Source organism: Rathayibacter sp. Leaf185 (assembly GCF_001423885.1).
GTDB lineage: Bacteria > Actinomycetota > Actinomycetes > Actinomycetales > Microbacteriaceae > Rathayibacter.
Window position 1 is genome coordinate 222,604 of record NZ_LMPP01000002.1, and the last position, 56,445, is coordinate 279,048.

Consider the following 56,445-nt stretch of genomic DNA (forward strand, 5'->3'; position numbering starts at 1 on the left):
CAGCCCGCCTGTGAGCGTGAGAGCACCGAGCAGCGCGAGACCGGGAAGGCCGTCCACCCCGGTGGCCGCGAGACCGCCGCCCGTCGCCGAGCTCCCGCCCGCGCCCGTGGAGGAGCCGTCCGCGCTCCCGTCAGGGATCCCGGAGGCGGGTCCGGCGCCCGTCCCGCTCCCGAAGGGCAGGCCGTCATCGGCGAGGACCGTCAGCGTGCCGCCCACGTAGTACGGCTCGTAGTCGGGGTGCTCGAAGCCCTGGCACTTCACCGCCCCCGGGTAGACCCCCGGCGGCGTCTCGGGCGTGACGTCGACCGTGCACGTCGGTTCGAGTCCCAGCGATGCGGGGGTGTCGGAGTCGATGAGCGGCGAGTACTCGGGCAGGACGACGGGCGGCTCCGATCCCGCGATCATCTCCACGTCGGGGGCGACCACCTCGACGTACGCCGGGTCGACCTGCAGCCTCGTGCTCCGCGAGACGTAGCGCCCCTCGGAGGGAGTCTCACCCGACGCGTTGTAGACGAGGACCCGGTAGAAGACTCCGTCGTTGCTGACGCGGGTGTTCAGCCGGTAGGTCGGCGACTGCGCGAGCGGCAGGGCGGTGAAGGTCCTGTTGTCGGTCGAGGAGTACCACTGGTAGCGCACATCGGGTGTGCCGCTCGCGGTGACGTTCAGAGTCCGGTAGGAGCCCGCGGTGACGGTGGTCGTGCCTCCCCAGTTCACCTCGACCCTCGGCGAGACCTTCTCGACGCTGATGATCTGCGACTCGCGCTCGGCCGGTGGGAAGAACGCTCGTCCGGCCTGGTCGGCGTGGACGACGCACTCGCCGGCGAAGGGGAGGTCGATGGTCGCGGTGAACTCCACCCGGCCGTCCTCGCTCACGGTGCACCACGGGCTGACCGGGTCGGTGGAGAACACGACGGGCTCGCCCGACGCGCCTCCGGAGGCGTCGACGTCGTACGCCTCGCCCACTCGTCCCGGGGTCGGCGGGTCCGACTCGAAGCGGATCTCCTGGGTCACCGCGTCGACGGTGAGGGTGGCGGCGCGGTAGCCGATGTCGTAGCGCGGCGAGCTCTGACCGGAGCACTCGACGGGGTACGCGCCGGGCGGCAGCTCGCGATCGGCCGGGGGACGGGAGCCGCAGCGCAGATCGCCGCTGAGGTCGTCGGGGCCGTCCCCGAGCCGGAAGCCCTCGTCGCCCGTCCCGTAGTCGGCCTCGAACGCCGGGGCGTCGGTGCCGTAGGCCATCCGCACGTCACGGGCGGTCACGGTGAGGGGAGCCGGGAGCACGGTGAGCTCGGCGGTGTCGGAGGAGCTCTCCCCGGAGACGCTCACGGCGACGACACGGAACCGGGTGCCCGTGTCGGTGCGCGCCGACGGCTGGTAGCGGGAGCCGGTGGCCCCGGGGATGTCCTCGAAGGGCGAGCCGGCTCCCGCCGACCGCTGCCACCGGAGGGAGGTGCGGGGTCCGTCGGCGATCTCGACCGAGAGGGCGGCCGGGGTGTCCCCGTAAGTGAGGGCGGACGACTCCGGTTGGGTGGTGAAGACCGGGCCGCCCGCCGGGCGCACGACGACGGAAACCGTTCCCTCACTCGATCGGACGTCCTCGGTGCGCGACGAGACGCCGGAGTACGCGGCGGTGACGCGGACGACGCCGGTGACCGGGAAGCTCGCCGCCGCGGTGGCGCGGCCGTCGACGACCGGCACCCGGGCGATCGTCGTCGGCGCCTCCGACCCGTCGTTCGGCGCGCTCGTGAACGTCAGCTCGCCCGCGTCGACCGTGCGTCCGTCGCCCCGGGTCACCGTGGCGCTCAGGGCGACGTCGTCGCCGACGTAGGGAGTCGACGGAGAGGCCTCGATCACCGTGGTCGTCGGCACGACCGCCGCGGCCTCGACCGGCAGGGAGGTGGAGGCGCTGCTCGAGAGGAACCCGACGCGCTCGGAGTCCGCGCCCGGATAGCGCACCTGCACGGTCAGCTCGCCGGCGGGCCGGACGCCGAGGGGGATGTCGACCGCTCCGTTCGAGAGGGTCCCGGTCAGGACCTCGCCGCCCGTGCGGAGCTCGACCGCGCCGACGGGCACGGGGCCGTCGTCCACTCCGGCCACCCGCACGGAGGCGATCAGCTCGTCGGAGACGTAGGCGGGGGACGGGGCGATCGTCACCGTCGTGACCGTCGGGTAGAGCGGGAAGACCTGCACGTTCGGGCCGTCCTGATCGGTGCTGCCGTTGCGCAGAGTGCCCGAGCGCTGCTGGTCGGTCGGCGGGTTCGGCGAGATGTACGGCGGGAGGTGGTTCGCCCCGCCGCCGCCACCACCGGAGCCGCCGCTCGTGCCGCCGCCGCCTCCTCCGCCACCGAAGAGGCCGCCCCCGCCGCCACCCGCGTACTCGCCGCCGGAGTCGGAGATGCCCGCGCGTCCCCCCGTGAGGTACGTGCCCGGAGTGCCGGCGCTGCCCTCGTTGAAGAACCCGCTGTATCCGGCGGCCCCGCCCGCGCCGCCGCCGGACGTGGTGCCGGGGTTGCCGCCGGCTCCGTCACGGGCGTCGTTCGCGCCTCCGTCGCCGCCCTTCGACCCCGGTGCGCCACCGGAGCCGCCGGTCGATCCGGACGTCCAGTACCCGGCGTCGCCGCCGCCGCCCCCTCCGCCGGCGACCGCCAGGAAGGCGTCCTTCGGGAAGGCGGAGGCGGGACTGCCGCCACCGGGGCAGTAGGGAGCGGGGTCGATCGTCGAGACGAACGACCCGTTTCCTCCGCTCCCCGAGTAGGTCCGGGCGCCGCCCGGGAGGAGCGTCGACCCGCCGGCCAGCCAGAGGCGCTGACCGGGGAGGACCTGCACGACGGCCTCGGTGACGCCCGCGGCGCCTGCCGATCCGGGGGCGGGTCTGCGGTCGATGGCGACTCCCGGCTGACCCTTCTGACCGATCACGAGCATCCGCGCGTAGTGCACGCCGGACGGGATGTCGACGACTGCCGTCGCGCACAGCGCGTTGACGTCGGCCGTCGGCTCGTCCGCCTGAGCCGAGGGAGCGAGCGCGACCGCGGCCATCAGGCCGAGGATCAGCGCGCCCGACAGGAGGGAGGCGGACGGTCTCGGGAGGCGGGGACGCGTTCGGTTCACGGTGCAGGCTCCCAGCCCGAGGATCAGGGCGCACGCCCCCCGTTAAGGCGCGTCGGGTGCGGACACCGACCCGAGGAGTCAGTGACCGCGCGCGATCCACTCCTCGCGGTGCGGTGCCTCCGCCCCGATCGTCGTGGAGTCGCCGTGGCCCGTGAGGACGACGGTCTCCGCGGGCAGGGTGAGCAGTCGCTCGGTGATCGACTCGATGATCGTCGGGAAGTCGCTGAAGGAGCGGCCCGTGGCGCCCGGCCCGCCCTGGAAGAGGGTGTCGCCGGTGAAGACGGTGCCGAGGTCGGCGGCGACGAAGCAGACGGCGCCGGGGGAGTGGCCGGGGGTGTGCCGCACCTCGAGATCGATGTCGGCGACGGACACGACCTGTCCGTCGACGAGCCCGCCGGTCGGCGCGGTGTCCGGGTAGACCGCGTCCCAGAGCATCCGGTCGCCGTCGTGCAGCAGCACGGGCGCGCCGGTCGCCGCCCGCACCGCGGCGGCCGCGTCGATGTGGTCGTCGTGCGCGTGGGTCAGCAGCACGGCCCGGAGCGCGCGGTCGCCGACGGCCGCGAGGATCGCGTCGGCGTCGTGGGCGGCGTCGATGACCACGCACTCGGAGTCGTCGCCGACGATCCAGACGTTGTTGTCGACGTCCCAGGTGCCTCCGTCGAGGCTGAAGGTGCCGCTGGTGACCAGGTTCTCGACGCGGGCGGCCATCAGAGCACCACCACCGAGCGCAGCACGTCGCCCCCGGCCATCGTGGCGAAGGCCTGCTCGACGTCGGCGATGCCGATCCGCTCGGTCACGAACTCGTCGAGCGGCAGCCGGCCCTGCAGGTAGAGGTCGGTGAGCATCGGGAAGTCCCGCTCGGGCAGGCAGTCGCCGTACCAGCTCGACTTGAGCGAGCCGCCGCGGCCGAAGACGTCGAGCAGCGGGATCTCGAGCGTCATCTCGGGAGTCGGCACACCGACGAGCACCACGGTCCCGGCGAGGTCGCGGGCGTAGAACGCCTGGCGCCAGGTCTCGGGCCGGCCGACGGCGTCGATGACGACGTCCGCGCCGACGCCGTTCGTGAGCTCCTGCACCGCGGAGACGACACCCGCCTCGTCGAGGCCGCTCGAGTCGATGACGTGGGTCGCGCCGAGCCTCTTCGCCGCGACGAGCTTCTTGGGGTCGCGGTCGATGGCGATGACGGTGCTCGCTCCGGCGAGCGCCGACCCGACGACGGCGGCTGTGCCGACGCCTCCGCAGCCGATGACCGCGACGGAGTCGCCGCGACCGACGTTCCCGGTGTTCATCGCGGCGCCCAGGCCGGCCATGATGCCGCAGCCGAGCAGGCCCACCGCGGCCGGGTCCGCCTCCGGATCGACCTTGGTGCACTGCTTGGCGTGCACGAGGGTCTTCTCGGCGAAGGCGCCGATGCCCAGCGCCGGGCTGAGCTCGGTGCCGTCGACCAGGGTCATCCTCTGGGTCGCGTTGAAGGTGTTGAAGCAGTACCAGGGCTCCGCGCGCACACACGCGCGGCACTCGCCGCAGACGGCGCGCCAGTTGAGCACGACGAAGTCGCCGACCGCGACGTTCGTCACGCCCTCGCCGACGGCGCTGACCTTCCCGGCGGCCTCGTGGCCGAGGAGGAACGGGAAGTCGTCGCTGATCCCGCCCTCGCGGTAGTGGAAGTCGGTGTGGCACACGCCGCACGTCTCGATGTCGACCACGGCCTCGCCGGGCCCTGGATCGGGGACGACGATGTCGACGAGCTCGACGGGAGCCCCCTTCGACCGGGCGATGACGCCGCTCACAGTGGTGGGCATGGGGGCTCCTTCGGCGGGGCGGGTGGTGCGGGGATCCGCTCCACAGTACCGACCGGGTGCTGTGACCAGGCCAGCCTCTCCTCGCTGGCGCTGCCTCTCGTGCAGTGCTTGCATGGCGCCATGACCTCCGTGTCCGCACCACCGCCAGGGGCCCACCCCGGCGAGCCGCACGACACCTCCCTCTCGGGCCGCCTCAACTGGCTGCGCGCCGGCGTGCTCGGCGCCAACGACGGCATCGTCTCGGTCGCCTCCCTCGTCGTGGGAGTCGCGGGGGCGACCGCGGCGACGCCCGCGATCCTGACCGCCGGTGCCGCGGGCCTCATCGGCGGCGCGATCTCGATGGCGCTCGGCGAGTACGTCTCGGTCAGCAGCCAGAGCGACAGTCAGCGCGCGCTGATCGCGAAGGAGCGCCGAGAGCTCGCGAACGAGCCGGAGGAGGAGCTCGCCGAGCTCGCGGGACTGTACGAGGCGAAGGGCCTCACTCCCGAGACGGCGCGCAGGGTCGCCTCCGAGCTGACGGCGCACGATGCGCTCGCCGCCCACCTCGAGACCGAGCTCGGCCTCCGCGAGGACGATGTCGCGAGCCCGCTCGCCGCCGCCGGAGCCTCGGCCCTCGCGTTCACCGTGGGCGCGCTGCTGCCGCTGCTGGCGATCCTGCTGCCTCCCGCGTCGATCCGCGTCCCGATCACTTTCGCCGTCGTGCTGATCGCGCTCGCGATCACCGGCTACCTCAGCGCCCGCATCGGCGGCAGCCCGCCCGCGAGGCAGACGATCCGCGTCGTCGTCGGAGGCGCGCTGGCGCTCGCCGCCACCTTCGCCATCGGGTCGCTGCTGGGCACGTCGGGCGTGGTCTGACGCCCCAGGGTCGACCCCGAGCGTCCTCCCCAGGGGCGTCAGCGGTCCCGGCGCTCGGGAGTCGGCAGCACGTCCGACGGGGCTGCGCTGCCTCCGCCGAGTGCCGTCGCCCCGGCGGAGACCGCGATGACGAGGCCGCGTGCGAGAAGGGAGAGGACGCGCAGGAGGATCCTGCCGAGCCGACCCGTCACGATCGGCGCTTCTCGTCCGGTCGCCCGGCCGACTCGCCCACCCCGAAGGCGAGCAACGGGTCGGGGCCGCCGAGCTCGACGGACGTCGTCGGTGCGGTGTCGAACTCCGGGGAGTGCGCGGCCTCGGTGCCGCGTCCGGAGTAGACGTCGCGCAGGACGCTCGCCGCGGCGCCCGCCGGCTGCGCCGCGTGCCGGAGGCCGCGCCGCCGCGATCCGCGGACGAGGAAGCCGAGCGCGACCGCGATCCAGAACAGAGTCGTCAGTGCCGTGTACGCCATGCGATCCCCCGATCGTCGCTGCGGTTCGAGTCCATCAGGGTCGACCCCCGATCGCAAGGCCGCACAGCGCGTCCGCCCCGTTCATCCGCGGGCGGGCCGATGAAATCGCGAGCCGAGCGCCTGAAGGTCAGTAGGGTGCGGCCTATGCGCACTCTGTACCCCGAGATCGAGCCCTTCCACACCGGGATGCTCGACGTCGGCGACGGCCACGAGCTCTACTGGGAGGCGTCGGGCAATCCCGAGGGCAAGCCCGTCGTCTTCCTGCACGGCGGCCCCGGCGCCGGCACCTCGCCCGAGCACCGCCGCCTCTTCGATCCCGAGAAGTACCGCATCGTGCTCGTCGACCAGCGGATGTGCGGTCGCTCCACGCCTCACGCCAGCGAGCCCGGCGCCGACCTCTCCACCAACACCACCTGGTACCTGGTCGCCGACCTCGAGAAGCTGCGCGAGCACCTCGACATCGACCGCTGGCAGGTCTTCGGCGGCTCGTGGGGCTCGACCCTCGCGCTCGCCTACGCCGAGACGCACCCGGAGCGAGTCACCGAGATCATCCTGCGCGGCATCTTCACCCTGCGCCGGGCCGAGCTCGAGTGGTTCTACGAGGGCGGCGCTGCAGCGGTCTACCCCGACCTGTGGGAGGCGTACACCGCGGTCGTCCCCGCCTCGGAGCGCGGCAGCTTCATCGAGGCCTACTACCGCCTGCTGCACGACGAGGATCCGGCGGTGCACGGCCCGGCCGGTGTCGCCTGGACCACCTGGGAGGCGTCCACCATCTCGCTCCTGCAGCGCCCCGAGATGGTCGAGGCCTGGTCCGATCCCGCCTACGCGCTGGCCTTCGCGCGGATCGAGAACCACTTCTTCGTCCACCACGGCTGGCTCGAGGAGGGGCAGCTGATCCGCGACGCCGGCGTGCTCCGCCACCTGCCCGCCGTCATCGTCCAGGGCCGCTACGACATGTGCACCCCCGCCTTCACCGCCTGGGACCTGCACACCGCCTGGCCCGAGGCCGACTTCCGCCTCATCCCCGACGCCGGTCACGCCTTCGACGAGCCCGGCATCCTCGACGCCCTGATCGAGGCCACCGACCGCTTCGCCTGCTGACCCGCACGCCGCGATCCGCGCCCGGCCGGCCGCCGCCGGCCGTCGCGACTACCCTGAGCAGATGCCTGCCGATGCCGACGCCGAGATGGCCACCTGGCCCACCGGCCGCCTGCTCTCGACGGCGTCCCGCATGGTCGAGCACGCCTGGCACGGTGCGCTGGCCGAGATCGGCCTGACGCATGCCGGCCTGATCGTCCTGCACTTCCTCCAGGCCGGCCCGACCGCCCAGAAAGAGCTGGCCGCCGCCGCGCACGTCGAGGTGCAGACCATGTCGCGCACCATCGAGCGCCTCGAACGCGAGGGTCACGTCTCGCGCACCAGCGATCCGGCCGACCGCCGTCGCCAGCTCGTCTCGCTGACCGCGAAGGGCTCCGAGGCGTGGGGTCTCGCCCACCGCCTCGAGGTCGACATGTTCCCGGGCAGCCTCGAGCACGGCCCGCTGCGCGAGGCGCTGCTCGACATCATCCGCGACGCGAGCGAGTCCCGCTGGGGCTGACCCCCTCCGCAAGCCCCCTCGCCGGTCGTGCCGTCGCCGCTACCGTGACCGCATGACCTTCAACGACGACTCCCGACTCAGCGGCGGCAAGGTGCGGCGGCGCGGCCGCACGACGGGCATCGCCGTCGGAGGCGGCGCCGGCGTGGTCATCGTCCTCGCGCTCCTCTCGCAGCTGCTCGGCGTGAACCTCTCGGGTCTCGGCGATGTCCTCGGAGGCGGCGGCGCCTCACCGGAGGGCGTGACCAGCACCGCGGTCGCCTGCGACAGCGGCGCCGACGCCAACGCTCAGGTCGACTGCCGGCTCGAGGGCGCCGCGGAGTCGCTGGACCGCTACTGGGGAACCGCGACGGGCGCACTCGGCGTCGCGTACACGACTCCGGCCGGCGTCGATCTCTTCGAGGATCAGACCCAGACCGGCTGTGGAGGCGCGACCGCCGCGGTCGGCCCCTTCTACTGCCCGCCCGACCAGACGATCTACCTCGACACCGACTTCTTCGACGAGCTGCGGACCCGTTTCGACACGTCGGGGGGATCGCTCGCGCAGATGTACATCCTGGCCCACGAGTGGGGCCACCACATCCAGAACCTGACCGGGGCGATGGAGTCCGCCGACCGCTCGGGGACCGGCCCCGACTCCGACTCGGTGCGCCTCGAACTGCAGGCCGACTGCTTCGCCGGTGCATGGGTCGGCGACGCGTCGACCGTGCCCGACGAGACGGGCACGCCCTATCTCAAGCCGGTGACGCAGCAGGAGTACCAGGACGCGCTCGGCGCGGCGGCGGCGGTCGGCGACGACCGCATCCAGGAGCAGGCGACCGGCACCGTCGACCCCGAGGGCTGGACGCACGGCTCGGCCGAGCAGCGTCAGCGCTGGTTCCAGGCCGGTTTCGAGGGCGACGCGACCAGCTGCGACACCTTCGCGGCCGCTCAGCTCTGACGCCGCGCCGACCTTGCCGGCCGCCGCGCGATCTGCAGGCTGTCGTGCGATCTGCAGGAGTCGGTGCGATCTGCAGGATCAGCCTCGTGGATAGCGCTCCTCACCGCGTCAGTAGGCGGTGAGAGGTCCCGGTCTCCTGCGAATCGTACGGTCACCTGCGAACCGTACGGTCACCTGCGAATCGCGCCGACACCTGCGAACCGCACGATCACCAGCTCTGACGCCGCCTCACGAGACCGAGTCGGCCGGCTCGGCCATGTACCACTCGGTGAACGAGCGCGCCCGCCCGTCCGCCGCGAACCGGATGACCCACAGATTCAGGTAGGTCGTGTCGCCCGGGTAGATGGTCCGAGCCTCCACCACTGCGGTCTCGTCGGTCAGGGCGACGAGACCCCACGCGAAGGTCGGGTCGCTCGGCTCCTCCTCCGCCCGCCACCACTCGACGATGGCGTCGCGCGGAGTGATCGCGTCGCTGTACGGCGCCGTGAAGTACTCGGCGTCCTCGGTGAACAGCTGCGCGATGTCGTTCGGGTCGTCGCTCGCCCAGGCCTTCTCGTAGGCGGCGATCCAGCTCTCGATGTCGATCATCCGCCCATCCTCCGCCTGCTCGACCCACGGAGGAAGCGTGAGCGCGGGAAGGATCCCGACCTCCATCCGGTTCGATACCGGGGCCGCCCGATGCAAAGCTGGGCAATACGACTCGCAACCGAAGGACCTCTGTGCCCGACCGCCGCTCCCTCACCCGTTCTCCCGATCCGCGACTGATCACCGCCGTCCTCGCCTTCGCCGGCATGAGCGCCTCCTTCATGCAGACCTTGGTCGTGCCGATCCAGTCCGAGCTGCCGACCCTTCTCGGCGCCGACCGCAGCGAGACCGCCTGGGTGATCACCGCCACCCTTCTCAGCGCGTGCATCCTCACGCCCGTGTCCGGCCGGCTCGGCGACCTCTACGGCAAGCGGCGGATGGCGGTCGCGGCGCTGGTGGTGCTCGTGATCGGCTCCGTCGTCTGCGCCTTCGCGGGTGACGTCTGGACCCTCGTCGTCGGCCGCGCTCTGCAGGGCGCCGTGATGGGCGTCATCCCGCTCGGCATCTCGATCCTCCGCGACACCCTGCACCGCGATCGTCTCCCGGGGGCGATCGCCCTCGTCAGCGCCACCCTCGGCATCGGCGGCGCGCTCGGGCTGCCGCTGAGTGCCCTCGTGGCCCAGAACCTCGATTGGCACGTCCTGTTCTGGATGTCGGCGGCCCTCGGTGTGCTCGACATCGTCCTCGTCCTGCTCGTCGTGCCCGTGTCGACACTGCGCGCGCCCGGCAGCTTCGACGTCGTCGGCACCATCGGGCTCGCGATCGGTCTGAGCGGCATCCTGATCGCCGTCTCGCGCGGCAACGACGCGGGCTGGGGGAGCCCGGCGATCCTCGCCTCCGGCCTCGGCGGCATCGCCGTGCTGCTCGTCTGGGGCTGGTACGAGCTGCGGCAGTCGAGCCCGCTCGTCGATCTCCGAGTGGCCGCGCGGCCCGCCGTGCTGTTCACGAACCTCGCCTCCGTGGCCGTCGGCTTCGCGTTCTTCGGCGCGCAGATCACACTCCCGCAGATGCTGGAGCTGCCCCTCGCCTCGGGAGCCGGCTTCGGCCTCAGCCTGATCGTCGCGAGCCTCGTCCTCGCTCCCTCGGGCCTCGCGATGATGGCGACGTCGCCTGTCGCGGCGCGCCTCTCGGCCAGGTCGGGGCCACGGATCGTCCTGATCTCGGGCGCCGCGCTGATCGCTGTGTCCTACCTGCTGGTGCTCCCGTTCGGGACCGAGGTCTGGCAGATCCTCGTGATCAACGCCCTGATCGGAGTCGGTCTCGGCCTCGCCTACGCCGCGATGCCCACGCTGATCATGCACGCCGTGCCGGCCTCCGAGACCGCGGCCGCCAACGGCCTCAACTCGCTGATGCGCACCCTCGGCACGACCCTCTCCTCCGCCGTCACAGCCGCGGTGCTCGCCCAGCTGACGGTCTCGGTCGGCGCGATCGACGTCCCGAGCTCCGACGGCTTCCGCACCACGTTCGTGATCGGCGCCGTCGGCGCGGTCGTCGCCGTCGTGCTCGGCCTGCTGATCCCGAAGGTCTCGCGGCCGGAGGCGCGCCCCGCGCTGCCCTGACCGGCCGGCTCCGCGCACAACGTCAGCTGAGATCGGGTCGCAGCCACGATGGTGCGCGACACCCGTTCTCAGCTGACGTTGTGCGCCCTACTCGTCGTCCTCGGCGAGCATCCGCTCGATCTGCAGCTCGCGGAGCCGCGCCGTCGTCAGCTGGTTCTCGCGCGCGGCGATCGCGAGCCGGCAGAGCAGCACCGCCAGCACGATCACGACCACCGCGATCACGACGAGGAAGACGACGTAGAGGACGAAGACGAAGTTGAATCCGGTCACCATCGTCCGACCCTACTGACGCCTCGCCGCCGAGGTCGTCCCCCGCCCGGCGGACCGTACGGCGGCTCGGCGGCACCTCCGGCTCGTGGAATCGCCTCCGGCTCGTGGAATCCACGGATTCCGACGAGCCGAACCGGTTTCTGCGAGCCGAAGCGCCCCCCGCCGAGTCGCGCCGCCCGCTCGCGCGCTCCTACTCTGGGCACAGGGCGCGCCGTCGCCGGGGAGCGGAGGCGCGATGCAGGTCGAGCAGGTCACGACGCGCGCGCAGTACGACGACTTCCGCCTCCTGCCCGGACGCCTGCACCCGCGCTCGCTCACCGTCCCACTGCCCGACGCCGTGCTCCAGTCGTGGTGGCGCGGTTCGCGCGTGCGCACGGCCGGGGTCGAGCTGCTCCTGGTCCGCGATCGAGGCGGCCGGGTGGTGGGCCGCACGACGGTCCACTCCGATCCGCGGCTCGACGCGCGGCTGGGCGCGCGCACCCTCCTGTTCGGCGCGACCGATTTCGCCGACGCCGCAGCGGCCGCTGCGCTGTTCGACGCCGTCGCCGAGCGGGCGAGCGGGCACGAGCAGATCCTCGGTCCCGTGTCGCTCCTGCCCAACGAGGGCGGCGGAGTGATCACGAGCGACTTCTCGCAGCGCGGCTTCCTCCGCGTGCTCTGGAACCCGCCGAGCTACCCCGGCATCTACGAGGACGCGGGTTTCGAGCGGATCTGGGAGGGCGACACCTGGAGCGTGCAGACCGTGCCGCGCCGTGCCGGCGACCCGCTCGGCCCGGTCGCGCCCGAGGAGTGGGCGGCGGCGGGCCTGCGCCCCCGTCGTCTCACCGCGGCGCGCACCGACGCCATCCGCACCGAGATGCTCGGGGTGCTCAACCGCGCGGGAGCGTCGTCGCCGTTCGCGACCGAGGTGACCGCCGGCGAGCTCGACCGGGGCTCCGTCGGCGTCGCGGCGCTCGCCGCCCTCCTCGACCCCCACATCCTGCGCCTCGCCAGCGACGAGGCGACCGGTCGGCTGGTCGGCTTCGCGCTGGCCGTGCCCGACTACACCCGCTTCCTCCAGAGCACGCGCGGCCGGGTCGGCGTGCTCGACCAGCTGCAGGCGGTGGTGACCCGCACCCGGTTCCGTCAGGAGGCGGTGCTGCAGATGCAGTGCACCGATCCCGTCGATCAGGGCCGCGGAGTCGGCACCCTGCTCGGTCGCGACCTGCAGGCGCACCTCGCGGAGCGCGGCTACCGCCGGCTGAGGGTCCCCTACATCGCCCGCGACGGGGTCGCCGCGCGCGCCCAGCTGGAGCGCTTCGACGGCGTGCCGATGCACGGCGTCACCTTCTATCGGCGCGCGGTGCGCTGAGGGCCGGTCAGCGGCAGGCGGAGGCGATCGCCACCGCGTCCGCGCCCGGCTCGCCGTACGGCTCTGTGCCCGACCCGTCCTCGTAGCCGAGCGACAGCGCCCAGGCCGTCGCCCACTTCTCGTCGTCGCCCTCGAACGGAGCCGCGCGGTACAGCTCGTAGCAGCCGTCCTTCGACGTGATGGCGTGGCCGACCTCGTGGGCGACCAGACCCCGCGTCCAGTCGGCGTCCCAGTTGCGCTGGATGCTCTCGGTCAGCTGGATCATCGCCGGAGCGCCCTCCTCGAGCGTCCACGTCGCGAGTCCGGCGCCGCTGTCGAGCTCGCCGTACGCCACTCCGTCGATCTCGATGCTCTCCTCCCACGTCACGTCGAGGGGTACTCCGCCCGCGAGCGAGTCGGCGAAGTCGAGCACCTGCTGCTTCTGCGGCCAGTCGGCGGCGGCGCGGTCGGCGAGACCCTCGGCCTGCGACCGCTGAAGATCGGCCACCCGGGCGAGGTACGCGCGGAAGAGCGCGGCCTGCCCGAGGTCGACCGGCTCGTCGGAGTCGCCGTAGCCGTACAGCGCGCGCTCCAGGAGCCAGCGCGTCTCGTGCGTCGCCGCGGTGCTCGCCTCGGCGAGGGCGGTGCCGACCGCGGCCGTCGAGTCGGCGAAGTCGGCGGAGGCGGTGCGCGCCGCCCCGAGCATCGGCCGGACCCGCGCGGTCTGCTCCCGCTGCTGCGCGGCGTCCGCCTCGAGCTCGTCCGATCGGGCGTCCAGCTCGTCGGCGGCCTCGAAGCGCTCCTCGGTCTCCTGCGGATCGGCGGGAGGCCGCAGCGCCGCCCGCTCGCCGACGGGCACGTCGTCGGCCGCGTCCACGACCGCGTCGATCGCGCCCAGGTACTCGTCGCGGTCCGCCGCGTCGACGGCCACCGGGTCGGCCTCGGCGACGGCGGCCCGGATGCCGCTCGTCTCGGACACCACGGCGGCCTCGAGCGCGTCCCACTCCGCGACCGCGTCGTCGTGGTCCTCGGCGGTGTCGACGAGCCGGGTGCTCGCCTCCTCGAAGCGCTGCTCGGCGATCCCGCCGCGGACGACCACGGTCGTGACCGTTCCGCCGATCGCCAGGGCCAGCACCACACCCGCCGCGACGCCGAGGCGCGCCCCGCGCGACAGAGGGCGCCGAGGCGGTCGGCCGGGAGAGAGGGTCGCGGGATCGGGCGGCGGGAACGAGCCGGTCGCGGCTCCCGGGGCGGCTGTGCTCACGCGCCCAGTATCGCCTGCCGGCCGTGCGCGCGCCGTCCCTGCGCCGTTCGGCACTTCGCGCCCGTCCCCTGCGAGGAGGGCGGCGGATGTCGTCCCACGGCGGCGGTCTTCTGCGCGGTGCACCTGAGGAGAGCGATGGGCGGCGACGAGCCGCAGCACTCACATCCGGCGCTTAAGGCACCGCGCGTAGGGTGTCCGACTGTGGATCCCCGCTCGTCAGACGTCGCCGTGCCTCCGCTGACCGACGCGGTCGCCCAGGCGCTCGACGCGACGACCGTCGCCGAGATCCGTGCCCTCCGCGACGACTTCGCGCGCTTCATGCTCCAGTACAAGTTCGGCATGGACGAGATCGTCACGAAGGTGTCGATCCTGCAGGAGGAGTTCCGCGAGCTGCAGGAGTACAACCCGATCGAGCACGTGACGAGCCGCCTCAAGTCGGCCGACAGCCTCATCGAGAAGATCGAGCGCAAGGGCTGCGAGACCACCTTCGAGGGCATCGCGGGCGCCATCACCGACATCGCCGGTGTGCGGATCACCTGCAGCTTCGTCTCGGACGTCTACCGCGTCTTCGATCTGCTCACCTCGCAGTCCGACGTGACCGTCCTCGAGGTGAAGGACTACATCGCCGAGCCGAAGGAGAACGGCTACAAGAGCCTGCACGCGATCGTCGAGGTGCCGGTGTTCCTCTCCGGAGGGTCGGTGGACGTCTGCGTCGAGGTCCAGTTCCGCACCATCGCGATGGACTTCTGGGCGAGCCTCGAGCACAAGATCTACTACAAGTACGACCGCCAGGTCCCGCAGGAGCTGCTCGACGGTCTGGCCGACGCCGCGCGGACCGCCGCGAGCCTCGACTCCGACATGGAGCGCCTGCACCGCCAGGTCCGCGGCGAGCTCCCCCTTCAGAGCGCTCCGGCGCCCCGCGTGGTCGACGTCTGACGCCGGCCTCAGCCCAGCGCCGTCACCAGCACGAGCAGCAGCACGGCGGATCCGTTGAGGGTCGCGTGCGAGATGATCGCCGCCCCGAGACGGCCGGTCACCGTCGAGATCCAGCCGTGCGCGAGCCCCGCGATCACGGTCGTCGCGCCGAGCGTCACGACGGTCGCCGGATTCACCATCTGGTGCCCGTGCAGCAGCGCGAACACCAGCGTCGAGGCGATCACGCTGAAGACCGCCGCCCAGATCCGGCGTCCGCGGGTCGGAGCAGCCGCGGCCACGCTCCGGCGCAGCATCCGGTTGCGCACGGCGCGCATCACGACGCCGCGGCACAGGATCTCCTCGACGACCGGCGCGACGACGACGGGGATGAACACCGAGCTCAGCACGAACCAGAGCGGATCCGGCGCCAGGTCGAGATTCGACTGCGCGTCCTGCAGCGACGGCGAGAACGCGAGCAGCACGGCGACGATCGCCAGCCTGACGCCGATCCCGAGCCCGATGCCGATCGGGATATCGACCCAGCGGAACCGCAGCCCGTAGTCGGCCGCGAGCGAGCCCAGGCCGCGCAGCCGCGAGGCCGCGATCGGGACGATCAGCCCGATCAGGTAGCTGCCGAACGCCCCTGCGAAGAGCAGCCCGGGGGAGTAGGGCAGCACACCGAACCCGAACAGCAGGATGAGCGCCGCCAGCGGAAGCACGATCCCCACGATCGTCAGTACCGCGGTGGGGAGCCCCCAGCGCACCCGCGGATCGGGCAGGTAGAGGAGGGAGGAGTAGGGCGCTCCGACCGAGGGCTGCGGTTCGGCGCTCAGCCAGCCGTCGTACGAGGCGGGTGCTCCCGGCAGCATCGATCCGGTCGGGGGCGCCCAGCCGCGCGGTGCGGGATCCGGAGGATCGAGGGCGATCGTCGACGGGTCGGGCGGCGGGAAGGCGGCGGAGTCCATGGCCGGATCAGCCTACGCACGCGACCTGGGCGAAGAGGCCCGGTGCAGAGGGACCGTCCCGGAGAACGAGAGAAACCCCCGCCATGTAGAAGCTAGGCGAGGGTTTCCGTGGCTCCGACGGGCGTCGATCCCGTGACCTCACGATTTTCAGTCGTGCGCTCTACCAACTGAGCTACAGAGCCGTGCGACGTATCGCCGCTGAAGACCTTGACGTCTTCGTAAAAAGGCCCTTCCTCTCGGAAGGGCCTCTCTGCGACCCTGACGGGACTTGAACCCGCGACCTCCGCCGTGACAGGGCGGCACGCTAACCAGCTGCGCTACAGGGCCTCGTTGCGAAGACAAGCATACTGCCTTCGAGGCTGTTCGATTTTCACGCCCCGGCCCTCGCGGTCCGGTGCACTTGCAGGTAGTCCTCTCGGCCCATCCGTGACCCCAACGGGATTCGAACCCGTGCTGCCGCCGTGAAAGGGCGGTGTCCTAGGCCACTAAACGATGGGGCCGGGAGCTCGCGGGGCGACCCTGCGGCCGACCCCCCATGACTACCGACACGCAAGCATAGGGACACCGGAGCGGATATGCAAAATCGAAGGTTTCGAGCGTGTGAAGAACCCCGTCCGGGGTGGCACAGCTCTAGGCACACCGGTAGGGCCTTGGCTAGGGTTGGTAGGAATTGCCACCCTCGCGCGACGGAGCCGCACCGTCGAGCGAGAGGGCTCCACCGACACGCCTGAGGTACCATGCTCCATTCGCCGCGCCGCCTTCGTCCTGCCCGGTCCTCCGGCGCGCCGCGGCTCGGTCGATTCCGCAGCACCGCGCTGGCCTCGGCCGTCCTGGCGCTCGTCGCCGGCCTCCTCGTCGCCTCGCCCGCCCAGGCGGTCGAGTACCCGTCGTGGGAGGACGTCGAGGCCGCCAAGGGCGACACCGCAGCAGCCGCCGCCCAGGTCGAGAACATCACGTCCCTCATCGCCGGCCTGCAGGACCAGGTGCAGGCGGCGCAGGAACTCGCTCAGCAGCGCGGCCAGGAGTACTTCTCGGCGCAGGAGGCGTTCGACGAGGCCGCCGATCGCGCCACCCAGCTCGAGGCGAAGGCCACAGCCAGCGCCGACGAGGCCGATGCGGCCTCGCAGCAGGCGGGCCTGCTCGCCGCCCAGCTCTACCGCACGACCGGTACCGATCTCTCGGTCAACATCTTCCTCGACGGCCAGGGCGGCGAGGCCGACGACCTGCTGTCGAAGATCGGCAACATGTCCAAGCTCGTCGAGCGCTCGAACGCGATCTACGAGCAGGCGAGCACCTCGCGCAACACCGCCGCCTCCCTCACCGACCAGGCGAAGGTCGCGCAGACGGCCCGCGAGACCCTGCGGATCGCGGCCGAGAGCGCGCTGGCCGAGGCGACGTCGGCACAGGCGGCCTCGGAGTCGGCCCTCGCCGAGCAGCAGCAGCAGAGCATCGTGCTCGAGGAGCAGCTCGCGGCGCTGCAGGACACGGAGTCCCGCACCGTCGCCGAGTACCAGGCGGGTGTCGCCGCGCGCGAGGCCGAGCGCCAGCGCAAGCTCGCCGAGGAGGAGGCCGCACGGGTCGCGGCCGCCGAGGCCTACCGCCAGGCGCAGGCCGCCGCCGCGGCTGCTCGCCCGAGCTCCGGCAGCAACTACAGCGCCCCCGCGCCCTCCGCGGGCGGCGGTTCCACCGCAGTGAACGACTCCGGCTGGGTCCGCCCCGCCGCGGGCCGCATCACCGGGACCTTCGGTCCGCGCGGCACGATCTCGACCGGCGGCGGCTCCACCAGCAGCTCGCACCGCGGCACCGACATCGCCGGCGGCTGCGGCATCCCGATCTACGCGGCGCACAGCGGAACGGTCTCGTACGCGGGCCCCAACGGCACCTACGGCAACTGGATCCTGCTCGAGCACGGCGACGGCATCAGCACCGGTTACGCCCACATCGTCGCGGGCGGCATCTACGTCAGTGTCGGCCAGCGCGTCGAGGCCGGTCAGCAGATCGCGGCCGTCGGCTCGACGGGCGCCTCCACCGGGTGCCACCTGCACTTCGAGACCCGCGTCAACGGCGTCGCCGTCGACGCTCAGCCCTTCATGGCAGCACGAGGAGTCACACTTGGTTGACACGAAGACGACCGCCCGCAGCTTCACCCCGGCACCGCGCGAGCGGGCCTGGAAGGGCAGGCTGCCGCTGGCCGTCTCGGCCGCCTTCGCGGTGACCGCGGTGACCGCCTCCCTCGGGCTCACGCCCGCCTCCGCCGACGACCCGAGCTACCCCTCGTGGGACGACGTGCAGAACGCGAAGACCGACGAGGCGACGAAGCAGGCCGAGATCGACTCGATCACCAGCCTGATCGCCGGCCTGCAGACCTCGGTCGACGAGGCCTCGATCACCGCGATGAAGAAGGCCGAGGCGTGGCGCCAGGCCAAGGAGTCGCTCGACGCCGCCGCCCAGACCGTCGACGAGCTCGAGGCGCAGGCCACCGCCGCGTCGACCAAGGCCCAGACTTCCCGGATGCGCGCGGGCCTGCTGGCCGCGCACCTCTCGCGCGCCGCCGGTGGCGACCTCTCGATGAGCCTCGTCGCGAGCGGCGAGGACGCCGGTGATCTGCTCTACCAGCTCGGCGCGATGTCGCAGCTGACCGAGCAGTCGCAGAAGGTCTACGGTGACGCGCTCGCCGACAAGCAGAACGCCGAATCGCTCGGCGAGCAGGCCGATGTGGCCGTCGCCGAGCATCAGAAGCTCTCGGACGCCGCCGATGAGGCGCGCTCGGCCGCCGATGCGGCCAACGCCTCGGCACGGGCCTCCCTCGCCGCTCAGGAGGCGAAGTCGTCGGAGCTGATCGCCCAGCTCGCGCTCCTCAAGGACTCGACGGTCGAGATCGAGACCGCCTACCTCGAGGGCGAGCAGCAGCGTCGGGCGGCTGCCGCCGAGGCCGCCGCGCAGGCGCAGGCCGAGGCCGAGGCCGCTCGGGAGGCGGCGCAGCCGGCTCAGGCCGCACCGGCCGCCGCTGCGCCCGCCGCTCCCGCGCAGCAGCCGGCTCCCGCGGCTCAGCAGCCCGCGGCGCCGCAGCCCGCTGCTCCTCCCGCGCCCGCTGCTCCGGCCGCGCCCGCTGCTCCTGTCGCCCAGCAGCCGGCTCCCGCTCCGGCCCCCGCGGCACCGGCGCCCGCCCCCGCTCCTGCCCCCGTCTCGAACACGAACAGCGTCGAGACCGCGATCAGCTACGCGATGGCCCAGCTCGGCGAGGAGTACGTGCTCGGCGGCATGGGTCCCGACCAGTGGGACTGCTCGGGACTGACCAAGGCGTCGTACGCCTCCGCCGGCGAGTACATCGGCACCCACTCGGCGACCAACCAGTACAACCAGATGGCCGCCGAGGGCAAGCTCGTCCCCTACAGCCAGCGCCAGCGCGGCGACCTGATCTTCTGGGGCGGGAGCGGCGACTACTACCACGTCGCGATCTACCTCGGGAACGGCCAGATCATCGAGGCCGCCGACTACGGCAAGCCCGTTCGCGTCTGGCCCACCTGGGGCACCCCGACCGGCATGGTCGGCCGCCCGGCGTCCTAGACCCGGTCGCAGAACGAGGGAAGCCGCTCCCGCCGAGACGTCCAGCTCGTGCTGGATCCCTCGACGGGAGCGGCTTCCCTCGTTGCAGGAGGCCCGGGGTCAGTGACCCTCTTCGGCCAGCTTCTTGATGCCGTCCTGGATGATCTGCTCGGCCTCGGCGGCGTCGCCCCAGCCCTCGACCTTGACCCACTTGTTGGGCTCGAGGTCCTTGTAGCGCTCGAAGAAGTGCTTGATCTCGTTCTTGGTCTGCTCCGGCACGTCCCCGATGTCCTGGATGTGCTGCCAGCGCGGGTCCTTCGCGGGGACAACGACGACCTTGGCGTCGGAGCCCGCCTCGTCGCTCATGTTGAGGACGCCGACCGGGCGCACCGAGACGCCGACGCCGGGGAACACGGGGTACTCGAGCAGCACCAGCGCGTCGACGGGGTCGCCGTCGAGGCCGAGGGTGTTCTCGAAGTAGCCGTAGTCCGTCGGGTAGACGAAGGAGGTGAACAGCACGCGGTCGAGGTAGACGCGACCGGTCTCGTGGTCGACCTCGTACTTGTTGCGGCTGCCCTTGGGGATCTCTACGACGACGTCGTATGCGGCCATGTTCGCTCCTTGAGTCGGTGGCGCCGTGAGCGGCGCATCGGCGGATCGGACCCGCCTCCCGAGCACTCACTCGGGGGCCGGATCGCTGGCATTACGTTACTTGATGTGCCCGATCGCCCCCGCCTGACTCCTGCCGTCGCCGACATCCGCCGCGCCGTGCGCGCGAGCCTCGACGAGCTCGACCCCGGGGTGCTCGTGCTGGTCGCTCTGAGCGGGGGAGCGGACTCGCTCGCGCTCGCCTCCGCCGTCGCCTTCGAGGCGCCCCGCGGCGGTCGCCGGGCCGGCGCCGTCATCGTCGATCACGGGCTGCAGGAGGCGTCGGCCGCGATCGCGGGGCGGGCGGCCGAGCAGGCGCACTCGCTCGGGCTCTCGCCGGTGCTCCGCGAGGTGGTGTCGGTGGCGGCCGCTTCGGGCGAGGGGGGTCCGGAGGCGGCGGCGCGCACCGCGCGGTACCGCGCCTTCGACGACGCGCTGGTCGCCACCGGCGCCGCGGCGATCCTCCTGGGCCACACCCTCGACGACCAGGCCGAGACGGTGCTGCTCGGTCTCGCGCGGGGAGCAGGTGCGGCGAGCCTGCACGGGATGGCGGTGGTCAGCGGTCCTCTGCGGAGGCCGCTCCTCGGCCTCCGCCGCGAGGCCACTCGCGCGGCGTGCGCCGATGCCGGGCTCGAGTTCTGGGACGACCCGCACAACGACGACCCCCGCTACTCGCGCGTCCGTGTGCGCCGCAGCGTGCTGCCCGTGCTCGAGGACGAGCTCGGGCCCGGCATCGCGGAGGCCCTCGCCCGCACAGCCGAGCAGCTGCGCGAGGACGGCGACGCACTCGACGCGATGGCCCTCGACTGGGCGCTCGAGCTCGTCGGCCAGAACGACGAGGGCCACGTCACCGTCGACGCCCGCGGCCTGGCCGCCGACCCGCCGGCGCTGCGGCAGCGCATCATCCGGCTGGTCGTCTCCAACGAGTTCGGAGTCTCGCTCTCGCGTGCGCAGACCCTCGCGGTCGCTGCCCTGGTCACCGACTGGCACGGCCAGAAGGGCGTCGACCTCCCGGGCGTCCTCGCCACCCGCGTGGGTCCGAGCCTCGTCTTCGCCCCCGCCGGCCCTCGCTGATCGAGCAGCGCGCGGAGCGGGATCCGCTCCCCCCGAGCCGCCCCGTAGAGTGGCCGGGTGGAAGCAGCCGACATCGCCGATGACATCACCGAGGTCCTCTTCACCGAGGCCGAGATCCATGAGCGGATCCGCGGCCTCGCCCGCGCGATCGAGCGCGACTACGCCGGCGAGAACCTCCTCATCGTCGGGGTACTGCGCGGCGCCGTGATGGTCATGGCCGACCTCGCGCGCGAGCTCAAGCTCGACATCGTGATGGACTGGATGGCCGTCTCCTCCTACGGCAGCAGCACGAAGTCCTCCGGTGTGGTGCGGATCCTGAAGGACCTCGACACCGACATCACCGACCGCAAGGTGCTGATCGTCGAGGACATCATCGACTCCGGTCTCACGCTCTCGTGGCTGCAGGGCAACCTGCGCAGCCGCGGCGCCGAGTCCGTCGAGATCTGCGCTCTGTTCCGCAAGCCGCGCGCGGCGAAGGTCGAGGTCGACGTGGCGTACGTCGGCTTCGACATTCCCAATGACTTCGTGATCGGCTACGGCCTGGACTACGCCGAGCGCTACCGCAACCTCCGCGATGTCGCGATCCTCGCTCCCCACGTCTACGAGTAGCCGCCGCGCCGACACCGCTCAGCGGAGCCTCGAGCGGCTCTTCGGCGTGCCGGTGCTCGGGTACCACATGAGCTACCCGACCTCCCTGCGGGCCGACGCCGAGTTCAACTACTGGTGGCTCGCGCACGCCATCGACGCTCAGGTCGACGCGTTCGAGCGCACGGGAGACGCCGCGCATCTCGAGCGAGCCGAGCGCGTGCACCGCGCGATCCGCCTCCGCAACGGGGGCAGGCTCGTCAACGGCTACTTCGACGACATGATGTGGCTCGGAGGAGCACTCGCACGGCTCGGCGAGGCGACGGGGGAGCCGAGATGGCTCGACCGCGCCGACCGGCTCTGGCGCTTCGCGGTCGACCGCGGCTGGAACCTCCGCCACGGAGCGAGCCTGGCCTGGCGCCGACGGCAGCTCGACTACAAGAACGCGCCGGCGAACGGGCCGTTCGCGATCCTCGGTGCCCGGCTGGAGCGCCTCCGCCCCGCGGGCCGCGAGGAGCTCGCGCGTGCGGCCTTCGACTGGATCCACGTGCGCCTGCGAGACGCCGGCACCGGATTCGTCGCCGACGGCATCGGCCGCGAGGGCGGCTCGGCGCGCGACGACTGGGCCTTCAGCTACAACCACGGCGTCTACATCGGAGCGGCGCTCGCCCTGCACCGGCTGCGACCCGACGCACGGCTCGTCGCGCACGCCTCCCTGACAGCCGATGACCTGCTCACCCGGCTCGCTCCGGGCGGGGTGTTCGTCGACCAGGGGACGGGGGACGGTGCTCTGTTCGGAGGCGTCGCCTACCGCCACCTGGTCGACCTGGCCACGACCGACGGAGTCGCTCCCGCGACCGCCGACCGCATCCGCCGCTTCGTCAGCGGCAGCGTCGACACCCTCTGGAGCGTGAGCGAGCGCGGAGGCCTGCTGCTCGCGGGCCCGTGCTGGGACGTGCCTGCGCGCCTCCCCGCGACGCTGTCGGCCCAGCTCGGCGCGGTGCTGGCCACGGAGGCCGCCGCCGCCCTCGCCGCGCGGTCCCTGCCGATCGAGTAGCCCGCGCCGCAGGATCCGCGTGTGTCAGGAGTCGGGGCCGGACGGCCGCGCTGCCGACGGGGTGGGTCTCGATTCGCCCCTGCAGGGCTGCTCGACGAGCAGGCGCGCAGCCAGATGCTCCTCCCGCTCGACGCGGAGCGCTCGCGCGGCGCACGCCAGACTGGGGGCGTGAGAGCCGAGAGAGCACGACCCGGGCGCACGGTCGCCGTCGTCATCAATCCGAGCAAGTTCGACGACGTCGGGGCCGCCGAGGACCTGGTCGCCACCGTCGCCCGCCGTCTCGGCTGGGACGAGCCGCTCTGGTTCGAGACGAGTGTCGACGACTCCGGAGCCTCGGCCGCCCGCGCGGCACTCGACGCAGGCGCGGACGTGGTCTGCGCGATGGGAGGCGACGGCACGGTCCGCGCGGTCGCCTCCGTCCTGCGCGGAACGGGGGTGCCCTACGGCCTCCTGCCCAGCGGCACCGGCAACCTGCTCGCCCGCAACCTCGGCCTCCCGCTCGGCTCGCTGGCCGAGGCGGTCGAGATCGCCCTCCTCGGGCAGGACCGCCCCATCGACGTCGGCACCGCGGTGTTCGACGACGGCGAGGAGCGCGTCTTCATGGTGATGGGCGGGGTCGGGCTCGACGCCGAGATCATGGACAAGACGGACGACGAGCTGAAGAAGAAGGTCGGCTGGGGCGCGTACGTCGCGGCGGGGGCGCCGGCGATGTTCAAGGCGGGCTTCGAGGCGACGATCACGATCGACGGGGCACCGGAGCCGTCGACCCGCTGCCTGATGGTGCTCGCGTGCAACTGCAGCTCGGTCGTGGCCAACATCGAGCTCGCGGCCGGTGCGGTGCTCGACGACGGCGATCTCGAGCTCGTCCTGCTGCGGCGCCGGTTCGGTCTGGCGCTCGATGTCGCGACCGGCAATCGCAACGGGCTCGCCTCGCTCCTGCAGTGGCCGGGCCGCGAGTTCGGGTTCGAGCTCGATCAGCCGGTGCTGGCCGAGCTCGACGGTGACCCGGTCGGGCGCACCACGGCGGGCCGCTTCGGCGTCGACCCTGGCGCGCTGGTCGTACGGCTGCCGGTGCCGACTCCGAAGAGCCCGGGTCTCACTCCACACGACTCGGTGATCGTCGACACCACCTCGATCGCGACGATCGTTCCGGACGAGGAGCGCGCCTGACGCTTGCGATGATGTCTTTTACGGTTGTAAGTTATTTACGAACGTAAGAGATGGGGCGCTGCCTCGACTCCCGAGGAGAAGAGGACGCCCGTGACCGATCCCCGGCTCACCCGTTCGCGCGAGCTGCTGACCGCGGCGATCACCACGGCTCTCGACCGCCCGGGCGACGCGCAGCCCTCGATCACCGAGCTGTGCGCCGCAGCCGGAGTCAGCCGGCCCACCTTCTACCAGCACTTCGGAGACGTCCCGTCGCTCATCGAGGCGGCCGCGGACGAGCGGATGCACGCGCTCTTCGGAGCGGTCGCCCCCGTCTCGTCGGCCGACGAGTGGGAGCCGACCGTGCCGCGCGTCGTCCACGGCCTGCTCGACGGGCTGCTCGTGCACGACGACTTCTACCGCCGCGTACTGACCGGGGGCACCGCCCGCGCGGTCCAGGAGTCGGTCGTCGCGTTCCTCGCGCGCCGGCTGCTCACGTTCTCGCCGCTCGCCGCGCGCGAGCCCGACGCCGGCGATCACGGCCGCGTCGAGCGCTTCGCCACCTTCCTCGCCGCGGGCACCACCTGGCTCGTCGTCGGCTGGCTGCTCGAGGGCGACGGGCGCCGCCCGGTCGCCGATGCCGCGTCCGACATCGCCGAGCTCCTCGTCACCGGAGTCGCGTCGCAGCGGCTCGCCGCTCTCCACTCCACCTCCGCGAAGTAGAAGGACCATGCCCACCTCCGCTCTCCGCCGCGCCCTCGGGCGCGTCCAGCCCCGCCTCGTCGTCGTCTTCGCCGCGATCGCCCTCATCCCGCTGATCTACGCGGGACTGCTGACCTCGGCGAACCTCGATCCCACGCACCACCTCGACACCGTCCCCGCCGCCGTCGTCGACGAGGACACGGGCGCCACCGCCTCCGACGGCTCGTCGCTCGCGCTCGGCGACTCGGTGACGGACGCGCTCCTGTCGAGCTCCTCCCCCTCGAACTTCGCGTGGACGCGGCTCGACGCCGACGAGGCGGCGAGCGAGCTCGCCTCGGGTGACGTCTACGCAGTGCTGACCATCCCTGCGGGGTTCTCGGCCGACGTGGCCTCGGTCGGAGGCGACGACCCGGCAGCGGCGACCGTCGCGAAGCTCTCGATCGAGACGGACGACGGCGCCAACCTCATCGTGGGCACCATCGCCTCCACGATCGGCTCGACCGTCACCGCCACCGTCGAGGAGGAGGTCGGCGAGACCTACCTGAAGAACATCTACCTCGGCTTCACCGACGTCCACGACAGCCTCGCGCAGGCGGCCGACGGAGCGTCGCAGCTGGCCGACGGCTCCGCCCGGGCCGCCGACGGCTCCTCGGAGCTGGTCGTCGGTCTCACGCAGCTCGAGGACGGGACCGCGCAGCTCGCGTCCGGCGCGGGGACCCTCGCGTCGGGCGCCGACTCGGCGTCGTCGGGGGCAGCGACCCTCGCCTCCGGGCTGCAGCAGCTCGCCGGCGGCACGGCGCAGCTGCCCACTCGGGCCGCGGCTCTGAACGACGGAGCGACCTCGGTCGCCGCCGGTGCGCAGAAGCTCGACACGGGAGCGGCGGATCTGGCGACCGGCGCGACGACGCTCGCGGGGTCGACTCCGTCGCTCGCGGCGGGTGCGACCGACGCCGCGGCCGGCGCGCAGGCGCTGCAGGCCGGGGCCGCCACGGTCTCCGACGGGACGGCGAAGGCTCTGACCGGAGCCGGAGTGCTCGCCGCAGGTGCATCGACGCTCGCGTCGGGAACGCCCGCGCTCGCCTCCGGTGCGGCGACCCTCGACTCCGGCCTGCAGTCGCTGATCGCGCAGTACGGAGCCCTCTCCGACGCGGAGCGCCTCGCTCTGCTCACCCGGCTCGAGGCCGGCGCGGCGTCGGTCTCGACCGGCGCGGCCGACGCCGATCAGGGGGCGCAGGAGCTGTCCTCCGGAGCGACCGCACTCGTCGGCGACTCCGAGACAGGGCTGACCGCGCTCTCCACGGGTGCCGCCACCGTCTCGACCGGTGCGACCGACCTCGCCGCCGGCACGCAGAAGCTCTCGGACGGAGCCGCGCAGATCGACTCCGGCGCCCAGGCGCTCTCGACCGGCGCGCGGACCGTCGCGTCGGGAGCCGCCTCCCTCGATACCGGCGCCGCTCAGCTCGCCGGCGGAGTCGGGACCCTCGCCGGGAGCGTCGGCCCGCTCACGACGGGCATCGCCGACGCCTCGACGGGCGCGAACGCCCTCGCCTCGGGAGCCGCCTCCCTCGCGACAGGCGCCGACTCGCTCGCCGCCGGAGCCGCCTCCGCGGCCGACGGCACCGCCACCGCCGCCGCCGGCTCGGAGTCGCTCGACTCAGGCATCGACTCCCTCGCCGACGGCTCGCAGACCCTCACCGACAAGCTCACCGACGGCGCCGACCAGGTGCCGACCTACACCGACAGCCAGGCGGAGTCGCTCAGCGCTGTCGCCGCCGCTCCCGTGGCGCTCGACAAGGAGCGCCTGAACGAGGTGCCGCAGTACGGGTACGGGCTCGCGCCGTACTTCCTGGCGCTCGCGCTCTGGGTCGGTGCGCTGGCCTTCTATCTCATGAGCGCACCGTTGAGCGAGCGCCTGCTCGCCGCCCGCCGCCCCGCCTGGGTGATCGCGCTGCGCAGCTACCTGCCCGGTGCGCTGATGGCGGTCGCGCAGGGTGTGCTCGCAGCGCTGGTCCTGCGCTTCGGAGTCGGCATCGAGGCCTCGAACCTGCCCGGTCTGATCGGGATCGCGGTGCTCACGAGCCTGACGTTCGTCGCCATCAACCAGGCGCTGATCTCGCTCCTGGACGCTCCCGGTCGCTTCGTCGCCCTGCTCCTGATGGTCCTGCAGCTCTCCTCCGCGGGCGGCACCTACCCGGTCGAGACCGCGCCCGCCTTCTTCCAGGCGATCCACGGAGTGCTGCCGCTGACCTACACGGTCGAGGCGTTCCGCTCCCTGATCGCCGGCGGCACCATCGGAGTCGCGAACGCGGTCCTCGTCCTCTCCCTCTGGCTCCTCGCCGCCCTGTCCGTGACCGTGCTGGCCGCGGCTCGCCGCCGCCGCGGCCTCACCCCCGTGCTCGCCGACCCGGAGCCGCTCCGCGAGACTGCGTAGGTCGCCCCGTCGCGGCTCCGCCGGATCGACCCTCCAAGAGTTGTCGTACTCGACGGCCCAGTACGACAACTCTTGGACTCTCGCGCTCCACGCTCTGCGGATCGCGACCCTCTCGGGAAGCCGACTGCGAGCTCTGATGCAGCGCAGCCGCGTCAGAGCTGATGAACACGATGGGCACAGCGTTCGGCCCATGGCGAACGCGTGGCCGGCGTCCAGAGTCCGGGAGGTAGCCTGGCACTCACATTTCTCGTCAGAAAGGTGCCGGGTGTCGCACCCGCAACATTCATGAACGTCAAGCGCATCTTCCGGGGTCCCATTCTCTACGTCGTCCTCGCGATCGTGGCGGTCTGGATCGGCTCCTCGCTGATCACGATGTCCGGCTTCCGGCAGGTCAGCACGCAGGAGGGCCTCGGGCTCCTCCAGGACGGCAAGGTCGCCTCGGCGAAGATCGTCGACGGAGAGCAGCGCGTCGACCTGACTCTGAGCCAGGCCGACGGGGACAACGGCACTCAGGTGCAGTTCTACTACGTGGCCCCGCGCGGCGCCGAGGTCGTCGACGCCGTCACGTCCGCGACTCTCGCCGACGGCTACGACGACGAGGTGCCGCAGACCAACTGGTTCCTGTCGGCGCTCGGCTTCCTCCTCCCGGTCCTTCTGATCGGCGCGTTCTTCTGGCTGATGCTCTCGGGCATGCAGGGCGGCGGCAACCGCGTCATGCAGTTCGGCAAGTCGAAGGCGAAGCTGGTCTCGAAGGAGTCGCCCAAGGTCACGTTCGGCGATGTCGCCGGCGCCGACGAGGCGATCGAGGAGCTGCACGAGATCAAGGAGTTCCTCAAGGAGCCCGCGAAGTTCCAGGCCGTGGGCGCGCGCATCCCTAAGGGCGTCCTCCTCTACGGCCCTCCCGGCACCGGCAAGACGCTGCTGGCCCGCGCCGTCGCGGGTGAGGCGGGCGTCCCCTTCTACTCGATCTCCGGATCCGACTTCGTCGAGATGTTCGTGGGTGTCGGTGCGAGCCGTGTCCGCGACCTGTTCCAGCAGGCCAAGGAGAACTCGCCGGCCATCATCTTCGTCGACGAGATCGACGCCGTCGGCCGCCACCGCGGTGCCGGCATGGGCGGCGGACACGACGAGCGCGAGCAGACGCTCAACCAGCTCCTGGTCGAGATGGACGGCTTCGACGTCAAGACGAACGTCATCTTGATCGCCGCGACGAACCGCCCCGACATCCTCGATCCCGCGCTGCTGCGCCCGGGTCGCTTCGACCGCCAGATCGGCGTCGACGCCCCTGACCTGCTCGGCCGCAAGCGCATCCTCGAGGTGCACGGCCGGGGCAAGCCGCTCGCGGGAGGCGTCGACCTCGAGGTCGTCGCCCGCAAGACGCCCGGCTTCACCGGCGCCGATCTCGCCAACGTCCTCAACGAGGCCGCGCTGCTGACCGCTCGCTCCAACGCGCAGCTGATCGACAACCGCGCGCTCGACGAGGCCATCGACCGCGTCATCGCCGGTCCGCAGCGCCGTACCCGCGTCATGCGCGACAAGGAGAAGCTGATCACCGCCTACCACGAGGGCGGCCACGCCCTCGCTGCGGCGGCGATGCGGCACACCGACCCCGTGACCAAGGTCACGATCCTCCCGCGCGGCCGCGCCCTCGGCTACACGATGGTGCTCCCGCTCGAGGACAAGTACTCGACGACGCGCAACGAGCTGCTCGACCAGCTCGCCTACGCCATGGGCGGCCGTGTCGCAGAGGAGATCGTCTTCCACGACCCGACCACCGGAGCGTCGAACGACATCGAGAAGGCGACCGCCATCGCCCGCAAGATGGTCACCGAGTACGGCATGTCCTCCGACATCGGCTCGGTCAAGCTCGGGTCGTCCTCGGGCGAGATGTTCCTCGGCCGCGACATGGGCCACCAGCGCGACTACTCCGAGCAGATCGCCGAGAAGGTCGACGCCGAGACCCGCCAGCTGATCGAGCAGGCGCACGACGAGGCGTGGCAGGTCATCAACGCCAACCGCGACATCCTGGACCGCCTCGCGACCGAGCTCCTCGAGAAGGAGACCCTCGACCACGACCAGCTGGCCGAGATCTTCAAGGACGTGCGCAAGATCGACGAGCGCCCGCAGTGGCTCTCGAGCGACAAGCGTCCGCTCTCCGACCTGCCGCCCATCGCGGTGCCGGTAGCGAAAGCCCCGATCGACGCGGGCGTCACCGACGGAGGCGTCACCTCCGACGCCGGCGAGATCGCCCCCCAGCGTCCGCCGCTGATCACGCCGCGCCCCGCGACGGCCTGATTCCGGTGCCCGTCGACAAGGCGCGCATCGAGGCGGCCGTCGTCGAGCTCCTCGCGGCCATCGGGGAGGACCCGGGGCGCGAGGGGCTCACGTCGACGCCGAAGCGGTTCGCCGAGGCGTACGCCGAGTTCTTCGGCGAGTTCGAGCTCGACCCGGCCTCGCACCTCGACGAGACCTTCGCGGTCGTCGAGGGCGGGCGGGCCGAGCAGCAGACCGTGATCGTGCGCGACCTGTCGTTCCGCTCGGTCTGCGAGCACCACCTCCTGCCGTTCGTCGGCGTCGCCCACATCGCCTACCGGGCGGGGGACCGCGTGATCGGGCTGGGCAAGCTCCCGCGGATCGTCGAGACGGTCGCATCGCGCCCTCAGTTGCAGGAGCGGCTCACCGAGCAGGTGGCCGAGGTGATCGACTCGGGTCTGAATCCGGAGGGCGTGCTGGTGGTCGTCGATGCGGAGCACGGCTGCGTGCGGATGCGCGGCGCGCGCCAGACCGCGAGCTCGACCGTCACCGTCGCCGCCCGCGGCACCCTCGCCGAGCCCGCCGCCCGTGCCGAGATCATCGCGCTGATCGGCGTCGCCCGGGGGGAGTGACGTGCTCCCCTCCGCAGCGGATCTCGCTCCCGGCGGCCGTGCGGCGCTCCTCGGGATCCTCAACGTCACCCCCGACTCGTTCAGCGACGGGGGCCGCTGGCTCTCGGTCGACGACGCCGTCCGGCACGGCCTGGCGATGACCGCCTCCGCCGGAGCGGGCCCCGGATCGTTCGGCGCCGACCTCGTCGACGTCGGAGGCGAGTCCACCCGCCCGGGAGCCCCGCGGGTGGATGCCGACTCCGAGCAGGCGCGGGTCCTGCCGGTGATCCGCGCGCTCGCCTCCGCGGGTGTGCGGGTCAGCATCGACACGATGAGCGCCGCGACGGCCGCCGCGGCGCTCGACGCGGGTGCCGTGGTCGTCAACGACGTCTCGGGCGGGCTCGCCGATCCGGCGATGCTGCCCCTCGTCGCCGAGCGCGGCGCGGTCTACATCGCGATGCACTGGCGCGGTCACAGTGCCGGCATGACCTCGCTCGCGACCTACGACGATGTGGTCGCGGAGGTGCGCAGCGAGCTCGCGCGCCGGGTCGACGCCGCGCACGGGGCCGGGATCGCCGGTGATCGACTGATCCTCGATCCGGGTCTCGGCTTCGCCAAGAACGCCGAACACGACTGGGCGCTGCTGGCGCACCTCGATGCGATGACCTCGCTCGGGTACCCGGTGCTCGTCGGGCACTCCCGCAAGCGCTTCCTCGCTCCGTTCGCCGCCCCCGGGGCGCCCGCCGCCGACCGCGACGAGGCGACGGCGATGCTCAGCCTCGTGGCGGCCGAGCGCGGCGCATGGGGAGTGCGCGTGCACGACGTCCGCTCGAGTGCTCACGCCCTCGCCCTCGCCGCTCGCCTCGACCGGGAGACACCGTGATCGACCCCGCCGCCCTCGCCGTCCGCGACTCGATCACGCTGACGGGCCTCCGCGTGCGCGCGCACCACGGCGTCTTCGACTTCGAGCGCGAGAACGGGCAGGACTTCGTGATCGACGCGACCGTCTGGCTCGACACCGCCCCTGCGGCCGACGGCGACGCGCTCGCCGAGACGGTGCACTACGGCGAGCTCGCGATCGCCCTCGCCGACGCCGTGACGCGCGATCCAGTCGACCTGATAGAGACGGTCGCCGAGCGCCTCGCGCGGGTCGCCCTCGGTTTCGCGGCGGCCGAAGTGGTGCGCATCACGGTGCACAAGCCGGATGCGCCGATCCCGCTGCCGTTCGACGACGTCGCGGTGCAGATCACGAGGAGCCGAGCATGAGGGCCCAGCGGATCCGCCCGGAGCGCCATGTCGTCCTCGCGCTGGGGAGCAACCTCGGCGATCGGCTGGCACACCTCTCCGACGCCGTGCGCGCGCTCGCGACGACCCCGGGACTGCGCGTGCTGGCGGTGTCGAAGGTGGTCGAGTCGCCCGCCTGGAAGCTCGACGGAGTCGACCACGACGCCCCCGCCTACTTCAACGCGGTCGTCACGGCGTCGACGACCCTCGAGCCCGACGACCTGCTCGCGGCGACCTCCGCGATCGAGCTCGCGGGCGGGCGCCTCCGCGGCGCGGGCGAGCAGCGCTGGGGCGACCGCACCCTCGACATCGACATCATCGCGATGGGAGGCGTCGCTCGCGACGACCAGCACCTCACGCTGCCCCATCCCCGCGCCCACGAGCGGGCCTTCGTCCTCGAGCCCTGGCTCGATCTGGAGCCCTCGGCGGTGCTCCCCGGCGCGGGCCCGATCGCCGAGCTGCGGCTCCGCGCGACCGACCGGGTCGCCGACCGGCCCGAGACGCTAGCGTGGACGAGCGGCGGTTCCCCCGCGAGCGCCCCGACGAGCACCGCCCCCGGAAGACCCGATCCCGAGAGCAGCACTCCGTGACCCGCACCCGCATCAGCACCCTCCTCGGCCTCGGCCTGGCCGGTGCCGTGGCCGGCTTCCTCCTCGACCTGGCGATCGCCTCCGCCGGGCGGCCGGTCCTGATCCCGCCGCTGACGGTGCCGCTCACCCTCGTGGCGGTCGCCGCGCTCGTGGTCGGCTTCGCGATCCCGATCCACCGGGCGACCAGGGGGACGCTGCGCCGCCCGATCGACCCGTTCCGGGCGATGCGGGTCGTGGTCCTCGCGAAGGCCTCGAGCCACGTGGGCGCGCTGCTGCTCGGGGCCTCCGGCGGCATCCTGGTCTACCTGCTCAGCCGGGCGGTCATCCCTTCGCTAGGCTCCGTGTGGCAGGACGTCGCCACCATCGTGGGCTCCGTCGTCCTGCTGGTGGCCGGCCTGATCGCCGAGCACCTGTGCACCATTCCGCCGAGTGACGACGACGATTCCGCCGTCGGCGAGGTGAACCACGCCTGACGCCGACCCCTGTCGGGCGCGGGCAGGGAGGACGTCATGACCGACGAGCCGGAGGCGCGCCCCGTGGCCGAGGGGCGCCGGAGCCGTCGCGAGGCGGTCGCGCTCGACGGCCGACGCCTCGAGGTCGCCGGTCAGTGGCGGCGGGTGTCGCCCAAGTACGTCGCGGTCGAGGTCGTGTCGGCGGTGATCTCGAGTGTGGTCCTGCTCGCGGTGCCGACCGTGCTCTGGCTGGTGGGTGTCGAGTGGGCCTGGCTCCTCCTGGTGGCCGCCGCCGCGCTCGCGGTCACGCTGCTGATCGTCGCGCCCCGGCGCGCCCGGGCCTACGGCTACCTCCTGCGCGACGACGACCTGCTCTTCCGCCGCGGCATCATGTTCCAGCGCTTCGTGTCGGTGCCCTACGGCCGGATGCAGCTCATCGACGTCAACCGCGGTCCGCTCGCCCGGGCGCTCGGGCTCGCCGACCTGCGCTTCGTCACGGCGGCCGCCGCGACGGGAGTCAGCATCCCGGGTCTCGTCGCCGGCGAGGCGGAGGAGCTGCGCGACCGACTCGTCGCTCTAGCCGAGTCGCGCCGGGCCGGGCTGTGAGCGGGGCCTCCGCAGCTCCCGTCCGCGGGATCGAGACCGACCTCGCCGACGGGGAGTGGCACCGCCTGCACCCCGCGACGCCGGTGCTCAAGGGCGGGATCGGCCTGCTGGTCGTCATCGGCATCGTCGTCACGAACCTCCGCGAGCGTCTCGTCGAGCTCTTCCTGCCAGGCCCCGGCGGATTCGAGAGCGGCGACCCCGTCGACGAGCTGCTGCGCCGCGGACTCGTCGGCTGGGCGCTGCTCGCGGTCGCCGTCGGGCTCGCCGTCGCCGTGTTCGCGTTCTGGCTCTCGTGGCGGATGCACACCTTCCGGATCACGGACGAGGTGGTCGAGGTGCGCTCCGGCGTCCTCTTCCGCACCAACCGGCGGGCGCGACTCGACCGCATCCAGGGGATCGCGGTGCAGCGTCCGCTCTTCGCCCGCCTCTTCGGAGCGGCCAAGCTCGAGGTGAGCGTCGCCGGTCAGGACGCCAACGTGCAGCTCTCGTACCTCGGCTCGCGGCTGGTCGACGCGCTCCGCCGCGACATCCTCCGCCTCGCCTCCGGGGTGCGCGAGCGCGAGGCGGTGGCGGCGGGCGACGCCCCCGCCGGCGGCTTCCTCTCGCGCCGGATCGAGGAGTTCGTCGATCTCGAGGACGACGGGACGCCTCCGGAGTCGGTCGTGTCGATCCCGCCCGGCCGGCTGTTCGGCTCGCTCGTCTTCAGCGGCTTCACGGTGTTCCTGGCGGTCTCGGTGGTCGTCGTGGTCCTCGTCGCCGTCTACGGGTCGCCGTACGTGCTGATCGCGATCCTGCCCGGCCTGATCGGCTCCGGCAGCTACTACGTCCGCCAGTTCGTGCGCTCGCTGCGCTACTCGATCGCGGGCACACCCGACGGCGTCCGCGTCGGCTACGGCGTCCTCTCGACGAGCAGCGACACCATTCCCCCCGGACGCATCCACGCCGTCGAGATCACGCAGCCGCTGCTCTGGCGCCCGTTCGGCTGGTGGCAGGTCAAGATCGACCGCGCCGGGCACGGGGCCTCGCGGGGAGCGAACGGCGAGCCGAACACGACGATCCTGCCCGTCGGCGATCTGGTCGCCGTCGAGCGCGTGCTCGGGCTGCTGCTCCCGGGTGCTGCCGAGGGAGCGGAGGCGACCCCGGTCGGCGACGCCCTGCGCCTGCGCGACGCCCCCGGCTACACCCGCGCGCCGCTCGCCGCGGCCTGGCTCCGGCCGTTCTCGTGGCGCCGTACCGGCTACCGGCTCACCGACGACGTCGTCGTGATCAGGAGCGGGGCGGTCTGGCGACGGGTCGCGGTCGTGCCGCTCGCGCGGATGCAGAGCGTCGGCGTGCAGCAGGGGCCGCTGCAGCGGCTGCTCGGGCTCGCCTCGGCGCGGGTGCACACGGTCGCGGGCCCGGTGACGCCGATGGTGCCGGTGATGAGCGTCGCCGACGGGCGCGTGTTCTTCGACGAGCTCGCGCGTGCCGGGGTCGCCGCGGCCGGGCGCGACGAGAGCCACCAGTGGGGGAGGCGCGCCGCCTCCGCGCCGGCCGTGGCGCCCGCCGCCCGGCCCGCCCCGCTCGAGCGCGCCGCCTGGCCGGCGCCGGAGGGACCACCGCATGCCTGACACCCGCCGGGACGGACGCCTCGGCGTCGGCGTCATCGGAGCCGGCCGGGTCGGCCCCGTGCTCGGTGCCGCCCTCGCGGGCGCCGGCCACGCCGTGATCGGCATCGCGACGACCAGCGAGAGCGGCCGCGAACGGGCGGATGCGCTCCTCCCCGGTGTGCCGGTGCTGGCCGTGCCCGACCTGGTCGAGCGCAGCGAGCTCGTCATCATCGCCGTCCCCGGAGGCGAGATCGCGGCTCTGGTCGCGGGCCTCGCCGCGACCGGAGCATGGCAGCCCGGGCAGCTCGTGCTGCACACGGCGCCCGAGCACGGCTTCGGCGTGCTGGCGCCGGCACTCGCCTCCGGAGTGATCCCGCTCGCGGTCCACCCCGCGATGGCCTTCAGCGGGACGAGCCTCGATCTCGCCCGCCTCTCCGAGACGTACTTCGCGGTGACCGCGCCCGGCCCGGTGCTGCCCATCGCGCAGGCGCTGGTCGTCGAGATGGGCGGCGAGCCGGTCACGGTCGCGGAGGCGGATCGTGCGGCATACGCGGAGGCCGTCTCGACCGCGACCACCTTCTCGACCGCGATCGTCGATCAGGCCGCGGGACTGCTCGCCGGCATCGGCGTCGAGAAGCCGGGTTTCTTCCTCTCGAGCCTCGTCCGCTCCTCCGTCGACGATGCCCTGCGCCGCGCGGCGGGCTGACCACCGCCCGCCTGCCTCACTCGCTCGCGAGCCGACCACTCGAGCCGCAGGCTTCTCCCGGGAGGAGCGCGCTCGCCCCCGCCGGTAGGGTTCTCGGGTGATCAGCACCATCGAACGCATCGACGCCCTCCGCGAGCGGCTGCAGGAGGAGCGTCGCGCCGGTCGGAGCATCGCCCTCGTCCCGACCATGGGCGCCCTGCACGACGGTCACCTCGCGCTCGTGGAGCGGGCCCGCGAGATCGCGGACGTCGTGGTCGTGTCGATCTTCGTCAATCCGCTGCAGTTCGGCCCCTCCGAGGACCTCGACCGGTATCCGCGCGATCTCGAGTCCGACCTGACCCTTCTCGAGCGGGAGGGGGTCGAGTACGTCTTCGCACCGACCGTCGCCGAGATGTACCCCGACGGCCCGACCTCGACGCGCGTCGTGGCGGGCAGGGTGGGCACCCTCTACGAGGGTCGCTCGCGCCCGGGGCACTTCGACGGGATGCTCACCGTCGTGTCGAAGCTCCTGAACATCGTCCGGCCCGACGCCGCTCTCTTCGGCCAGAAGGACGCGCAGCAGCTGTTCCTCGTGCGCCGGATGGTGCGCGACCTCGACCTCCCCGTCGTGATCGAGGCCGTGGAGACGGTCCGCGAGGAGGACGGACTCGCGCTCTCGAGCCGCAACCGCTATCTCGACCCGCGCGAGCGCCGCGCAGCCCGCACAGTACCGCTGGTGCTCGAGGCCGCCGCGTCGGCCGCCGACCGCGGCGTCGACTCCGTCATCGCCGCCGCGCAGTCGGCCGCGATGGGCGAGCCGCTGGTTAAACTGGACTACCTCGTCGTCGCCGACCCGACGACGCTCCTCCCGGTCGACGACGACCACCGCGGCCCGGCCCTCGTGCTCGTCGCCGCGGTCGTCGGCTCCACCCGCCTCCTCGACAACGGCCCGATCCTGCTCGCCTGATCGCGCCCGCCGCCTCCGATCGAAAGCACCGTCCCACCATGGCCGACACCCCCGACACCCCCGACGAGCTCTCCGCCGAGGAGGCCTCCGAGCAGAAGGCCGTGCGCCTGGCCAAGCGCGAGCGCCTGCTCGAGCGGGCCGGCGACGACCTCGGCGGCGGCGCGTACCCGGTCGCCGTCGGCGTCACCGACTCGATCGCGGCGGTCCGCGCGCGCCACGAGGGCATCGAGCCCGACGTCAAGACAGGCGAGCGCGTGGGCGTGGCCGGCCGCGTCGTCTTCCAGCGCAACACCGGCAAGCTCTGCTTCGCGACGCTGCAGTCCGGTGACGGCGCGCGCATCCAGGCGATGGTCTCGCTCGGCGACGTCGGCGACGAGTCTCTCGCCGCCTGGAAGGAGCTCGTCGACCTCGGCGACCACCTCTTCGTCGAGGGCGAGGTGATCTCGAGCAAGCGCGGCGAGCTGAGCATCTGGGTGTCCGAGTGGACCATCGCCGCCAAGGCGATCCTCCCGCTGCCGAACCTGCACAACGAGCTCGGCGACGAGACGCGGATGCGCCAGCGCTACCTCGACCTGATCGTGCGCCCGCAGGCCCGCGACACCGTCGTGACCCGCGCCACGGTCAACGCCTCGCTCCGCAGCACCTTCGTGGGCCACGACTTCCTCGAGGTCGAGACCCCGATGCTGCAGGTGATGCACGGAGGCGCCTCCGCCCGACCGTTCGCCACGCACTCGAACGCGTTCGACACCGAGCTCTTCCTCCGCATCGCGCCCGAGCTGTACCTCAAGCGCGCGGTCGTCGGAGGGATCGAGCGGGTGTTCGAGATCAACCGCAACTTCCGCAACGAGGGCGCCGACTCGACGCACTCGCCCGAGTTCGCGATGCTCGAGGCCTACCAGGCGTACGGCGACTACACGTCGATCGCCGACCTGACGCAGGAGCTGATCCAGAACGCGGCGCTCGCCGTCGCCGGATCGCACGTGGTCACCTGGGCCGACGGCACCGAGTACGACCTCGGCGGCGAGTGGGAGCGGATCTCGATGTACGAGAGCCTCTCGCTCGCGGCCGGCATCGAGATCACTCCGTCGACCGCGCTGGTCGAGCTCGAGACGCTCGCCGAGCGCGAGGGCGTCGAGGTGCACGTGCCCACGCACGGCAAGTACGTCGAGGAGCTGTGGGAGCACTTCGTGAAGGGCGGCCTCACGCGGCCCACCTTCGTGATGGACTTCCCGGTCGACACCTCGCCGCTCGTGCGCGCGCACCGCAGCATCCCGGGCGTCGTCGAGAAGTGGGACCTCTACGTCCGCGGCTTCGAGCTCGCGACCGGCTACTCCGAGCTGGTCGACCCTGTCGTGCAGCGCGAGCGCTTCGTCGAGCAGGCGCGCCAGGCGGCCGCGGGCGACGACGAGGCGATGCGCCTCGACGAGGACTTCCTCCGCGCGCTCGAGCACGGCATGCCGCCGACCGGGGGGATGGGGATGGGCATCGACCGGCTCCTCATGGCGATCACGGGCCTCGGGATCCGCGAGACGATCCTGTTCCCCCTGGTCAAGTAGGCCGCGTGGTCCGCGCATCCAGCATCGTCGCGACGGCGCTCGCCGGCGTCCTCACCCTCGCGCAGTTCGGGGTGGGGGCGGCCGTCGCGACGTCCGTACTCGTCGACTCCTCCGACCTCGGCACGGCCCTCGCCGACCAGCGCGCGGCCGAGGCGTTCGTGCCCGACGACACGATCAGCGGATTCGCGGACCGCACGGCCATGTCCACGCGCGGCCGCGCCCTCTACTACGCCTCGAGCCCGTCGGTCGAGCCGACCGCGGGCTTCAACACCCTCTGCGGCTACGGCGCCTCCGACGACATCGTGCTCGGCTGCTACACCGGCTCCGACATCTACATCTCCGACGTCGAGAACCCCGATCTCGACGGGATCCGCGACGTCACCGCCGCTCACGAGATGCTGCACGCGGCGTGGGTCCGCCTCGACGCCGCCGAGCAGGCGGAGCTCGGCGCCGAGCTCGAGGCGGCGTACGCGGCGCTGCCGCAGGACGGGCCGATCGCCGAGCGGCTGGAGCTCTACCGCACCGGTGGTCTCGGCGAGCGCGTCAACGAGCTGCACTCGATCCTGGGCACCGAGGTGGCGGACCTGCCGCCCGCGCTCGAGGCCCACTACGCCGCCTACTTCGCCGACCGCTCCGTCGTGGTCGGGCTGAACGCGCGCTACGAGGCTGTCTTCACCGACCTCGAGAACCGCATCACCGACCTGGTCGCCCGCATCGACGCGATGTACGCCGACCTCACGGCGCGGGTCGACGCGAACAACGCCGAGTACGACGCGCTGAACGCCGAGATCGACGACTTCAACGCCAGGGCCGACAGCGGGGACTTCGCCTCGACGGCCGAGTTCGAGGCCGAGCGAGCCGACCTGCTCGAACGGGGCGACGCGATCGACGCGACACGCGACACGATCGACGCCGACATCGCGGTCTACGACGGTCTGCGCTCCGAGCTCGAGGGGCTGAACGCGGACGCCTCCGCCCTCAACCAGTCGATCGAGAGCCGGTAGCACCGCCTCTCGCAGACCGCACGGTCGCGCGCACGGCAGCGCCCCCGTCGCGCTGACCGGCCACTCCCGAGCCCCTCCCCGCGAGGCCCGGTAGGATCGCCCCATGGACTGGGAGATCTGGAATCAGGGGCTGTGGGCGCTCGTACCGACGCTGAGCGTCGGAGTCCTCTTCTGGTTCATCATGCGCTCCGTGATTCGCTCCGACCGCAACGAGCGGCGCGCCTACGACCGCATCGAGGCCGAGGAGCGCACGCGCCGGGGCCTCCCGCAGCGCGACGCCTCCTGAACCGGGCACGACCGCAGGTGCGCGCCGCGGCCGGCCCACTGACACGCACGACCGGCGAGGAGACGCGGTGACGGGACCCGACTGGTCGCTGGTGCTCGCCGTGGGGGCGATCGTCGTCGAACTCGTCGTCCGGGTCGTCGCCGTGATCGTCGTCCCGCGCAACCGCCGCCCGACGACCGGCCTCGCCTGGCTGATGGCGATCTTCCTGATCCCCTACGTCGGCATCCTGCTGTTCCTGTTCATCGGGAGCTACAAGCTGCCGCGCAAGCGCCGGCGCAAGCAGGAGGAGATCAACCGCTTCATCCTCGAGTCGACCGACGGCATCGACCGTGTCGCGCGCAACCACCCGTGGCCGCAGTGGCTCGAGTCGGTGGTCACCCTGAACCGCAACCTCGGGGCCATGCCGCTGGTCGGAGGCAATGACGCCAGTCTCCAGGGCGGGTACGAGGAGACCATCCGGGCGATGGCCGACGAGATCGACCGCGCCCGCCGCTACGTGCACTGCGAGTTCTACATCCTCGCGGCCGACTCGACGACGGCTCCGTTCTTCGCCGCACTCGACCGCGCCGTGGCGCGCGGAGTGACGGTCCGGATCCTCCTCGACCACATCGCCTCCATCCGCGTGCCGGGCTACTTCACGGGAACCCGCCGACGCCTCCGCGCGCTCGAGAAGGCCGGCGCGAAGTGGTCGTACATGCTGCCCGTGCGCCCGTGGCGGATGCAGTACCAGCGGCCCGACCTCCGCAACCACCGCAAGCTGCTGATCGTGGACGGCAACGCGGCCTTCATGGGGTCGCAGAACGTCGTCGACTCGAGCTACAACAAGCGCGGCAACATCCGCCGCGGTCTGCACTGGCACGACCTGATGGTGCGCCTCGAGGGTCCGGTGGTGCAGGGCATCAACGCCATCTTCATCACCGACTGGTACAGCGAGACCGACGAGCTGCTGCTGCGCGAGTCGGAGCCGATGGAGGCGCTGCAGAGACGCGACACCATCGACTGCCAGGTCGTGCCGAGCGGCCCCGGCTTCGACGGCGAGAACAACCTCCGCCTGTTCCTCGCGCTGCTCTACTCGGCGCAGAAGTCGATCATCATCACGAGCCCGTACTTCGTCCCGGACGAGGCGATGCTGTACGCGATCACGACGGCGACCCGGCGCGGCGTGCACGTCGAGCTGTTCGTCTCCGAGATCGGCGATCAGGCCGTGGTCTACCACGCGCAGCGCTCCTACTACGAGACGCTGCTGACCTCGGGCGTGCGGATCTGGATGTACCGCAAGCCGACGATCCTGCACGCCAAGCACTTCACGATCGACGACGACGTGGCGGTGATCGGCTCGAGCAACATGGACATGCGCTCGTTCAGCCTCAACCTCGAGGTGTCGCTGATGGTCCGCGGGTCCGAATTCGTCGAGGATCTGCGCCAGGTGCAGCAGGACTACCGCGAGCACTCCCGCGAGCTGACCCTGCGCGAGTGGCGGCAGCAGCCGCTGCGCTCGACGATCCTCGACAATCTGTCCAGGCTCACCTCCGCTCTGCAGTGACACCCCCGGATGGGGCTGAGGCGAGGATGTCTCACGTCTTGTAGGCTCCCGGAGGACGAACGCTCTCCGAACGGTCGTCGTCACGATCGGAGTCGCCACCGTGGTCCCTCGTCCCACCTTGATCAATCCGCTGAGCGTGCCTCTCGGCCCGGGCGGCAGAGCCGTCCGACTGCGAGGGGGCGACGGCGTGGCGGCGCTGCGCCGCACCCTCGAGGTCGGCGTCGATCTCCCCGCGCGGTTCCGGATGGACCTCGCCATCGGCGCCGTCGAGCGGCTCCGCGTCCTGCACGTCGTCTCGACGTCGTTCGCGGCCCGCTGGCCCGCTCCGTCCGCATCCGACGACGCCTCGGCGTTCGTGCTGCCGGTGGAGGGGACGCTCGGCATGGAGTCGGCCGGCGGGCACGTCGCGGTCGACGACGGCGCCCTGGTCCTCTCGGCCGACTCCCCGGCGATCCTCCGCGCTCACCGCGCCGTCCGATTCCTCGTGCTCTGCACCGACGGCTCCGCCTCCGATCGCTCGCGCAGGGTCGAACCCGCGCGCACCCTGCCCGAGTCGCCGCTGACGGCATCCGCGCGGACGATGCTGCGCGCGTTCCTCACCGACCTCGACGTCGACCACGCGGTGCAGGCCGAGTACCTGCAGGGCACCGTGCTGCGGCTCGCCCGCATCCTCGGGGCCGAACGCGAGGAGGAGGAGACCGAGCGGCTCGGGCTGCACGACATGGTCGACGCCGCGATCCAGGTCATCCGGACCGACTACAGCGACCCGCTGCTCGACCCGGGGACGGTCGCGCGCCGCTGCCGGGTGAGCCTGCGCACCCTCCAGCGCGCTGTGGCCGACGAGCGCGGCACCACGCTGCGCGAGCTGATCTCGGCGATCCGCACCGAGAACGCACTCCGGCTCGTGGGCACGGCGGAGGCGGCGGGGCTGCCTCTCAGCGACATCGCGCGACGCTCCGGCTTCTCGTCGCCCGAGCGCCTGCGACGGGCGATCACGACCGAGACGGGGCTCTCGCCGAGCGAGTACCGGAGGCGCCTGCGTCTCGAGGAGCGCGTCGCCGGTTGACGGCCGGCCGACCGCCGCGCAATCCCCTGGCCCGGTCGAGGATCGCGGCGTAGCGTCGGAAACTCCCGGCGTTCCGGTGCACGCGGCTCCGTCCTTCCGCGATGCCCGGCGCGGGGTCGAGAAGGGAACGGACATGACGGCATCCGGAACGACGCGCATCCTCATCCTCGGCGGCGGGTACGTCGGCCTCTACACCGCGTGGGGGCTCGAGAAGCGGCGCGGGGTCACGCCGATCGACGTCACCGTGGTCGAGCCCAACCCCTACATGACCTACCAGCCGCTCCTGCCCGAGGTCGCGGGCGGTCATGTGCAGCCGCGCCACGTCACAGTGCCCCTGGTCTCGGCGCTCAAGCACACCCGCGTCATCCGCGGGGCGATCACGGGTGTCAGCCTGGCCGACCACGTCGCGACGGTCGCTGCGCTCGACGGCTCGACCCGCACGCTGCCGTTCGACCAGGTCGTCTTCGCCCTCGGTGCGGTCACCCGCACATTCCCCACGCCCGGCCTCGCTGAGCATGCCATCGGCTTCAAGACGGTCGAGGAGGCGGCGCACCTGCGCGACCGCGTCATCGAGAACATCGCGCAGGCGGCGCTGACCACCGACTCCGCCGAGCGCCGCCGGCTGCTCACGTTCGTCTTCGTCGGCGGAGGCTACACGGGCGTCGAGGCGCTGAGCGAGCTGCTCGATCTCAGTCGCCGCACGCTCGCCGCACAGCCGTCGCTCTCGATGGGCGACGTCACCTGGCATCTCGTCGAGGCCCTCGACCGGATCGCTCCCGAGGTGGGCCCGGAGCTCTCGGCCTGGACGCTCGACCACCTCCGCTCGCGTGGCGTGCACGTGCACCTGAAGACGACGATGCCCTCGTGCGAGGACGGCGTGGTCGAGCTCTCGAGCGGCGAGCGGATCCCGACGGCGACCATCGTCTGGACGGCCGGAGTGAAGCCCCATCCGATCCTCGACGCGACCGATGCGCCGCGCGGGCCGAAGGGACACGTCTCGGCCGACGCGCGCCTGCGCGTGATCACGGACGACGGCGAGCCGATCCCCGGAGTCTGGGCCGCCGGCGACGGAGCGCAGATCCCCGATCTGACCGCCGAGAAGCAGCCGGCGTACTACCCGCCGAACGCGCAGAACGCGGTGCGGCAGGCGAAGCTCCTCGCGCAGAACATCGTGGCCGACCTCACCGGCGGGGTCGTCGAGGAGTACCGGCACGTCTCGGTCGGCACGGTCGCCGAATACGGGCTCGGCAAGGGCGCGGGGGTCATCAAGGGCGTCAAGCTCCGGGGTCCGCTCGCCTGGCTCGCCCACCGCGCCTACCACGGGGCGGCGATGCCCACCCTCGATCGCAAGTGGCGCGTGATCTCGGGCTGGATCGCCGACGCGGTCACTCCGCGCGACCTCTCGCCGATGAGCGCGATGCAGGACCCCCGGCGCGCTTTCCGAGAGAGCGCGGAGGCCACCGACCGGGCCGCTGCCGAGAAGGCTGCCGAGAAGGCGGCGCCCGAGAAGTCCTGAGCCGGCTGCGTCCCGCGTCAGGCTCGGCGCGGTTTGAGCCTCACGGTCGGCAGCGTCGGCGCGGGCAGGGCTCGGCCGTCGTAGCCCTCGACCGTGCCGAAGGGGCCGTCGGAGGCGCCTCCGGCGATCACGTCCGACTGCCAGCGTTCGCGTGCGGCCGCGACGTCGTCGTGGCTGCGGCCGACGAAGTTCCACCACATCACCAGCTCCTCGGCGAAGGGCTCGCCGCCGATCAGCACGACGCGGCCGCCCGCATCGCCGGCCGTCAGCGCGAGGACGTCGTGCCCGGGTGCGACGTAGGCGAGGTCTGAGCGCTCGACGTCGACGCCCTCGACCGCGACAGGGCCGGAGTCGACGAGCACGCCGTGCTCCCACGCCGGGTCGACCGGCAGCTCGACCCGGGCGCCCGGCTCGAGGTCGATCTGCGCGGCGACCAGGGGCGTGAAGGTGCTCGCGGGCACGGAGGCGCTGAGCATCCCGCCGACGAACACCCGGACGATCGCGCCCGGAAGGTCGACCCGCACTCCGCGGTGGTGCTCGAAGAACGGATCGACGAGCCGCGCCTCCTCGGGCAGCGCGACCCAGAGCTGCACCCCGTGGAGCACGGGCTGCGCACCCGTCGACACCTCGGAGTGCGAGATCCCGCGACCCGCCGTCATCAGGTTCAGCTCTCCCGGACGCACCAGCTGGTGGCTGCCGACGCTGTCGCGGTGGTCGATCTCGCCCTCGAAGAGCCAGCTGACGGTCTGCAGGCCGGTGTGCGGGTGCGGCGGCACGTCCATGCCGGCCTCGTGGCCGAGGCGCACCGGACCGTAGTGGTCCGCGAAGCACCAGGCGCCGATGGTCGAGCGCGAGCGCTGGGGCAGGGTGCGGCGCACCTCGATGGCCCGCGGCCCGCCGAGCGGGACGAGGCGCGCCTCCAGGATCTCGACCGGGGCGCCGCCCGCGGCGGGCTCGGAGGCGACCGGATGCTCGTCCGGATGCCGCTCCAGGTTGCTCATCCGGAAAGTGTATGACGACGCATGGAGCAGTCGCCGGTGCGAGCCGGAGGGACGGGGACCGAACGCCCTCACGCCCAGGGCGAACAGGGGGTCCGACCGGGAGGACCGCTGGTTACAGTCGATCTATCGGAGCCCACCCCTGCGGGTTCTGTAGGGAGTGACAGCATGTTCGAGAGATTCACCGATCGCGCACGGCGCGTCGTCGTCCTGGCCCAGGAAGAGGCCAAGATGCTCAATCACAACTACATCGGCACGGAGCACATCCTGCTCGGGCTGATCCACGAGGGCGAAGGAGTCGCCGCCAAGGCGCTCGAATCCCTCGGCATCTCGCTCGACGCGGTGCGCGAGCAGGTCCAGGACATCATCGGCCAGGGGCAGCAGCAGCCGACCGGCCACATCCCCTTCACGCCGCGTGCGAAGAAGGTCCTCGAGCTGTCGCTGCGTGAAGCGCTGCAGCTCGGCCACAACTACATCGGGACCGAGCACATCCTGCTCGGCCTCATCCGCGAGGGCGAGGGTGTCGCCGCACAGGTGCTCGTCAAGCTGGGCGCCGACCTCAACCGGGTGCGCCAGCAGGTCATCCAGCTCCTCTCGGGCTACCAGGGCAAGGAGCAGGTCGCCGTGGGTGGTGAGCAGCAGCAGCCCCAGGGCGGCTCGCAGATCCTCGATCAGTTCGGACGCAACCTCACGCAGGCCGCGCGCGACAACAAGCTCGACCCGGTCATCGGGCGCGAGAAGGAGATCGAGCGGGTCATGCAGATCCTCTCGCGCCGCTCGAAGAACAACCCCGTGCTGATCGGCGAGCCCGGCGTCGGCAAGACCGCCGTCGTCGAGGGCCTCGCCCAGGCGATCGTCCGCGGCGACGTCCCCGAGACGCTGAAGGACAAGCAGCTCTACACGCTCGACCTCGGCTCGCTCATCGCCGGTTCCCGCTACCGCGGAGACTTCGAGGAGCGCCTCAAGAAGGTGACGAAGGAGATCCGCACCCGCGGCGACATCATCACCTTCATCGACGAGATCCACACCCTCGTCGGCGCAGGGGCCGCAGAGGGCGCGATCGACGCCGCCTCGATCCTCAAGCCGCTGCTCGCCCGCGGCGAGCTGCAGACCATCGGCGCGACCACGCTGGACGAGTACCGCAAGCACTTCGAGAAGGACGCCGCGCTCGAGCGCCGCTTCCAGCCGATCCAGGTCGCGGAGCCGTCGCTGCCCCACACGATCAACATCCTCAAGGGCCTGCGCGACCGCTACGAGGCGCACCACAAGGTGTCCATCACCGACGGCGCGATCGTCTCGGCCGCCAACCTGGCCGACCGCTACATCAGCGACCGCTTCCTCCCCGACAAGGCGATCGACCTGATCGACGAGGCCGGCGCGCGTCTGCGCCTCTCGATCCTCTCGGCACCGCCCGAGCTGCGCGACTTCGACGACCGCATCGCCGTCGTCCGCGCCGCGAAAGAGGCCGCGATCGAGGATCAGGACTTCGAGAAGGCCGCGTCGCTCCGCGACGAGGAGAAGCAGCTGCTCGGTGAGCGCCTGCGCCTCGAGAAGCAGTGGAAGTCGGGCGACGTCAAGGCGACCGGTGTCGTCGACGAGGGCCTGATCGCCGAGGTCCTCGCGCAGGCGACCGGCATCCCGGTGTTCAAGCTGACCGAGGAGGAGTCGTCGCGACTCGTCTTCATGGAGAAGGCGCTGCACCAGCGCGTCATCGGTCAGGAGGAGGCCATCGCGGCCCTCTCGCGCACCATCCGCCGCACCCGCGCGGGTCTGAAGGACCCCAAGCGCCCCTCCGGATCGTTCATCTTCGCCGGGCCCACCGGTGTGGGAAAGACCGAGCTGGCCAAGGCGCTCGCCGAGTTCCTCTTCGACGACGAGAACGCGATGATCTCGCTCGACATGTCGGAGTACGGCGAGAAGCACACGGTCTCGCGGCTGTTCGGCGCCCCTCCCGGATTCGTCGGCTTCGAGGAGGGCGGGCAGCTCACCGAGAAGGTGCGCCGCAAGCCCTTCAGCGTGGTCCTCTTCGACGAGATCGAGAAGGCCCACCCCGACATCTTCAACTCGCTCCTCCAGATCCTCGAGGAGGGTCGTCTGACCGACGGCCAGGGACGAGTCGTCGACTTCAAGAACACCGTCATCATCATGACCACCAACCTCGGTGCGCGTGACATCGCCGGTGGTCCCGTCGGGTTCCAGATCGAGGGCGACAACGCCACCGGCTACGACCGCATGAAGGGCAAGGTCAACGAGGAGCTGAAGAAGCACTTCAAGCCCGAGTTCCTCAACCGCGTGGACGACGTCATCGTCTTCCCGCAGCTGTCGAAGCCCGAGCTGCTCCAGATCGTCGACCTGTTCATCAAGCGTCTGGGCGACCGCCTGCTCGACCGCGACATGACGGTCGAGCTGACGCAGCCCGCCAAGGAGCGGCTGATCGAGGTCGGGTTCGATCCTGCCCTCGGCGCCCGCCCGCTGCGCCGCGCGATCCAGCGCGAGATCGAGGACCAGCTGTCCGAGCGCATCCTGCAGGGCGGGCTCGGGTCGGGAGACCACATCCACGTGGACTTCGTCGACAACGCGTTCGTCTTCACGACGACTCCGCGGTTGATCTCGATCAGCGCCGGTGCGACGACGGGTGCGGCGACCGCCGGCTCTGCGACGCCCGACCTGATGGCCTGATCCGATCTCTCGAAGGCCCGTTCCTCCTCGGAGGGGCGGGCCTTCGTCGTGCCCTTCGCGGGTGGGCGTCCGGTCGCGGCTCTAGGCTGGACGGATGTCCGATTGGAAGTACCCGGTGCGCCGGGCCCGCACGAGCGACGTCCCCTTCATCCAGGAGCTGAGCGAGCCGCTCGTCAACAACCGCGTCCTGCTGGGCAAGGACCGCGTGGTGCTCTACGGGGCGGTGCAGGAGTTCCGGATCGCCGAGAACGGCGACGGCGAGCGGATCGGCTGCGGCGCGCTGCACGTGATGTGGGACGACATCGCGGAGGTGCGCACTCTCGCCGTCGCCCAGGACTGGCTCGGCAGGGGCGTGGGGCACCACATCCTCGAGCGGCTCGAGAACGACGCGCGCGAGCTCGGGCTGTCGCGCCTGTTCTGCCTCACCTTCGAGGTCGACTTCTTCGCCCGGCACGGCTACTCGCCGATCGGAGAGAAGGTCGTCGATCCCGAGGTCTACGCCGAGCTCCTCCGCTCTCCCGACGAGGGCGTGGCCGAGTTCCTCGACCTCGCGCGCGTCAAGCCGAACACGCTCGGCAACACCCGCATGCTGAAGACGCTCTGACGACTCGTGCGTCGTAGCCTGTCCTGGTGACTCCGCCACCCCGCCGCCTGCCCTCCCGGGTCTACCGGAGGCGCAGGGCCGGGGTACTGCTCGCGCTGGTCGTGATCGTCGCCGGGCTCGCGGTGATCCTGTCGTTGCAGCCCTGGGCGGCCGCCGGATCGGGCGGCGGGAGTGAGAGTCCGTCGGCGTCGCCGCTGCCGACCCTCTACCCGTCGACGAACCCCGGGGCGACGCCCGCCGCCGCTCCCGCCTGCACCGCCGCGTCGGTCGCGGTGACCGCGGTGACGGATGCGACCAGCTACGCCGCGGGCGCGGATCCGCAGCTCTCGCTCTCTCTCGCGAACATCTCGAGTGCCGACTGCGTCATCAACGCGGGTACGAGCCAGCAGGTGTTCACCATCACGAGCGGCGCCGATCCGATCTGGACGTCGACCGACTGCCAGACTGGAGCAGCAGACCTCGACGTGCTGCTGAAGGCGGGCCAGTCGGTGACCGGGAGCTCGCTCACGTGGGACCGCACGCGCTCTTCTCCCGACACGTGCACAGGTGGGCGCGAGGCCGTGGCGGCAGGCGGAGCGGCGTACAACCTGTCGGTGTCGGTGGCCGGGATCCCCTCGGGATCGACGACGCAGTTCCTGCTGCAGTAGCCGGGTAGCCCGCCGGGGGGACGTGATCGTTCGACGCCGCGCGTAGCATCGCTGCCATGACGCGGACGCTCGCCGGGATCCTGACTGCGACGATCTCCGGGCGGTGGTCGCGGATCCGCTCGGGGATCGTGCTCGGAGCCGTAGCCGGGTTGCTCGGCGCGACTGCTGCCGCAGCGGCGCCCGCCACCGCGCTGCACGCCGGAGTCGACGACTTCCGGTTCTCGGACTACTCGGCCGTGTTCCGCCTCGGTCGCGATGACGACGGGCGCTCGACGCTGACGACGACCGAGACCTTCGTCGCAGAGTTCCCCGACGCCGATCAGAACCGCGGGATGCAGCGCGCGATCCCGCTCGAGTACGAGGGACATCCGACCGACGTCGAGCTGGTCTCGGTCACGGACGGCGACGGCGCCCCGCGACCGGTCGAGACCGAGAGCGAGGACGGCATCCTCCTCGTCACGAGCGCCGGCGACGACTTCGTTCGCGGGAGCCAGACGTACGTCTTCACCTACACCCAGCGGAACGTCACGCTGCCCGCCTCCGGGACGGACAGCGGAGAGGACGAGTTCTACTGGGACACCAATGGAACGCAGTGGCGGCAGCCGTTCGATCGCTACCTCATCCAGGTCGAACTCGAAGACGGGCTCGCCGGCGCCGCGACGGGGGCGGCGAGCTGCTACCGCGGCGCGGCGGGATCGACCGACGGCTGCTCCGTCACCGAGGACGGGGGCATCGTCCTCGCGTCCGGCGCCGATCTGGCGGCGGGCGAGAACGTCACGGTGGCGGTCGGCTTCGCGCCCGGCACGTTCACCCCGCGCGACGACTCGTACGTCGCCTCCGGCTGGGCCTGGCTCCAGATCGCGGGCGTGCTGCTGTCGCTCGGAGCACTCGTCGCCGCCGTCGTCCGGCGCAGGACGGTGCTCAGAGACGCCCCGGGACGGCCGACGGTGATCGCCGAGTACGAGCCGCCGGCCGACGGGATCCTCCTCTCGGCAGCACTGAGAGGCAAGGCGTCCAAGGCGCCGGCGGCAGTGTTCGTCGACGCCGCTGTCCGCGGACTGGTGCGGATCGAGGAAGTGGAGGGCACGAAGAGCCGGCCGTCCTTCGTGCTGCGCGTCGAGGACGCGGCGGCGCCGCGCCCACGTCGGCCCTCGCCTCCACCGGCCGAGGACGATCAGCGCTTCCTCGACATCGCCTTCGGAGTGTCTCCCCGGCCGGGCACTGTCCGCGACCTGTCCGGGAAGGACAAGGTCTTCGGCAAGGAGGTGTCGGCGCTCCTGACCACGCTTCCCGCCCGCGCGACGGAGGCGGGGCTGCGCCGGGCGGGGACCGTCCCCGGCTCGGTTCTCGTGATCGGCGCGGCGCTGCTCGGGCTGATGGCTGCGGTGGTGGGTGGCGCGATCCTCCTGGACCAGGCGCTCGGCGGTGTGCTCCCGCTGATCCTGCTGCTGCTCTCGCTCGTCGCAGGGGTCGTCTCGACGGTGCTCGTGTCGAAGGTTCCGCTGACGGCGGCCGGGGCCGAGCTGCGCGACCACCTGAAGGGCCTCGAGCTGTACATCCGGCTGGCCGAGAAGGACCGACTCGAGATGCTGCAGTCGCCGACGGGGGCGGACCGCCGCAGGGACGGTGAGGTCGACGTCGTCGAGGTGACGGAGCGCCTGCTGCCGTGGGCGGTGCTGCTCGGGCTCGAGTCGCGCTGGGCCGAGGCGCTCGCCCTGGCCTACGAGCGGTCCGGTGCCGATCCGGTCTGGTACTCGGGGACCGGCGGCTTCCAGGCCGCGGCCTTCGCGGGCAGTGTCTCGTCGTTCTCGTCGTCGGCGTCGAGCTTCGTCGGGTCGTCGACGAGCTCGTCGAGCGGCGGCGCCGGTGGCGGCGGCAGCTCGGGCGGGGGCGGCGGCGGAGGAGGCGGAGGCGGGGTCTAGGGCTTCAGGCGCTTTCTGCGGGTCCTCGCGTCAGCACGCTGCAGGCTCCGAGCGGCGGCGTAGTCGCGCGAGCTCCGGCTCGACAGGGCGAGGAGCACGAGCACGTCGAACGCCACGCTGCCGAGATTGGTCTGCAGGCTGATCGCGGCGCCGCCCTGGAGGACGGCGGTGAAGGCGGTGATCGTGCTGAGCAGGCTCGAGGTGAGCGCGAGGCCGCGGGCGGTGCCGGATCCGCGGAGGACGAGGGCCCCGAGGACCAGCCAGAGCAGCATCGCGGCCAGCAGGGCGGCGACGGCGATGCCGCGCGTCGAGGCCTCGTCGAGGGTGGAGCCTCCCGCGGTGGCCGTGCCGCCGTCGAGCCAGGTCAGATCGTCGAGTGACGCGGCCCCGGCGAGGAGCAGTGCCGCCTGCAGCGCGTAGGCCAGACCTCGCGCGACGAGCATGAGCGCACCGACGCGGGTCGTGGCCGGGCGGCGGAGGCTCGCGGCGCTGTCAGTGCCCCCCGCGAGGACCGCCTCCGCGGAGACGACGGCCGCGTCGGCCGCGAGAGCAGGGGAGCCGGCGGGGACGGTCACCGGGCGCAGATCGACGACGGGGAGGTCGCCGTCGGTGACGATCGAGTCGCCGCCGCCATTGCGGGAGTGATAGCCGGTCGAGAAGTCGCGGATGACGTCGACCGTGACCTCGGGCTGGTGGGTGCGGATGCTCGTGACGATGTGGTCGCGCTCCCGATCGGTGTCGGGCGAGATCTTGTGGGTGACCTGCAGGGTGAAGAGCGAGAGGCCGACGCTGCGGTCGAACGTCCCCGCGGCGATCCACTCCGCCGGGAACCCGCCGGGCAGCAGCCAGCCCTCGGGGCAGCGCCAGAAGCGGACGTGGTGGCGTTTCGCCGGGTTGCCGGCGACCTCCTGCTGGAACGCGACGTCCTGCTGGCGACCGAAGACGAACAGCGGCGAGACGGGGGCCTGCAGGTAGCTGCGCCGGGTGAGGGTCGAGGTGATGATCCGCCGGCTCGTGGCGAGGGTCACCTCGTCGGCGCGGGTCCAGCCGGCGGAGGTCATCGTGTGCACGAGTTGGGTGTCGCTGCCCAGGAGAGCGAGGTTGACGGGGTCACCCAGGAGGCCGTCGCTCGTGCGGGCACGGCCGATGAAGTAGTCGGGGACGTAGAGGTGGGTGAGGATCCGGTGCAGGCGCGGGAGCGCGAGGTAGGCGACGAGCACCCAGACCGCGACGTAGAAGCCGATCTGGGCCCAGCCGGAGCTGAGTCCGTCGGTGACGAGGACGACCGCGAGCAGCACCGCGGCCACCCCGCCGAGGACGAAGAACACCTGGTCGAGGAGCGCGGGGAGGGGGGATCGACGGCGCCGCGGGGGCGGCTCGCCCGCTCCGGTGCTGTCGTTCTCCCTGCCCACGGCGTCAGCCTAGGGGTGGGTCGACCGGCGCCGTCGGCCGCGGAGCCCGATCACGGTGGTATGCCGTCGACGGGCGGCTGCGCTCCCGGCCGTCAGCCGCGGGCTCCGGCGGGGATCCGCTCGGGGACGGGCACCAGGGCATGCGTGATCGCACTCGACAGGGTGAAGGCGCTCGAGTCGAGGTGCGAGGAGTGCCCGAGGCGGGTGGCCTCGTTCGCGCGCTGCTTGGCGCCGGAGGCCGGGCGGATGTCGCCCGACAGGCTGATCTCACCGAACGCGGCGATACCGGGGCGCAACGGCGTGTAGGCGTGGGCGGAGGCGATGGCGACCGCGATGGCGAGGTCGGCCGCCGGCTCCATCAGCTTCACGCCGCCGACGGTCGAGACGTAGACGTCGCAGCGGCGCAGGGGGATCCCGGCCTGGCGCTCGAGGACCGCGAGGATCATCGCGACCCGGGAGGCGTCGACTCCGTTGGTCACCCGGCGGGGGTGGTCGCCGTCGTTGGCGATGACGAGCGCCTGGATCTCGACCGGAAGCGCGCGGCGCCCCTCCATCGCGACGGTGACGCAGATGCCGGGGGTGGGGAAGCGGGTGCGGCTGAGGAAGAGGCCGCTCGGGTCGGGGATCTCGGCGATGCCCTCGGCGGTCATCTCGAAGCAGCCGACCTCGTCGGTCGGGCCGAAGCGGTTCTTGAGCGAGCGGACGAAGCGGAGCGCCGTCTGCCGGTCGCCCTCGAAGTGGCAGACGACGTCGACCAGGTGCTCGAGCAGGCGCGGGCCGGCGATCGAGCCGTCCTTCGTCACGTGACCGACCAGGACGAGGGGGAGCGCCCGCGACTTGCAGACCCGGATGAGGGTGGCCGCCACCTCGCGCACCTGGCTGGGGCCGCCCGGAAGCCCGTCGACGGTGTCGCTCGCGACGGTCTGCACCGAGTCGACGATCAGGAGATCAGGCCGCACCTCGTCGATCTGGCCGAGAACGGTCGCGAGATCGGTCTCGGCGGCGAGGTAGAGGCTGTCGTGCATCGCCCCGGTACGCTCCGCCCGCATGCGGACCTGCGCGGCCGACTCCTCCGCGCTGACGTAGAGGACCCGCTGGCCCTCGGCGGCGGCCCGCGAGGCGACCTCGAGAAGGAGCGTGGACTTGCCGACACCCGGCTCGCCCGAGAGCAGCACGACGGCTCCGGCGACGATCCCGCCACCGAGCACTCGGTCGAGCTCGCCCACCCCGGTCGGCCGGTGGTGGGCGCCCGACGTGGTCGGGATCTGCGTGATCGGCCGCGCCACCCGAGCGGCGGTCGGCGCCACCGCGGCGACGGCTCGGACGAGGCCGGTGCGCTCGGTGCTCTCGACGACCGTGCCCCACTGCTGGCACTCGCCGCAGCGGCCCGCCCACTTGGCGGCGGTCCAGCCGCACTCCGAGCAGCGGAAGGCGGCGGTGCGCGTCTTCGAGGAGGCCATGAGGGTCCTTTCGGGAGCGGGGTGCGGGGAGCGGGATGGAGAGGTGATCGGCGAACGGCGAGCCGGTGGAGTGAGGCTAGGTGCAGCCTCCGACATCGACCGGGATTCGAACGTGTCTTCGACAGTACCGTCGAGTACCGACACGCGGAGGCGCCGCGCCCGGTGCTGGGGAGAACGACGGGGAGTCGGCGTCTGTGGAGTTCTCCCGCTCCCCGAGCGGCGGCCCGGCGGTGTCGGTGGTCTGCGGGAGACTGACCGCATGGCGTCGACAGTGCACCTCCTCAAGTCCGGCCGCTCGCTCGGGGTCTCCTGGTCCGGCTCCGAGAGCGCCGAGCACGTGGTCGTCCTCGCGCATCCCGCGCCCGGTGCGGCCGACTTCGACCCCGATCCCGAGGCGACCGCGCGGCACGACGTCCGTCTCCTCTCGTTCGACCGCCCCGGCTACGGCGCCTCCTCCCTCCTCATCGACCTCGACCCCGCCGGCGCCGGCGTCGGTGCGAGTCCCGAGCAGGCGGCCGCCGACATCGCCGAGTACCTCGCGACCATCGGCGTCGCCTCCGTCGTCGTCGCGGGCTGGTCGGCCGGCGGTCGCGTCGCGCTCGCGCTGTCGGCCAACTACCCGGGCCTCGTCGAGCGCGTCGCCGTCATCGCGACTCCGGCCCCCGACGACCAGGTGCCGTGGGTCGGCGACGACAACCGCGCGATGCTCGAGGCCTGGCGCGAGCTGCCTCTCGCCGAGGCCGTCCGCTCGCTCACCGCGATGCTCGACGGCGCCTTCGGCCCGGCTCCCGACCCGGCGGCCATGCTCGGGATGCTCGGCGCCTCCGAGGCGGACGCGCCGGTCCTCGAGGCGCCCGGCGTCCGCGACCGTCTGCTGCGGATGCTCGAGCGCGCCGCGGCGCAGGGCAACCTCGGCTCGGCCGCCGACATCGTCGGCTACACGCTCCAGGAGTGGGGCTTCGCCGTCGAAGGAGTGTCGTCGCCCGCACTGCTCCTCTACGGCGCCGAGGATGCCACCGTCGGCCGCGTGCACGGCGAGTGGTACGCCGCCCGCCTCACCGATTCGCGCCTCGAGGTCGTCCCCGAGCGCGGGCACCTGCTCGCCGTCTCCGAGTGGGGACGAGTGCTCGACTTCCTGCTCCCCGGCAACGCCTGAGGGTCCCGATTGGCGCCGCTCCCGGCCGTCGCGTACACTCTTTCCCGGTACCGTGTCCGAGCGGCCGAAGGAGCATGTCTCGAAAACATGTGTGGGCTTGCGTCCACCGTGGGTTCAAATCCCACCGGTACCGCCACGAGAAGGCCCCCGCACCTCAGTCACCTGAGGCCGCGGGGGCCTTTCGCATGACGTCCCGCCTTCAGGACGCCGAGGGACCGACGCCCTTCAGAGGGGGCTTCGCGCGGCCTCTCGCAGTGTGCCGAGGCCGGATCGGAACGAGTCCTCGAACCGTCCGAGTTCGAAGTGCGGGATGCCATTCGTTCGAGCGATATCACGCCATCGCTCGAGTGCGTCTGCAACTCGAGTGAGCTCGACCCGAGCGTCGGCGATCGATAGCCTGCAGTCGGCTGCGAGCACCAGCAGCCCGTCGTTCTCCTGGGCGGACACCTCCGCGCCGCCGATCGTCGTCTGCCGGGCGGTCGCCTCGGGGTTCGGGTTGATGTCGAACGCTGGGCTTAATCGCCAACCTCCTCGTGCGCGGAGGAAGCCATGATTCCGCAGATGGTCGTCGGTGTTGTTGAGGCCGACGCTAAGAGCCGCGCGACGGAACAGCTCGTGCGCATCGTCGGTCGCGCTGGCGCTCACTTCGGGGAGCTGCTCGGCGATATCGGCGTAGTCGGCGGTCTCTCCGTCGTGCCGCTCGAGCATGGTCATGGCGCTCGTGTACCCGATGCGGACGGTCGGCCGCGATCCGCTCCGGTCGAATCGATCGAGCAGCAGGACATGGCGGCCGTCGATGCGGGAGAGCCTGCGCGAGGGAACGCGGACGCCCGATGCGGCGGCGAGGTCGAGGGCCGTCGCCTCCCAGGCCATGAGGTCCCATTCGTCGGAGTGGTGCGGGAACTTTACGATGAGCGGATGCCCGTCCTCGTCCAGAACGGACGCCTTCGGCCTGGCGCCGCCCAGAGACCCTGTGCCCGCGGCGAGCAGGATCTTCACGGCCTCGAGATCTCCATCGACGGGATCGCTGACGGCCGAGTCGGCCGCGCGGAGGAGCATCGGCAGGCTGATCAACCGCGGGACCTCGTGGTCGGGGTCGAGGAACGGGCCACGGGGATCGGCGCGGAACCGCAGTGCGCCCTGGCGGGTGACGTCGCTGACCCCGACGAGGAAGTCGACATCGTCGAGAGTCCGGGCACGGCGGGTCTGCTCGCGGGCACGACCGCGTTCCTGCTTCGCGATGAGGTTCCGACCCCACCGGTCCGGTGCGGAGTCGGCGAACGCTCCGGGCAGGCCGGAGGTCTGCTGTGATCCCGAGACGAGCCGTAGGGCTGGATCGATCGCGTAGGCGTCGGGGTCGCCCAGGTAGTCGGCGTCGTACTGGAACGTCGTCGAGGTGAGGGTTCCACGGGGTCGGTGGAAGTGGGCCCGGCCGACGAGCGCTGTTCGGCCGTTCAGCTCGACGTGGACGTCGAGTGCGTCGTGGCCGCTCATCGCACGCGCTTGCGGAGCAGGAGATCGGCGCGTGCCCGGCCGAGGTCGGTGCTGAGCGGGTCGAGCGCCTCCGTCAGGGTGCCGAGAACGCCGAGCGCACGGGCGACGCGGAGCACGGCGGAGAAGCTGACCGTCGGGTCGCCGTGCTCGAGCTTGCGGAGGGTGTCCCGGGTGATGTCGGCCCGATCGGCGACCTGTTCGGCGGTGAGACCGAGGATCCTCCGCCAGCCGGCGAAGTCGTCGCCGATGTCGCGCGCCGACCGGCGGATCACGGACGGCAGTTCACTGGCCATCTCGGCTCCTCTCGGCTATGACGACCAAAGTAGCCCTTATCGAGCCTTGTGGCGACTCTGCCCGCCATTATTCGGCCACCAGGGCAGCGAGTTCGCTGGTCGCCGGGTGGACGCCGCGTGCGCGAGCAGCGTCGCGGCGACTCCGACGGCGACGCCGATCGCGGTCTCGAGGGCGCGGTCGCGGAGGAGGACGAGCTCGTCGGTGCTGTGCGCCAGCTCGACCATGAGGATGGCGAGCGGAGTCACGAAGGCGAGGGTCAGCCCGTAGTTGCGGCCGACGACGAGCTCGGCGGTCATCTGGAGGAGCACCACGACGACGATCGTGCCGAGCGGAGACAGCGGCAGGGCGAGGAGGGCGGCGGCGATCGCGACTCCGACGATCGTGCCGAGCATCCGGTGGCCGGCCCGGACGAGGCGCGCGGTCGCGTCGACTCCCGAGACCGCGGCGACGGCCGACACCATCGCCCAGTAGGGGTGGCCGAGGCCCGTCGCGGTGGGGACGGCGCCGGCGATCAGCACGACCGCGCCGAAGCGGAGCATCGCGGCGCGGGTCGCCGGCCGGGCCGCCACCGCGCGGAACGACGTGCGCCACGGGGTCGGTGCCAGGCGACGGGCGCGGGGCGACGCGACGCCGCTGACTCCGACGAGCAGCGCGAAGGCGGCGGCGCCGGCGGCCAGGGCGAACGCCTCCGGGATCCGCGACGGCGCGACGGGGACGGAGGCGCACGCGGTGACGGCGAAGACGGGGAAGAGCGGGCCGGGTGGGTGCCAGTGCAGGGCATCGCTGAGGTAGGCGCCTCCGGCCGCGACGATCGTGACCACCGGGATGATCAGCCACTCGCGCTGCGGAGAGAGGGCGACGGCGGTGCCGATCGTCACCATCGCGACGAGGTAGGCCGCTGCCGAGAGCTGCATCGCGAGCCGCGG

The 56,445-nt window shown here is 72.1% G+C and carries 52 protein-coding genes and 4 tRNA genes (2 of these 56 cut by a window edge); 37 read left to right on the forward strand and 19 right to left on the reverse strand.

Going from position 1 to position 56,445, the window contains the following annotated elements; all coding sequences use genetic code 11:
- The 3 genes from ASG06_RS08325 to ASG06_RS08335 form a co-directional block, all read right to left on the reverse strand.
- Positions 1-3,108, reverse strand: partial view of an MBG domain-containing protein gene (locus tag ASG06_RS08325; protein ID WP_056040975.1) — the 5' portion only. 51 nt of this gene lie to the left of the window's left edge; 3,108 of the gene's 3,159 nt are visible here — the first part of the coding sequence; it begins with the start codon at positions 3,106-3,108; its stop codon lies off the left edge, out of view.
- A gap of 78 nt (positions 3,109-3,186) precedes the next feature.
- The gene (locus ASG06_RS08330; protein WP_056040978.1) at positions 3,187-3,816 is read right to left on the reverse strand and encodes an MBL fold metallo-hydrolase; all 630 of its coding nucleotides are present in this window, start codon (positions 3,814-3,816) and stop codon (positions 3,187-3,189) included.
- Positions 3,816-4,910 carry an S-(hydroxymethyl)mycothiol dehydrogenase gene (locus tag ASG06_RS08335; RefSeq protein ID WP_056040980.1) on the reverse strand — a complete coding sequence of 365 codons (1,095 nt, stop codon included), beginning with the start codon at positions 4,908-4,910 and terminating at the stop codon, positions 3,816-3,818. Before ASG06_RS08335 ends, ASG06_RS08330 begins: the two co-directional genes overlap by 1 nt.
- A 120-nt stretch (positions 4,911-5,030) precedes the next feature.
- Here ASG06_RS08335 and ASG06_RS08340 point away from each other — a divergent pair, with 120 nt between their 5' ends.
- Positions 5,031-5,765 (forward strand): VIT1/CCC1 transporter family protein, encoded by a 735-nt coding sequence (locus ASG06_RS08340; RefSeq protein WP_056040982.1) that lies wholly within the window; start codon positions 5,031-5,033, stop codon positions 5,763-5,765.
- Positions 5,766-5,803: 38 nt separating this feature from the next.
- Here ASG06_RS08340 and ASG06_RS19960 read toward each other — a convergent pair whose 3' ends face one another.
- On the reverse strand, positions 5,804-5,956 hold the full coding sequence (locus tag ASG06_RS19960; RefSeq protein ID WP_156465933.1) for a hypothetical protein: 153 nt from the start codon (positions 5,954-5,956) through the stop codon (positions 5,804-5,806).
- The gene (locus ASG06_RS08345) at positions 5,953-6,234 is read right to left on the reverse strand and encodes a hypothetical protein (RefSeq protein ID WP_056040984.1); all 282 of its coding nucleotides are present in this window, start codon (positions 6,232-6,234) and stop codon (positions 5,953-5,955) included. The genes ASG06_RS19960 and ASG06_RS08345 overlap by 4 nt, the downstream gene beginning before the upstream one ends.
- 144 nt (positions 6,235-6,378) lie before the next feature.
- Here ASG06_RS08345 and pip point away from each other — a divergent pair, with 144 nt between their 5' ends.
- From pip to ypfJ, 3 genes are all read left to right on the forward strand, one after another.
- Complete coding sequence (gene pip / locus ASG06_RS08350; protein ID WP_056040987.1) at positions 6,379-7,335, forward strand: prolyl aminopeptidase; 957 nt, start codon at positions 6,379-6,381, stop codon at positions 7,333-7,335.
- Between the two features lie 61 nt (positions 7,336-7,396).
- On the forward strand, positions 7,397-7,831 hold the full coding sequence (locus ASG06_RS08355; RefSeq protein WP_056040990.1) for a MarR family winged helix-turn-helix transcriptional regulator: 435 nt from the start codon (positions 7,397-7,399) through the stop codon (positions 7,829-7,831).
- A gap of 52 nt (positions 7,832-7,883) precedes the next feature.
- Positions 7,884-8,768, forward strand: a complete 885-nt coding sequence (ypfJ, locus tag ASG06_RS08360; protein WP_056040993.1) for a KPN_02809 family neutral zinc metallopeptidase — start codon at positions 7,884-7,886, stop codon at positions 8,766-8,768.
- 228 nt (positions 8,769-8,996) lie between these two features.
- Here the strand turns inward: ypfJ and ASG06_RS08365 are convergent, their stop codons facing one another.
- Complete coding sequence (locus ASG06_RS08365; protein WP_056042456.1) at positions 8,997-9,356, reverse strand: nuclear transport factor 2 family protein; 360 nt, start codon at positions 9,354-9,356, stop codon at positions 8,997-8,999.
- 131 nt (positions 9,357-9,487) lie between these two features.
- Here ASG06_RS08365 and ASG06_RS08370 point away from each other — a divergent pair, with 131 nt between their 5' ends.
- Entirely contained in the window at positions 9,488-10,912 is a 1,425-nt protein-coding gene (locus ASG06_RS08370; RefSeq protein WP_231727662.1) for an MFS transporter, read from the forward strand.
- Positions 10,913-10,999: 87 nt separating this feature from the next.
- Here the strand turns inward: ASG06_RS08370 and ASG06_RS08375 are convergent, their stop codons facing one another.
- Complete coding sequence (locus ASG06_RS08375; protein ID WP_056040995.1) at positions 11,000-11,185, reverse strand: hypothetical protein; 186 nt, start codon at positions 11,183-11,185, stop codon at positions 11,000-11,002.
- A gap of 232 nt (positions 11,186-11,417) precedes the next feature.
- On the opposite strand from ASG06_RS08375, the gene ASG06_RS08380 reads away from it, so the two are divergent.
- A complete protein-coding gene (locus ASG06_RS08380) occupies positions 11,418-12,533 on the forward strand; it encodes a hypothetical protein (protein ID WP_056040998.1) in 1,116 nt (371 codons plus the stop codon).
- A 7-nt stretch (positions 12,534-12,540) separates the two neighbouring features.
- Here the strand turns inward: ASG06_RS08380 and ASG06_RS08385 are convergent, their stop codons facing one another.
- Positions 12,541-13,776 (reverse strand): hypothetical protein, encoded by a 1,236-nt coding sequence (locus ASG06_RS08385; protein ID WP_056041000.1) that lies wholly within the window; start codon positions 13,774-13,776, stop codon positions 12,541-12,543.
- Positions 13,777-14,094: 318 nt separating this feature from the next.
- Between ASG06_RS08385 and ASG06_RS08390 the strand changes: the two genes are divergently transcribed.
- Complete coding sequence (locus ASG06_RS08390; RefSeq protein ID WP_231727702.1) at positions 14,095-14,712, forward strand: GTP pyrophosphokinase; 618 nt, start codon at positions 14,095-14,097, stop codon at positions 14,710-14,712.
- A gap of 8 nt (positions 14,713-14,720) precedes the next feature.
- On the opposite strand, the gene ASG06_RS08395 is transcribed toward ASG06_RS08390, so the two are convergent.
- The 4 genes from ASG06_RS08395 to ASG06_RS08410 all read right to left on the reverse strand — a co-directional run bounded on the left by ASG06_RS08395 (position 14,721) and on the right by ASG06_RS08410 (position 16,156).
- Positions 14,721-15,656: a CPBP family intramembrane glutamic endopeptidase gene (locus tag ASG06_RS08395; RefSeq protein WP_056041001.1), complete on the reverse strand. Its 936-nt coding sequence runs from the start codon at positions 15,654-15,656 to the stop codon at positions 14,721-14,723.
- A gap of 109 nt (positions 15,657-15,765) precedes the next feature.
- Positions 15,766-15,838: transfer RNA gene (locus ASG06_RS08400), tRNA-Phe, on the reverse strand.
- 71 nt (positions 15,839-15,909) lie between these two features.
- A tRNA-Asp gene (locus tag ASG06_RS08405) sits at positions 15,910-15,983 on the reverse strand.
- A gap of 100 nt (positions 15,984-16,083) precedes the next feature.
- A tRNA-Glu gene (locus ASG06_RS08410) sits at positions 16,084-16,156 on the reverse strand.
- A 237-nt stretch (positions 16,157-16,393) separates the two neighbouring features.
- On the opposite strand from ASG06_RS08410, the gene ASG06_RS08415 reads away from it, so the two are divergent.
- Together ASG06_RS08415 and ASG06_RS08420 are read left to right on the forward strand one after the other, a co-directional pair.
- Positions 16,394-17,776: a M23 family metallopeptidase gene (locus ASG06_RS08415; protein WP_056041003.1), complete on the forward strand. Its 1,383-nt coding sequence runs from the start codon at positions 16,394-16,396 to the stop codon at positions 17,774-17,776.
- The gene (locus ASG06_RS08420) at positions 17,769-19,223 is read left to right on the forward strand and encodes a C40 family peptidase (RefSeq protein WP_056041005.1); all 1,455 of its coding nucleotides are present in this window, start codon (positions 17,769-17,771) and stop codon (positions 19,221-19,223) included. The genes ASG06_RS08415 and ASG06_RS08420 overlap by 8 nt, the downstream gene beginning before the upstream one ends.
- Positions 19,224-19,322: 99 nt before the next feature.
- Here the strand turns inward: ASG06_RS08420 and ppa are convergent, their stop codons facing one another.
- Positions 19,323-19,814 carry an inorganic diphosphatase gene (gene ppa, locus ASG06_RS08425; protein WP_056041007.1) on the reverse strand — a complete coding sequence of 164 codons (492 nt, stop codon included), beginning with the start codon at positions 19,812-19,814 and terminating at the stop codon, positions 19,323-19,325.
- 105 nt (positions 19,815-19,919) lie between these two features.
- Here ppa and tilS point away from each other — a divergent pair, with 105 nt between their 5' ends.
- From tilS to ASG06_RS08535, 22 genes are all read left to right on the forward strand, one after another.
- Complete coding sequence (gene tilS / locus ASG06_RS08430) at positions 19,920-20,924, forward strand: tRNA lysidine(34) synthetase TilS (protein ID WP_056041009.1); 1,005 nt, start codon at positions 19,920-19,922, stop codon at positions 20,922-20,924.
- Between the two features lie 57 nt (positions 20,925-20,981).
- On the forward strand, positions 20,982-21,533 hold the full coding sequence (gene hpt / locus ASG06_RS08435; RefSeq protein WP_056041011.1) for a hypoxanthine phosphoribosyltransferase: 552 nt from the start codon (positions 20,982-20,984) through the stop codon (positions 21,531-21,533).
- On the forward strand, positions 21,499-22,566 hold the full coding sequence (locus tag ASG06_RS08440; RefSeq protein ID WP_082499073.1) for a glycoside hydrolase family 76 protein: 1,068 nt from the start codon (positions 21,499-21,501) through the stop codon (positions 22,564-22,566). The genes hpt and ASG06_RS08440 overlap by 35 nt, the downstream gene beginning before the upstream one ends.
- Positions 22,567-22,734: 168 nt before the next feature.
- Entirely contained in the window at positions 22,735-23,736 is a 1,002-nt protein-coding gene (locus ASG06_RS08445) for a diacylglycerol/lipid kinase family protein (RefSeq protein ID WP_231727663.1), read from the forward strand.
- A 90-nt stretch (positions 23,737-23,826) separates the two neighbouring features.
- On the forward strand, positions 23,827-24,435 hold the full coding sequence (locus ASG06_RS08450) for a TetR/AcrR family transcriptional regulator (RefSeq protein ID WP_056041017.1): 609 nt from the start codon (positions 23,827-23,829) through the stop codon (positions 24,433-24,435).
- 7 nt (positions 24,436-24,442) lie between these two features.
- The gene (locus tag ASG06_RS08455) at positions 24,443-26,845 is read left to right on the forward strand and encodes a YhgE/Pip domain-containing protein (RefSeq protein WP_056041019.1); all 2,403 of its coding nucleotides are present in this window, start codon (positions 24,443-24,445) and stop codon (positions 26,843-26,845) included.
- Between the two features lie 285 nt (positions 26,846-27,130).
- Complete coding sequence (gene ftsH / locus ASG06_RS08460; protein ID WP_056041021.1) at positions 27,131-29,140, forward strand: ATP-dependent zinc metalloprotease FtsH; 2,010 nt, start codon at positions 27,131-27,133, stop codon at positions 29,138-29,140.
- Between the two features lie 5 nt (positions 29,141-29,145).
- The gene (gene folE / locus ASG06_RS08465) at positions 29,146-29,730 is read left to right on the forward strand and encodes a GTP cyclohydrolase I (protein ID WP_056041023.1); all 585 of its coding nucleotides are present in this window, start codon (positions 29,146-29,148) and stop codon (positions 29,728-29,730) included.
- A gap of 1 nt (position 29,731) precedes the next feature.
- The gene (gene folP / locus ASG06_RS08470) at positions 29,732-30,592 is read left to right on the forward strand and encodes a dihydropteroate synthase (RefSeq protein WP_056041025.1); all 861 of its coding nucleotides are present in this window, start codon (positions 29,732-29,734) and stop codon (positions 30,590-30,592) included.
- Complete coding sequence (gene folB, locus ASG06_RS08475) at positions 30,589-30,975, forward strand: dihydroneopterin aldolase (RefSeq protein WP_231727664.1); 387 nt, start codon at positions 30,589-30,591, stop codon at positions 30,973-30,975. The genes folP and folB overlap by 4 nt, the downstream gene beginning before the upstream one ends.
- Positions 30,972-31,583, forward strand: a complete 612-nt coding sequence (gene folK / locus ASG06_RS08480) for a 2-amino-4-hydroxy-6-hydroxymethyldihydropteridine diphosphokinase (RefSeq protein WP_082499076.1) — start codon at positions 30,972-30,974, stop codon at positions 31,581-31,583. Before folB ends, folK begins: the two co-directional genes overlap by 4 nt.
- Positions 31,580-32,056, forward strand: coding sequence for a DUF3180 domain-containing protein (locus tag ASG06_RS08485; RefSeq protein ID WP_056041028.1), 477 nt, complete (start codon positions 31,580-31,582; stop codon positions 32,054-32,056). Before folK ends, ASG06_RS08485 begins: the two co-directional genes overlap by 4 nt.
- A 36-nt stretch (positions 32,057-32,092) precedes the next feature.
- The gene (locus ASG06_RS08490) at positions 32,093-32,641 is read left to right on the forward strand and encodes a PH domain-containing protein (protein ID WP_082499077.1); all 549 of its coding nucleotides are present in this window, start codon (positions 32,093-32,095) and stop codon (positions 32,639-32,641) included.
- Positions 32,638-34,251: a PH domain-containing protein gene (locus ASG06_RS08495; protein ID WP_056041029.1), complete on the forward strand. Its 1,614-nt coding sequence runs from the start codon at positions 32,638-32,640 to the stop codon at positions 34,249-34,251. Before ASG06_RS08490 ends, ASG06_RS08495 begins: the two co-directional genes overlap by 4 nt.
- The gene (locus tag ASG06_RS08500) at positions 34,244-34,936 is read left to right on the forward strand and encodes a Rossmann-like and DUF2520 domain-containing protein (protein WP_056041031.1); all 693 of its coding nucleotides are present in this window, start codon (positions 34,244-34,246) and stop codon (positions 34,934-34,936) included. The genes ASG06_RS08495 and ASG06_RS08500 overlap by 8 nt, the downstream gene beginning before the upstream one ends.
- A gap of 97 nt (positions 34,937-35,033) precedes the next feature.
- The gene (gene panC / locus ASG06_RS08505) at positions 35,034-35,882 is read left to right on the forward strand and encodes a pantoate--beta-alanine ligase (RefSeq protein WP_056041032.1); all 849 of its coding nucleotides are present in this window, start codon (positions 35,034-35,036) and stop codon (positions 35,880-35,882) included.
- Between the two features lie 38 nt (positions 35,883-35,920).
- Positions 35,921-37,438 (forward strand): lysine--tRNA ligase, encoded by a 1,518-nt coding sequence (gene lysS / locus ASG06_RS08510; RefSeq protein ID WP_056041034.1) that lies wholly within the window; start codon positions 35,921-35,923, stop codon positions 37,436-37,438.
- A gap of 5 nt (positions 37,439-37,443) precedes the next feature.
- Positions 37,444-38,442 (forward strand): hypothetical protein, encoded by a 999-nt coding sequence (locus ASG06_RS08515; protein WP_056041036.1) that lies wholly within the window; start codon positions 37,444-37,446, stop codon positions 38,440-38,442.
- 103 nt (positions 38,443-38,545) lie between these two features.
- On the forward strand, positions 38,546-38,728 hold the full coding sequence (locus tag ASG06_RS08520; RefSeq protein ID WP_056041038.1) for a hypothetical protein: 183 nt from the start codon (positions 38,546-38,548) through the stop codon (positions 38,726-38,728).
- A gap of 67 nt (positions 38,729-38,795) precedes the next feature.
- A complete protein-coding gene (gene cls, locus ASG06_RS08525) occupies positions 38,796-40,271 on the forward strand; it encodes a cardiolipin synthase (RefSeq protein WP_056041040.1) in 1,476 nt (491 codons plus the stop codon).
- Positions 40,272-40,458: 187 nt separating this feature from the next.
- On the forward strand, positions 40,459-41,337 hold the full coding sequence (locus ASG06_RS08530) for an AraC family transcriptional regulator (protein ID WP_156465934.1): 879 nt from the start codon (positions 40,459-40,461) through the stop codon (positions 41,335-41,337).
- Positions 41,338-41,470: 133 nt separating this feature from the next.
- Entirely contained in the window at positions 41,471-42,853 is a 1,383-nt protein-coding gene (locus tag ASG06_RS08535; protein ID WP_056042468.1) for an NAD(P)/FAD-dependent oxidoreductase, read from the forward strand.
- 17 nt (positions 42,854-42,870) lie between these two features.
- Here ASG06_RS08535 and ASG06_RS08540 read toward each other — a convergent pair whose 3' ends face one another.
- Positions 42,871-43,854 (reverse strand): pirin family protein, encoded by a 984-nt coding sequence (locus tag ASG06_RS08540; RefSeq protein WP_056041043.1) that lies wholly within the window; start codon positions 43,852-43,854, stop codon positions 42,871-42,873.
- A gap of 165 nt (positions 43,855-44,019) precedes the next feature.
- Here ASG06_RS08540 and ASG06_RS08545 point away from each other — a divergent pair, with 165 nt between their 5' ends.
- The 4 genes from ASG06_RS08545 to ASG06_RS08560 all read left to right on the forward strand — a co-directional run bounded on the left by ASG06_RS08545 (position 44,020) and on the right by ASG06_RS08560 (position 49,703).
- Positions 44,020-46,530 (forward strand): ATP-dependent Clp protease ATP-binding subunit, encoded by a 2,511-nt coding sequence (locus ASG06_RS08545; protein WP_056041046.1) that lies wholly within the window; start codon positions 44,020-44,022, stop codon positions 46,528-46,530.
- Positions 46,531-46,624: 94 nt separating this feature from the next.
- Entirely contained in the window at positions 46,625-47,134 is a 510-nt protein-coding gene (locus tag ASG06_RS08550) for an amino-acid N-acetyltransferase (RefSeq protein ID WP_056041048.1), read from the forward strand.
- A gap of 26 nt (positions 47,135-47,160) precedes the next feature.
- Positions 47,161-47,781, forward strand: coding sequence for a hypothetical protein (locus tag ASG06_RS08555; protein WP_231727665.1), 621 nt, complete (start codon positions 47,161-47,163; stop codon positions 47,779-47,781).
- 56 nt (positions 47,782-47,837) lie between these two features.
- A complete protein-coding gene (locus ASG06_RS08560) occupies positions 47,838-49,703 on the forward strand; it encodes a DUF2207 family protein (RefSeq protein ID WP_056041058.1) in 1,866 nt (621 codons plus the stop codon).
- On the opposite strand, the gene ASG06_RS08565 is transcribed toward ASG06_RS08560, so the two are convergent.
- Both ASG06_RS08565 and radA read right to left on the reverse strand, forming a co-directional pair.
- Positions 49,700-51,115: an LssY C-terminal domain-containing protein gene (locus tag ASG06_RS08565; RefSeq protein WP_082499079.1), complete on the reverse strand. Its 1,416-nt coding sequence runs from the start codon at positions 51,113-51,115 to the stop codon at positions 49,700-49,702. The two genes, ASG06_RS08560 and ASG06_RS08565, sit on opposite strands and share 4 nt — an antisense overlap.
- Positions 51,116-51,207: 92 nt before the next feature.
- Positions 51,208-52,575, reverse strand: a complete 1,368-nt coding sequence (gene radA / locus ASG06_RS08570; RefSeq protein ID WP_056041060.1) for a DNA repair protein RadA — start codon at positions 52,573-52,575, stop codon at positions 51,208-51,210.
- A gap of 259 nt (positions 52,576-52,834) precedes the next feature.
- On the opposite strand from radA, the gene ASG06_RS08575 reads away from it, so the two are divergent.
- Positions 52,835-53,731 carry an alpha/beta fold hydrolase gene (locus tag ASG06_RS08575; RefSeq protein ID WP_056041062.1) on the forward strand — a complete coding sequence of 299 codons (897 nt, stop codon included), beginning with the start codon at positions 52,835-52,837 and terminating at the stop codon, positions 53,729-53,731.
- A 46-nt stretch (positions 53,732-53,777) separates the two neighbouring features.
- Positions 53,778-53,867 (forward strand) — tRNA-Ser (locus ASG06_RS08580).
- A gap of 89 nt (positions 53,868-53,956) precedes the next feature.
- On the opposite strand, the gene ASG06_RS08585 is transcribed toward ASG06_RS08580, so the two are convergent.
- The 3 genes in view from ASG06_RS08585 to ASG06_RS08595 are tightly spaced (at most 36 nt apart) and all read right to left on the reverse strand, a layout consistent with a single transcriptional unit that may run on beyond the window.
- Positions 53,957-55,225 carry a type II toxin-antitoxin system HipA family toxin gene (locus ASG06_RS08585; protein WP_056041064.1) on the reverse strand — a complete coding sequence of 423 codons (1,269 nt, stop codon included), beginning with the start codon at positions 55,223-55,225 and terminating at the stop codon, positions 53,957-53,959.
- Positions 55,222-55,518, reverse strand: a complete 297-nt coding sequence (locus ASG06_RS08590; protein ID WP_056041066.1) for a helix-turn-helix domain-containing protein — start codon at positions 55,516-55,518, stop codon at positions 55,222-55,224. The genes ASG06_RS08585 and ASG06_RS08590 overlap by 4 nt, the downstream gene beginning before the upstream one ends.
- A gap of 36 nt (positions 55,519-55,554) precedes the next feature.
- Positions 55,555-56,445: the 3' portion of an FUSC family protein gene (locus tag ASG06_RS08595; protein ID WP_056041068.1), read on the reverse strand. Its footprint extends 204 nt past the window's final position; 891 of the gene's 1,095 nt are visible here — the last part of the coding sequence; its start codon lies beyond the right edge, outside the window — the gene reads right to left on this strand; it ends in the stop codon at positions 55,555-55,557.

What these genes read in the sequence shown, in the direction of transcription:
- ASG06_RS08330 (WP_056040978.1), bottom strand. Translation starts at nt 3,816, where the DNA reads ATGGCCGCCCGCGTCGAGAACCTGGTCACCAGCGGCACCTTCAGCCTC.
- ASG06_RS08335 (WP_056040980.1), bottom strand. Translation starts at nt 4,910, where the DNA reads ATGCCCACCACTGTGAGCGGCGTCATCGCCCGGTCGAAGGGGGCTCCC.
- ASG06_RS08340 (WP_056040982.1), top strand. Translation starts at nt 5,031, where the DNA reads ATGACCTCCGTGTCCGCACCACCGCCAGGGGCCCACCCCGGCGAGCCG.
- ASG06_RS08345 (WP_056040984.1), bottom strand. Translation starts at nt 6,234, where the DNA reads ATGGCGTACACGGCACTGACGACTCTGTTCTGGATCGCGGTCGCGCTC.
- pip (WP_056040987.1), top strand. Translation starts at nt 6,379, where the DNA reads ATGCGCACTCTGTACCCCGAGATCGAGCCCTTCCACACCGGGATGCTC.
- ASG06_RS08355 (WP_056040990.1), top strand. Translation starts at nt 7,397, where the DNA reads ATGCCTGCCGATGCCGACGCCGAGATGGCCACCTGGCCCACCGGCCGC.
- ypfJ (WP_056040993.1), top strand. Translation starts at nt 7,884, where the DNA reads ATGACCTTCAACGACGACTCCCGACTCAGCGGCGGCAAGGTGCGGCGG.
- ASG06_RS08365 (WP_056042456.1), bottom strand. Translation starts at nt 9,356, where the DNA reads ATGATCGACATCGAGAGCTGGATCGCCGCCTACGAGAAGGCCTGGGCG.
- ASG06_RS08375 (WP_056040995.1), bottom strand. Translation starts at nt 11,185, where the DNA reads ATGGTGACCGGATTCAACTTCGTCTTCGTCCTCTACGTCGTCTTCCTC.
- ASG06_RS08380 (WP_056040998.1), top strand. Translation starts at nt 11,418, where the DNA reads ATGCAGGTCGAGCAGGTCACGACGCGCGCGCAGTACGACGACTTCCGC.
- ASG06_RS08390 (WP_231727702.1), top strand. Translation starts at nt 14,095, where the DNA reads ATGCTCCAGTACAAGTTCGGCATGGACGAGATCGTCACGAAGGTGTCG.
- ASG06_RS08395 (WP_056041001.1), bottom strand. Translation starts at nt 15,656, where the DNA reads ATGGACTCCGCCGCCTTCCCGCCGCCCGACCCGTCGACGATCGCCCTC.
- ASG06_RS08415 (WP_056041003.1), top strand. Translation starts at nt 16,394, where the DNA reads ATGCTCCATTCGCCGCGCCGCCTTCGTCCTGCCCGGTCCTCCGGCGCG.
- ppa (WP_056041007.1), bottom strand. Translation starts at nt 19,814, where the DNA reads ATGGCCGCATACGACGTCGTCGTAGAGATCCCCAAGGGCAGCCGCAAC.
- ASG06_RS08440 (WP_082499073.1), top strand. Translation starts at nt 21,499, where the DNA reads ATGTCGCGATCCTCGCTCCCCACGTCTACGAGTAGCCGCCGCGCCGAC.
- ASG06_RS08455 (WP_056041019.1), top strand. Translation starts at nt 24,443, where the DNA reads ATGCCCACCTCCGCTCTCCGCCGCGCCCTCGGGCGCGTCCAGCCCCGC.
- ftsH (WP_056041021.1), top strand. Translation starts at nt 27,131, where the DNA reads ATGAACGTCAAGCGCATCTTCCGGGGTCCCATTCTCTACGTCGTCCTC.
- folK (WP_082499076.1), top strand. Translation starts at nt 30,972, where the DNA reads ATGAGGGCCCAGCGGATCCGCCCGGAGCGCCATGTCGTCCTCGCGCTG.
- ASG06_RS08490 (WP_082499077.1), top strand. Translation starts at nt 32,093, where the DNA reads ATGACCGACGAGCCGGAGGCGCGCCCCGTGGCCGAGGGGCGCCGGAGC.
- ASG06_RS08500 (WP_056041031.1), top strand. Translation starts at nt 34,244, where the DNA reads ATGCCTGACACCCGCCGGGACGGACGCCTCGGCGTCGGCGTCATCGGA.
- lysS (WP_056041034.1), top strand. Translation starts at nt 35,921, where the DNA reads ATGGCCGACACCCCCGACACCCCCGACGAGCTCTCCGCCGAGGAGGCC.
- ASG06_RS08520 (WP_056041038.1), top strand. Translation starts at nt 38,546, where the DNA reads ATGGACTGGGAGATCTGGAATCAGGGGCTGTGGGCGCTCGTACCGACG.
- ASG06_RS08535 (WP_056042468.1), top strand. Translation starts at nt 41,471, where the DNA reads ATGACGGCATCCGGAACGACGCGCATCCTCATCCTCGGCGGCGGGTAC.
- ASG06_RS08540 (WP_056041043.1), bottom strand. Translation starts at nt 43,854, where the DNA reads ATGAGCAACCTGGAGCGGCATCCGGACGAGCATCCGGTCGCCTCCGAG.
- ASG06_RS08545 (WP_056041046.1), top strand. Translation starts at nt 44,020, where the DNA reads ATGTTCGAGAGATTCACCGATCGCGCACGGCGCGTCGTCGTCCTGGCC.
- ASG06_RS08550 (WP_056041048.1), top strand. Translation starts at nt 46,625, where the DNA reads ATGTCCGATTGGAAGTACCCGGTGCGCCGGGCCCGCACGAGCGACGTC.
- ASG06_RS08560 (WP_056041058.1), top strand. Translation starts at nt 47,838, where the DNA reads ATGACGCGGACGCTCGCCGGGATCCTGACTGCGACGATCTCCGGGCGG.
- radA (WP_056041060.1), bottom strand. Translation starts at nt 52,575, where the DNA reads ATGGCCTCCTCGAAGACGCGCACCGCCGCCTTCCGCTGCTCGGAGTGC.
- ASG06_RS08575 (WP_056041062.1), top strand. Translation starts at nt 52,835, where the DNA reads ATGGCGTCGACAGTGCACCTCCTCAAGTCCGGCCGCTCGCTCGGGGTC.
- ASG06_RS08585 (WP_056041064.1), bottom strand. Translation starts at nt 55,225, where the DNA reads ATGAGCGGCCACGACGCACTCGACGTCCACGTCGAGCTGAACGGCCGA.
- ASG06_RS08590 (WP_056041066.1), bottom strand. Translation starts at nt 55,518, where the DNA reads ATGGCCAGTGAACTGCCGTCCGTGATCCGCCGGTCGGCGCGCGACATC.